Source organism: Paenibacillus sp. FSL H7-689 (genome assembly GCF_000517905.1).
GTDB classification, from domain to species: Bacteria; Bacillota; Bacilli; order Paenibacillales; family Paenibacillaceae; genus Paenibacillus; species Paenibacillus amylolyticus.
This window is the reverse complement of record NZ_ASPU01000007.1, coordinates 115,344-173,014: the sequence shown is the minus strand read 5'-3', so window position 1 is coordinate 173,014 and position 57,671 is coordinate 115,344. Positions and strand designations below refer to the sequence as shown.

Here is a 57,671-nt window from a genome sequence, read left to right as displayed (position 1 = left end):
ACCGATTCACCAACTGGTAAATAGTGGCTATTTAATAAAACCTCCCCGTGGCGTTGCAGTTTTCCTACTGTAGCGAAACGGGGAGGTTTTGTTTTGGATCGGCCTCCCCCTTCGAACATTTCTGTACATCCTTTCGTCCCTGTCCATATTTTGTATAGGTCGGTAAGTAAAATAGAGAAAGGTATACTATTTTTCTTGGACAACGGGAGTTGGTGTATAATGAAAAAATTCTCTATTCTGCTCGTTCTATTGGGCATCCTGATCATCAGCTTTCCTTTCCTGCGGGAAACGTATTATGACTGGCAGCAAACCCGTGTCATGAACGATCTGGAGCAATTGCAAAACGGCTTGTCTAAGCTTAATCACTCCTTCGAACAAGGCATACAGGATGCAGTTTCTGCCGAGCCGACTACTGACAATACAGGTACAGTGCAAGAGGTCTCATCGGATACGTTGGGGGTGTTATCGATTGACAAGATTGATGTCCGCTTACCGATTCTGGAGGGTGCAACGGAAGCCAACATGAAGGTAGCTGCAACCCATCTTGTTGAAACCACCAGTATCGGGAACAAAGGTAATGCTGCGATAGCCGCTCATCGCGCCCACAAAAAAGGACGACTGTTCAATCGTCTGGGAGAACTCCAGATTGGTGATTCAATGGAAGTCACCCTGGCAGATCGAACGATTATCCAATATAAGGTAGATCAGATATCCGTTGTGGAGCCAACTGACTTATCTGTGCTGGAGGATCCTGGGCTTGGACAGGTCCTTACCTTGATTACCTGTGATCCACTCGTCAATCCAACACATCGCCTAATTGTAAGAGCTATTGCAGTGAAACCAAATGTTACGGGGACCTGATCCTCCCTAAATATCACCAAAAAATACCCTCTAGCATATTCACACGTCGACGCTAAGTCTTCGTAGTGATTGCTAGAGGGTATTTCTATCTCACACGATGAATTTTAGATACTGCGTGTTTCGATCTAGCGATGAAGCTGTTGTCTGCGGCGGAAGTACATGAATCCCGCGCTACCTAGCGCCATCAGCATCATGCCCACAGCAGTGTAAGCCATTGTGCTCTCTTCACCTGTTTGTGGCAGCATTCCCTGAGATCCAGAATTTCCGTTTGGCTGTGATGCGGAATTTCCATTGCCCTGTGATCCATCTGTATCCGTTCCAGCAGGAGGTGCAAGTGCACCATCCCCATCAGGTGCATCTGTATCCCCAACTGGAGGTGCAGTATCGTCACCGTTGGAATCGCCTGGTGTCGGTGTCACTACCCCGGAATCTTCATCTGTCGGACTTTCGCTTCCTCCCCCAGACTCTGTAGGTTCAGTTACAACCGTGCCTGGAACCGACGGATTTGGTTTTCCTGGTTCCGGAGTTACTGGTTTCTCTGGATCTGGTGTTACACCCGTAGTAGGTGTTCCCGGATTATAAGGTCCACTAGACCCACCACCCGATACCGGGATAGCCTGATTCGTTTTTTCCACAACTACAGCTTCGGTTTGTATGTTCGTAATTTCGAATGGTACTGGTGTTGTTTCCAACATGTACCCGTTAGGCGCTTTTATTTCAACCAACTGATATTTATTGATATCCAAGCCTTCAAGTACAATTTCACCTTGTTGATTGGTTGTCAGTGAAGCTTCATCTAGACCTGTTACCTTGTGGAATTCCCAATTCCCATTTGCATCCATCAATGCAGTTTGAGCTCGTAATTCAAATACAGCTCCTTGAAGGTGCTGAGTTCGGCCCGCATTGGTTTTAATCAATTTAACAGAACGATCATTTTTTTTATTTTCAATGGTTATTTGAGTTTCTGGTTTGATAATAGATACAAGGGTCTCCGGCTGTTCAATAACAAAGCCTTCTGCCTTGGTCTCTACCAATGTATATGAACCATAATCCAAACCATCGAATTCAATGACCCCATTTAGGTCGGTTACTTTTGTATCGATGACAATGTTGGAACGATCACGCAATTCGAATTCGATTCCGCTTAATACAGACTTATCCTTGGCATTTACTTTGGTAACGACAAGTTTACCACCTGCACCCATTGCATTAGACTTCGTCAAGGTAATACTCTCCGTCTGATTCTCTACAATGGTAAACGGAATTGGTGTAGCATCCAATTGATAAAACTCAGGTGCCACGACTTCTACCAGCTCATAATCCCCTGGCAACAGTCCACCTTTGGCGATCTTCCCATCTTCCCCTGTCGTTAACTCATCGATTTTCTCTCGCGTTGCGCCGTCCTTGGAGTACAATTCGAAAGTTGCACCCTTAAGTGTCTTGGAGGAGTCCACCGCATCTACCTTGGTTAATTCAAACCCTTGGCGAATCTTTTTATTTTCAATTTCAAAAGCAATATCCGCATCCTTAAATTCAATCGTTTGACCTGAGGCAGAGCCATATTCAGGATCAACCAAATATCCTGCCGGTGCAGATAATTCTTTTAACTTATAAGGTACACCGTTGGTTAGATTGTTTAATCGATAGTTTCTGGAGCTTTCAACCACACCATTCTCGTCCGTTGGTTTCAATGTTTCCAGAAGCGTAGTTCCAGACGCATTATAGATTGCAAATATTGCACCCTCCAGCGGAACTCCTGTATCACTGACTTTGTGAATTCTGATTTTGCCCAGACCTGTAGAGGCTCCTCCACCAGCTCCAGCCAAGGAAACTTTGATTCCCGACTGATTACCTTCTCCGATTACCGAGGAAGATTGGCCTGCAAATTCAACCTTATTCTCAATTCGGGCGCCATGATCGGCATTAATATAAGACTGATATTCCAAAATGAATGCAGTTTGGATATCTTTCTTGAAGGTGAAGGTAAATGTATTGCCCTCCACGTCCAATTCATAATCAGCCGGATCAACAAGTCCAGCTTTGGTGGATACATTGCCTGAATTGTTGGCAGGTAAATTGGTTGCATATAATTTCAATGAATCAGCCAATAAAATCTGGTTCTCTGACAAGGTATCTGTTAATTGGTTACCCGCAGGAATGAAAGATTGACTTGGATTGATATTTACCGTCCATGATGCTTTATCCGTTGTACCTTCTTGCTTCCCTGTTTTGCGCACGTATACACCACCGTTGGCAGGTGTAACACTGGCTGATCTATTAAATCGTATTGCACCACCCTCACCATCCGTCAGAACAGCCTGGTTGGCATATGCGCCTGCTACAGAATATGGTCCATCCAGACTTGTTTGGTACTGAATGCGATAAGCCATTTTGCCCATGTTACCCAGATCCAACGCAAAACCTTTACCGTCCGGGTTCAACTGGAATTGACCAGGTGTGAGCAGAACCTCGCTACCCACAGCAGTAACATTATTGGCTCCCTGCAACTCTAACTCATGAACTTTCAATGAGCCGTCTACGAAAGATTGGTCTCCAGTGTAAGCATCCTTAAGGATTGCATCCTGAATATCAAACAAATTGTAGTTTACATCGATTGTCCAGGTGATCTTTTTATCTTTGGCGCTATATTCACCCTTTTTGTTACCATTTTGAATTGTGTAGTCTTGCGGTTTGACCGCAGCAGTTTTGGTAATCGCAGTCTGTTTTACATCAGACTCTTCCCAATCGATCTTGGCTGAGTTGCGATATTCATCATTCGTTGGCATACCCGCTGTGGGATCAAAGCTTGTTTTATAAGTAATAACATGCTCCGTACTGAGCGTTACGCCGTCCTTCAAGCGAAGTGAGAATCCTTTTTCATACGTTGGATCAGCCGGGTCTGGAGTCAGTTCAAAGTCGTCTTTGTTAACACCACTCACTTGAAGACTACCCGGAATCAGTTTCATATGTCTGCCTTCGTAATTGTCGGTGATGACGATATCCGTCATGTCCTGCAAATCACGGTTCACAACAATCTGCCATTCGATTTCTTTTGTGTTGAAGTTTTCACTTTTTACACTCTTTGCAAAAATGACTTCCTGGATGTCTCTTCGGCCTGTTTTGGAAGTACCATCATACATGTCCACTGTGTTCGTAATGGTGTCGTTTGTATACACACGATGAATAGATTGAGTATCATATTCGATCTCATAGGCCTTTGTAATATCGTTCTTAAAATGTAATCTGAAGCCATTATCGAACCCTGTACCCATCGCTTCGAGTGTGTATTCATTCGGATTGATCAGTGTTCTGTTGGAAGCCGCTCCACTTGCATTAATGTCCACTTGATACACTTTGACGGAATTGTTGATCAGTTGCTGTTTTGCCGTATCAAAGCGGTCTTCAATCCATGCATTCGTTTGCATAATTTCTTGCTGATTGTAGTTATATTGCACTTTCCATGTGATCGTCTGGGTTACCGGATCATACGCACTCTCTTGCCCTGATTTGTTCAAAGGCTCATTAAAACTCACACGAACTCGGCCAATATCTGTTTCGTTGTGCTCACTCTGATCCGTTGTAAGCGCAACCTGGTTTTGATACTCCACGTTGGTGAACGGAGCAGTGGTTGGTGCTTTAACACTTGTCGTATAGGTTACACGATAGGCCTTATCTGTATCTCCCAATTGAATTGGAAACTGTGGTTCCGTTTGAACTACTGGGCCTTCTTTTACAGATCCATTCAATTGCACTTCCAATTCGCGAATTTCGATGTTGCCCTTGAGCTCCAGCTCTGCTGGGAACGTGTCTGCAAGAACAGCATTTTTCATAGCCTTCTCGCCTTGGTTAAAATCTACAGTCCATTTAATTTCATCCGAGTTGAAGTTACTTTTGTTTGCGCTTCCCGATTTCTTCAACTTATCTACGGCTGTGTTGGCAAAATGTACATCAATGATGCCCTGCCCCACGGAACTAAAGTCTATCTGTTGTTTCAAGCCATCTTCCATCTTGCTCTCATCGAACTTAATCCACACGTAGAAGTTGCCTTCCAGCTTCGCATGCTCGATCAGTTCATTAAAGGTAAAGATGATTGTGCCATCTGGATTCACCACATACTCCCCAACACCGCCATCCAGATTACCCTTAAGCTGCGATCCGATGATGAATTTATCGGGCAAGTTAAAGGTGAACGTAGAGCCATCACTGTAGTTGTGGTTGTCATCTGCAAGTCCCCATGTAAAGACTACAGCCACCTCATCCTGGATTCGTGGTCGAATATCCTCGATTTTATCTCCTTTGACTTCAATCGTGCCATTCCCGTTGTCTTCTGGTGCCTGATTGTACATCTGCACACTGGTAATCAATTGATCTGTAATTACCGGGCCTGCAGCTGCGATTGCTAAACTGCTCTGGTTGAGGTTTCCCTCCCCCTCTTCTTCCGGAGTGGCCGCAACGTCAACGTTGTTGACCTCTTCCGAACCTGCCAAACCTTCTTCTGATGCTGTATCGCTGATTGCACTGGCTGGCAAATTAGTTAATTCATCCTGAGCATGCATTGTTGGTGTAAATATCCAACCCTGCATCATTTGCGTGACCAGTAACAGAGCAATGATCACTATGCTCACTTTTTTCCTCATTGTTTGCATATCCTCCTCGTACGTAGTGTTGGCATACGCCGAAGATTAGAATAGCAAAGCGACATATACAAAAAATAGACAACACTAAAATCCTCGTTTTTGAACACAAAATTGAACACAAAAAAGGATACTCCTCAAGCGGAGCATCCTGTTCAAACGGTTGTTATAGTGTCCAGTTAATTTTGACGCGCAGATCCGTAGTACCTTCCATTTTGGATACATAATAAGATATCGATTTCATGCCAAGTTGGTACAAATCCTGCAAATCTTCAATCAGTCCAGCTTCCGTACCCTTGTACCTGAATGTCAGCGAGGTTCCGCCTTCCTTCAGCTTACTCTGAACTTTGGTCTTCAGCGCAGCATGGCCTTTAACAGCATCCTGTTCATCATACAGGGAATAGTCCAGAGCATGGTACAGCTTCTGATAAGCGGCTTTTTTGCTATCTCCGGCCTTCACCAGCTTTAATAAAGCTTCTCGATATGGGGCTGGCGCAGCGGGGTACTTGCTTTTGCCTGTCCAGATATGGTCACGTGCCATCTCATCATCACTCAGCAAATAGTAGCTGTGGCTAACCTTACCTTTGCGATCAGGGGTAGGATCATCCCAGGTGGTGTCCATGTGATACCACTTGCCGTCCAGGTTCACGATATTCCAGGCATGAAGCTGCCCGCCGGCTGTACCTTCCACAATCCGGTTATCGATACCTACTCGCTCCAGCATCCGATAAGCCAGCAATGAGTATCCTTGACATACGGTACTGCCTGTAACAAGCCCGTCGTAGGCCGTATATTTCTTCAACGAAGTATCGTAAGAAAGGTTAAGCACAATCCAGTCGTGGATGACCTTGACCTTCTCATGATCCGTCATGCCTGGTTTGATGATTTCTTTCAACACGTTTGTGACTTTACGATTCACATAATCGGTCTGCTCCTTGGTCTCCCGATAGGAGAGAGTCACATGCACCTCGGCCGACACATTGGAGCCTTTATAATTAAATGCATAACTTTTAACGGTATATTGAATATAGGGGTCACTCTTCATTGCCTCATCGATGGAGGTTTGTAATTGTTTTTTGAGGCCTTTCACATTGCCTTTGTATGTAAAAACAAGTTCCTCCGTTCGCTGTGACATTGCGGTAAGCAAGGTCTGGCGCAAATCTGTTGCCGTGGATATATCTGATGTCCCTGATGCAGCATACAGTTGATCCAGATCAACCGTACGTGGTAATGCTACAGCAATCAGACAGCCTGCCAGCAGTATGGTGATAATTCGTTTCCCGTTCTTACCCATGAAAGGAACCCACCCTTCTTTGCAAAGTTCTCACGCCCTATTGTATCACAAAAGGCTCTGTCGTCATTCTTCTAGTTTTGTCAAAGCAAATCAAAAGAGACCTTCTATGGAAGGTCCCTTTGATCTTCAGTTCAGTGAATCACGATTACCCGTTATCTTCATCCTATGTTTCGTCTGGGTATGAGATGAGTGATTCCTCGTCTAATACAGACGATTACCACTCATAAACGTATCTGTTTTACCTTGAAGCTTCGCCAGCCGTTCCAATACTTGTGACGCTTCAGCTACCGTCACTTTGCGTGCAGGCATGAATCGTCCTTCAATCGAAGGAAGCAATCCCAGCTTCAAACTCAGGGAAACCGCTCCCTTACTCGTAATGGCACTGGCATCCGCAATGTTGGGAAGATCCGATGGCAACGTATAGAATCCGGCCAGCTTCTCATAGCGTAAAATACGTACAAGCAGCACTGCCAATTCTTCACGTGTCATCTCTTCTTGCGGATTCAGATTCTGTTCAGGGTCCGCTCCGGCAAGCCAGCGCTGATCGATTAATGCCCGAACTGCCTTATAATACGGGCTGTCAGGCGTCACATCAGCGTATAACTTGTCATCTCCGTCCCCACTGTAGTACAGATCCATATTTGGATTAATCGCTCTTGCCAGATAGTTAAACCAATCTCCTCGGGTGATAACACGATCCGGGAATACGCGTCCCTGCTCATCAGCAAGCAATACGCCATGCTGTGTCATATTGCTTAGAGCCGCTTCGGCCACATGACCCAAGATATCCGTAGGCTCAGCCTTTGTTGCGGAGCTGGTGTCCCCGTATAAAAGCTTCCACTCCCCTGTGTTCGCATCCAGCGCTTCATAGTTGCCATAGATCGAATTCTCATCACGTGTAGGCATATAAGCAAGGTTCACCCCCGCTGGGATGACTTGACCACCGTTCATACCATATCCGCCATAACGGGAATATGCGAGGATCAGCTTGAATTCCTCCAGATAGAGTGCCTTGGCCTCTTCATAACTGATGGCTGGCTTAACATCTGCCGGCAGTTGTTCAGGCGTTGCCGCAATACGTGTATAGAACTCGTTAATCGTCCCGTTGTTTAACACCTGTACTTGTGCCGTATCTTCCTTAACCGGAATTCCGTTCAGATAACGCTGGAACAAAAATGTGCGAGCATCATCCACCTCAATCACGTTAGCCAGTCGGAACTGCTCCGTTGCGTCTGGAACTAGCGCAATCACCGTGTCCATCGCCAGTTTCTCAGCCTGCTTCCGGGTTACCAATTTGCCTGCCTTCTCCTCAGCCGGCTTCTCCTGTTCCATCTCCGGTCCCATTCGTTGCATCATCGTATAACTGTAGATCTGCCCGGTAACTGCATCTACCTGTGCTGAGATATCCCGCATGAACATATAGGACATATTGGCACTTCGATCGCTCCAGCTCAGACTCCACACCTGATTGTTCGGACTTGAGTAATATCCCTTGCCCAACTGGTTATGCTCCAGCTTATAACCCTTGGGTATATCAAAGTTTGTTGCGACCCGATTGGCGGCCTGCTGTACATTTAACCTCGTACCATTGGCCGGGACAAAAGGCGTTACATCACCTTTCAACTTCGTATCCTGCTGCAAGGAATCTTCATCTACAGCTTTACCTGTTAATGTATTAATCCGTTCCAACGTATTGGCTTCAATCGGAATGATACTGATATTTTTTGGTGTATATGCAAGGTAATACTGCTGACCCTGTTTGGAAGATAGACGATCTTTGGCGATATAAGCCAGTTCCACATCGAACTGTTCTTCAAACTGCTGTCTGGCCTTCTCTTCTGAAGCTGCCGGTTTCGATGAGGGATACTTGGCTTCGATAGTACCTCGTGAGTAACCTGTCACCAAACCACTTTCATCCACATTAATGTAGACTGTCTCTGCGTCAGTTAACAATCCATCATGTTTTAACTGGTACCCGTATCGATACTCTGTTCTGCCAAACAATGACTCTTGTTCAATAGAAGAATACAGATCTCCAAGCGGAGCATATTCACTTTCCTTAAGTCCTGGAATCGCTTGGTACAACAATGCCACGGCCTTTTCTTCAGCTTGAGCTTTGGTTAACTTCACATCTGATTCCGAGACATGTTTATCCAGGATATCCGACGGCAAATGTACACTTAACACTTCCCCTGTGCCTGCATGTACAGTTCCACTGAATCCGGACGTATGATTACCTTGTGTAATCTGGAACCCGATCTCCCACGCCTTGTAGTCTGGCGGTGGATAGGAATTAGGTGAATCGAATCGTGCAGATGAGATCGTTGCTTTTTTTAATAATGGAAATAATTTCAGTATATTTTCACTGGCTTGCCTGGATGAGATTTTCGCTCCCTCAGGCACGTCATTGCTCGTTGCGTCTAGTTGTTCATTTTCCCCCGTTGTCGCTGCGGTCAACTGCTCTGCTTGCGCGGCTGATGCACTGCCTGCAAAACCTGGTGTTTGCGAAGCAAGCAGCAGTGTTGCCATCGCTGCGGTTGTTGCTTTGGTTGCGAACATTTTCAATCGTAAATTAAACTTCCAATTCAAACTCAAATCTGGACCTCTCCCTTCAATTTCATACAAAGAAGCATAACAAATAACCTCGCATGAATATTGCCAGTCTATTCTATGATACCATAAGCTTCCTTTTTAAGCGTCGTTTTCCGGGCAATTTTACAAATGTGAATTTCTGCATATTGCTAGTAACAGCAAAAAAACGCCAACCACGTTGGCGTTTTCTCTGTTAGCCTGCACTCTTATGTAGGCTGAATCTACCTTGTCAACTACTCGCTTTAGACGAATCGTTCAACTTCGCCTGACCTTGGACATGGGTTTTCAAAAAGGGAATAACGGTGTCCCAGAAGGTGGGATCTTCCTCAGAACAACTGTGTCCTCCGCTGTTGACCCATAGATGTTCAACAGGCGGATCGGCTTTGGACATAAAATATTCAAGCTCACTCGGGGGAATGAAATTATCTCCCTTGGAGTGCACCATAAGCATCGGCAGTTGCATCCCCCTGCGCCGTTCATTCAGCATCATCACCGGATCACGCTGACGATAAGATTTCAGAGATTCACCCAGTCGCCAGAACCAGATTCTCGGAATTAACTGGGCCAGTGGAAACAAGGGCAGACGTCGGCGTCTCAGCTCTGAACTGACGATTACTTCAAATTGCGATGGCATCGAGTCCGTAATCACTGCTGATACAGGAATTCCCTCCGTCACTGCAAGAATCGTACCCAGTCCACCCAAAGAATGTCCAAGCACTCCGATGGCATCCGCATCAATCTCTGGTCGTGCAGTCGTATACTGCAATGCCGCGAGCAGATCATCCCGGAACAGGTAGGCAGATGCAGCACGAACCGGATCACTGGCCCCATGACTACGCACATCATACATAAATAAGGCATATCCAGCTTCCCAGATCGGACGTGCGTAACGAAGAACACGGGAGCGATTGGAGCCCCAGCCATGTGCAATAATAACGAGCGGCCATGGTTTCGGAATGTCGGCTCTGGCGGGGATGAACCAGCCATGCACCCGACCTCCCCCACTGTCAAAGGTCACATCCTCAAATGGCATTGGGGGTGTGAGTGTGATTGGAATCTTCTTGGGTGTCTGGCTCTTTACCGCTGCCTTCCATAAACCACCTGCCGTTACTGCGGCCACGGCGAGCATGCCGCCTATCATTGTTTTAGCTTTCACAGGGCATCTCTCCTCTCCGAATTCTGGCATACATCCATCATAAAACAATAGAATGAACGGCACGTTAAGCGACATGGGTTTTTATGATAAAGATTGATCCAACAATTAATCTAAAGGCACCTTCATATATATACCCAAATATACATATCCCTCATCTAACGCTGGTGCCTAGGCTTCGGCTGCTTCCACAAATCTCCGTGCACATGCTGCAATCTGCTCATGATCTCCTGCCACAAGAGCTTCTCGTGGTAAAAGTGCACTTCCCAGACCCACTGCAGCAGCGCCTGCTGCGTAATAATCAGCAATATTCTCCAGTGTGGCACCACCTGTTGCCAGCAGTGGAATATGATTCAGTGGAGCTTTGATCTCCCGCAGATACGGTATACCCAGACTCGCCATCGGAAACAACTTCACAACTCGAGCTCCCGCTTCGTGGGCAGCGACAATCTCCGTAGGTGTCATGGCTCCAGGCCAGATCTCGACACCATGTTCTACAGCATATTCAATGACAGACAGATCGACATTGGGAGATACCAGAAATTGTGCTCCTGCAGCGACGGCTTCCTTCGCCATCTGCACATTCAGTACCGTACCCGCTCCAACATAAGCCTTTCCTTCATGCCGCTCACGCCAGTCTGCAATAATAGCATGTGCTCCAGGTGTGTTCAGTGTGACTTCCATTAGTCGGATGCCGCCACCTGTCATACCTTGTCCAGCTGTTACTGCCGCTTCGCGGCTTATACCGCGCACAATCGCAACTAGCCTTGACTCCAATAGTACTTCCGTCAAATTCATATCCAGTTCCCCTTGCTTCATCAATTCGGCAGCCGAAGACAGGCAATCATGGTCACCGCTTTTCCGTTATTCATTATTGTAAGGCATATCCTCTCCTGGATGAAATCATTTGATCCAATATTCACTTCTTGCTTTTAAAAAGACATTGAATTCAACTTGGTTTTGTAGTCAACCTGAAGGAAACAAGGGCAATCGCCAACGCCAACAGCAGGACCATACCACCAATCCACCCCAAATTTTGAACGGAATTGTATTTCACAACTACACCTCCCAATCCGGCACCGAAAGTCATACCTATGTTCATTACTGCCGTATTGTAACTCAGGACTGTTTCAGAAGACTGTGGTCTCAATGTTATCAAATAGAACTGATTCGCGGGCGTTGTTATCCAGGCAGCTGTGCCCCAAATCATGATGGTCAGAAGAATACCTATTGTGGAACCTGCTGTGATTGGCAAAATAAAGAGGGCACCAGCATGAATAATCAAACTGATTGGAATCGTGCGAACAGGTCCCCATCGATCTACCGCATAGCCACCAAGACGGGAACCTATGAATGCAAATACACCCAATACAAGTAACGCCGTACTAATCATTTCTATTGAAAAATCGGCTACAGAACTTAAAAGTGGAGCGATATAAGCAAATACCATGGTGTAACCCAGAATCCAGAAAACAGTCGTTAATAATCCGGTGATAACCTTTTTATCTTTGATAATCAATAATTGTTGCTTCAGGGAGAGAGACGGGTTACCCTCCATTCGAGGAATAAATCTGTACAACAGCATGAAATTAATAAATGCGATAATTGCAATCATGATATAAACGTAGTGCCAATCCATGTAGGCAGCAATGAAGGTACCAATCGGCACTCCTAATACCAATGAAACGGTGAATCCTGTGATGACAGTTGCAATGGCACTACCCTGTTTGCCAGAAGGAGCTAGTCTTGCAGCATAGTTCGTGGCTAGGACAAAATATAGACCACCACTCATGGCCAATACGATGCGTGAGAACATAAGCATGCCAAAGTTCAAACTGAAGAATGCAATGATATTTCCCAAGATAAAAATAAGCATGGAATACAGAAGTACTTTTTTACGTTGTAACTTGGAAGTCAGCATGACCAGAGCCCAGGCACCCAATGCATGAGATAGTGCATATACGGTGACCAATTGTCCCGCTAATGAGATCGAAACCTGTAAATCGCGGGCAATGATATCTAAAACGCCAGATACGACAAATTCGGCTGTTCCCACAACAAAGGCTCCTAAAGCCAATAAATAGATAATAAATGAATTCATTTCAGTCTCCTTTATTCAAAAGAATAGTGTGTGAAATCTTCTGGATATATTCGTTTGTCGAAATTTATAATAGATATAAAAGACAAATTATATCTATTATAAATACAAAAAAAATACTTAATGCATCATTGATATTTTACCGGCAATTGAAGATAATTTTCGATTTTTAAGCACTTCTTCCATCTGTCCTTCGGCAGTGATCATGGTTTCTTGAATTAAGCATCCCTGTTTATGATGACAGCAATCAAACAGAGAGGTTGTACCCTCAATGGCCTGTATGATGTCCAAAAACGTAAGATCCTCCCACTTCTCCTGAAGTGTATACCCGCCATGGGCACCAGATGAAGAATGAATCATCCCCTCTTTCGTCAATTTGGTTAAAATCTTGGACAGATATGTGGGTGAAACATTCTGCCACTTTGAAAGTTGCTGCACACCCACAGGTTTATCTGAATTGGATGCCGCAAGAAAAAGCATCGTGTGCAGGGCGTAATTGGTAGCTTTGGAATACTTCATCATCTCATTCCTCCCTAATAAAAGACTTAATATATCTACAATAACTCCTTTAATACAATTACGTCAATAACCCCCTCTCATAAAAGTGGCACATTGCGTCCACTCTTTTATCAGAGGAGGCTCTTGTTACAAACAACTGTTCCAGCAATATCTATACCTACAGTTCCAATCTATATGCATGCTTTAGGCATTTTCCAATACGTTATCCTTCTCCAAATCTTTAAAGTATCGATCGTTATATAACATGCTTGGATGTGTTGGATGATAGGCGAGTGCGATATCATTATGTTCCCGGGCCTTGGCACGGTTACCCATCCGGTCATAACACACACATAGTTGCAGATGCGGCATCCAGGTCCAAGCTGCTTCATTCAGCACTACCATAGGGTCATCAGGACGTACAGCACGAGTCGCCTGTTCGTACCAGAACAGGGCCTTGCGATAATCTTCACGGTCGGCAAAATAACCACCCAATCGACAGCAAATCTCGGCTCTTGGCAAATCATAGGCAAATGATCGGAACAACGCCGTGACTTCCTGTTCCGGATGTTCAAGTGCAGCTTCACAATCCGCAATTTTCTGGCAAGCAGCGATCTGATCTTCCACCCAGCCCAATCCGGTATCCAGAAACTTCTCATAGTACTTCACCGCATCCTCATGCTGTCCATGGTCCTTCAGCTCATTACCGAAATAGTACAAGTCACGCGGCCCGAATTCCTCTCCGGCCTGTTCCCTTTTGCGATAGATCCGCAGATTACGATCGGTATACACCTTATCTTTCTTGTGGGTAACCGCTATATCACTATGCAGCAGATTGCCCGCTACAGCCAGATATTCATGGACCGCGCCAATCCAGCGAAATTGCCGATCCCGACGCACCAGACGATTCCGGCGCAGGCTGTAGGCTACCTTGCCATCTGCTGTGAATGACAGATTATAATCCATTGTAACACTATCAACATCCGGGTCCAGCGAACGTTTCAAGGCGATCAGTTTCGCCCGATCTTCCGGTTCGAACACATCGTCTGCATCCAGCCACAGAATATATTCACTCTTTGCCTGATCGAAGGCATAGTTGCGTGCTGCTGCAAAGTCATCCACCCATTCAAAATCAACGATACGATCCGTATATCTGGAAGCAATCTGACGGGTACGATCCGTTGATCCGGTATCCACGATTACAATCTCATCGGCGATACCGTTGACCGAGTCCAGACATCTCGCAAGGGAAGCTTCTTCATTTTTCACAATCATACACAGGGTAATACTGATCGTCTCCTCCCCTCGTCTCGCCCTGCGGTTAAAGGCGGAAACCCCCGGAAGTTCGGACAATCGATAGATGTGGTATGCGGGGAGATGAGTATCAACGAACAAACGAAAACCCAGTGCTTGAGCACGGATGCAGAAATGACGATCTTCGCCCCAGAAGGATACATTGGGAATCTGGTCATATGAAGCTCCTGCTGCCAGAACATTTTTGCGAATAAGAGTACATGCCCCTAGCCCTCCAACTTCATAACAACCCGGGATCCGTAGCTGATTTAGAAAAGCAGTCGTTTGCGTGCCCTCGTCCTCCGTCTCGGTTCCGTCTACTGTTTTGCCACCGCGGCGAAACAAAGCATACTCATCTTGCAGCCATACCTGCGGCATTTCCCTGGCATCCGGCTGCCAGCGGGTCCAAAAAATATTGGATACAACGTCTTTGCCACTCGATACAAGTTGCTCCAGCGTCCGTGGATGCAGCACCAAGTCAGAATCAATCAGGAACACCGCATCGTAGTGATTGTCGCGTGCATATTGCAATATGCGATTTTTCAAACCGGCTACACGCCAAATCTGCTCATCCTGCCAATAGTGTCCTCCCTCATCCTTGCTGTACACCCCTTTGTTGTCAGGACTACCGCTACCATGTTCATCTGCTTGAATAACCGTCCCTTCATGCTGAAGCACAAATTCATGCAATATATTCGATGCGGCTTCTTCCACGTTATCGTCAACAAACAGATAATCCGTCTTCACTGTTGTTCGTTCCAGTGCATGCAGAGAATCCAGAAATTCACGGAGAACCGGAGTTGTCTGGCGAATCGGGCTGGCGATCAGTATTCTTTCTTGCTCAAACGCTTCATGCTCTTCCGATTGGCGGGTTTCCAGCGAATTATCAGAACGTCTGGACGGTCGATGATTACTCTGGCTCTCATGTTGCTCCTCTTTTTGATGTTCTTTCTCATTCTCTTTTTCTTGTGAATTCAGCTCTATTTGAGGTTGGGATTCTTCTTGCGATTTGCGTAACGGTTCTTTCTTCAACGTGCTCACTCCCCCTCTCCTTATTCGAACCATGCCAACAGTCGTGGCTCCTGATCCAATATCGATTCGTACTGTTCCTTCCAACCGTATCTTGCTTCAGGGTCCAGTGCTTGATAGCGTTCATATTTGCGGATACGGTCTTCTTCCCGCGCCCAACCATAGTGCTTCACCCGGGGAGCATGACATCCATAGGACCAATGCTGGATCGTTAACGGAAAACGACCACAATGCTGGGGTGTCTCCTTCCATTCATAGTTCATCCCCGGGTGATAACGAATCAGAAATGGCCGATAATAGGCATGCGCCTGCCAGAACTCATCTTCCCGGTAATGCGTCTCACTCCACATATCAAACAATCTGAAATAGATCGCATCTTCATTGCCACTGAGCAGCAGATCACGTACCACCCCAAAGTCACTGGTTAGGATCTCATCCGCATCCAGATTCAAAATCCACTCCGGATTGGTCGCCACCGTCTCTTCCCATTGTTGTTTTCTCAGACTTACCTCGTCTGCAAAACGTGAAGCAGTGTTCTCCACTAATACGAGTGGAATACCGTCCAGAAGTTCCCTGCACAGCGCGACCGTTCCATCCGCGCTTCCGTCATCAATGATTACTGCGCGATCAATCCAGGGACGATGTCTCTCCAGTGCCTGCCTGAGATAGCGATTCTCTTCATTACGAACGATCATCGACAAGGTAATATGTGGTCTTCCATGTTCCTCATGTCCATCCAAAGCTTCACCCCCATGCGCAAGCTTCTACCTATTAAAATGTCCGACACACAATTCCTGGACGAATCACAATCCTCTATTTCCAATCTATGCAGAGCCGGAATGCGGATATGCAGGCCAAGTAAACCTTTCATGGGGTTAATCTTGATGAACGACAAAAAAAGCACCCGCCTTCGCGGATGCTTTTAAGGTAATCACAATATTAATGTAGTGAAATAAATGAATTAACGGTATTCAGCCAAACGATCATTGAGACTACGCGTCTGTCCATAGACTTCCTGATACAGTGCGAACAGTCCATCATAGACGGCAACCGTTTCCGGGTTCGGCTCATAGGACTTCGCTGGACGAATAAACGCTGTTGCACATTCTTGCAAAGACGGGAACCAGCCACAGCCATAGGCAGCCAGCATCGCTGCACCCATCGCAGGACCCTGTTCGCTCTCCAGCTTCACAATCGTGGCGTTAAAAACATCAGCCTGCATTTGCAACCAAGCTTCGTTCTTGGCACCGCCACCAATGGAGATAACTTCATTGACTGTTTTGCCTGCACCACGCAGAATATCAATGGACTCGCGTAGCGAGAAGGTAATACCCTCCATCACCGCACGTCCAAAGTGCTCCAGCTTGTGCCCTGCATCCATACCGATGAAACTGCCACGGATATTCGCATCCGGATGAGGTGTACGCTCCCCAACGATATATGGTGTGAACAACAATCCGTTGCTGCCCGCCGGAATCTGATCGATGCCCTGCAAGAGCACATCAAACGATTTATCCGCTGCAAACGTATCCTTGAACCAGGACAAGCTATATCCTGCGGCAAGCGTTACACCCATAATATAGAAGGCATCTTTCTCCCCGTGATTAAAAAAGTGCACTTTGCCTTCGAAGTCGAGATCTTTACGCTCTTCGTAGGAAAGCACAACCCCGGACGTTCCGATGCTGCACATCGTCTGTCCTTCACTCAGAATGCCTGCGCCAATGGCACCACACGCATTATCCGCACCACCTGCAAATACTTTTGTCGCAGCCGCCAGACCCGTTTGATCCGCAATCTCAGGCAGCAACGTGCCCACTTCCTCAAACGATTCCACAAGACGTGGACAAAGAGAGATTGGCAGCTCGAAAGCTTCTGCAATCTCGTTGCTCCACTGCTTGCCTGCAACGTCCAGCAGCAAAGTTCCCGCTGCATCGGAATAATCCATAGCGTAATCCCCGGTCAGGCGATAACGTACATAGTCTTTTGGCAACAGGAACAAGGATGCTTGCTGTAACAATTCAGGCTCGTTCTCCTGAACCCACAGAATTTTCGGCAAGGTAAAGCCTTCCAGTGCACGGTTCCGGGCAATGCTTAACAGCTTGCCATCCAGCACTTTTTCGATGCGACGGCACTGAGCCGTAGTACGTGTATCGTTCCACAGGATTGCGTTACGCAGCGGTTTGCCTTCAGCATCTACCAAGACCAGTCCGTGCATCTGACCGGAGAAGCTCAATCCCTCGATTTCCGAAGGCTGCACGCCAGACACTTCCAGCAATTTACGCAAGGAAACAATGGTCTGCTCTACCCAATCTTCGGGATTTTGTTCGCTGTATCCAGCCTTGGGCTGGTACAACGGGTATGCCTCGGATGCTTCAAATGCCACTTTTCCTTCACGATTGACCAACACGGTTTTGACCGCGCTGGTTCCAAGATCGACGCCAATTACGTAACTCATAGGTTAACTCCTCTCGTTTGTAACAAGATTGTATAAATGAAACCTTTGATGCTCATATGGTCACTTCGTGATCAGAAAACCCTTGGATCGCCGTTACCCCCGGATTTCCTTTAATCCCTTTGACAAGGGAGAAATCCGGGGATAAATGCGCACGCTCCGCTTCCTCGGGTCCTTTCTGCTCACTCCGTTTTGCATGCACCATCTTAGACAACCATTTATATCAAAACAGTAAAAACATACTCGTTCTTATAACAGAAAGATTGATCCAATGACCTTGATTCGTCATTGGTTATAAATGAAACCTTGATGCTCATGTGGTCACTCCGTGATCAGAAAACCCTCGGATCGCCGTTACCTCGGGTCCTTTCTGCTCACTTCGTTCTGCATGCACCATCTTAGACAAACATTTATATCAAAAATTTTAAAAAATCGCGTTGTTTAACCAAAAAACCGCCCCCGTCTTCCCAAGGGAAAGTCGGGGACGGTCCGAATGTCATGCTTGTTCAGGCGTTCCATGGTACAAGCTAATCTTGTGCATAGGCAAGCTTGGATACTAATGATCAACACATATGAGTTGAGTAACCATCGGTGGTCGACGTTCACCAACCCTGCCTAATCCGCTATTAGTCAGCCAAGATGTACTGGTTGAGTTGTGCTCTCAGCAATTCCTGACGTCCGGATTGGTTTTTGCGTGGGCTTTCGTTGTTGAGTGCATACTCAGCAAGGGAAGCCAGTGTTGCTTTACCTGCAACTACATCTGCACCGATACCTTCGCTGAAGCTGCTGTAACGTTTTTCGATGAAGTCATCGAATACGCGATCTTCAATCAACTTCGCTGCTACTTTCAGACCTTTTGCATACGTATCCATACCTGCGATGTGTGCCAGGAACAGATCGTCAGCTTCGAAGGAACCACGACGTACTTTCGCGTCAAAGTTCACACCACCACGGCCGATACCGCCGTTTTTCAATACTTCATACATTGTCAATGTAGCATCGTACATATCAACCGGGAACTCGTCCGTATCCCAACCGATCAACATGTCGCCTTGGTTCGCATCGAGGGAACCGAGCATACCGTTTGTACGAGCAACGCGGATTTCGTGATCAAATGTATGACCAGCCAGTGTAGCATGGTTTGCTTCTAGGTTGAGTTTGAAGTGTTTGTCCAAACCGTATTTTTGCAAGAAAGCAATCGAAGTTGCTGCATCATAATCATATTGGTGTTTCGTTGGCTCTTTTGGTTTAGGCTCGATCAGGAATTGTGCATCAAAGCCAATTTCCTTCGCGTAGTCTACAGCCATGTGGAACATGCGAGCAATGTTGTCTTGCTCCAGTTGCATGTCTGTGTTCAACAATGTGTCGTAACCTTCACGACCGCCCCAGAATACATAGTTTTCAGCGCCCAGGCGTTTACCAACTTCCAGACCTTTTTTGATCTGTGCTGCAGCGTGAGCATACACGTCTGCGTTGCAAGTGGAAGCTGCACCAAACATGAAGCGCGGGTTCGAGAACATGTTCGCCGTGTTCCAGAGCAGTTTTTTGCCGCTGGATTTCATATGATCTTCAATCAGATCAACAATCGTATCAATGTTGCTGTAGAACTCACGCAGGTTGTTGCCTTCTGGTGCAATGTCCACATCGTGGAAACAGAAGAATGGAAGATTCATTTTTTCCAAAAATTCAAATGCCGCTTCCACGCGTACTTTCGCGAGGTCCAGACCTGAGTATTTATCCCACGAACGAACAGCTGTCTCCGCACCGAACGGGTCACTGCCGCCTGCAGTTAATGTGTGCCAGTAAGCCATGCCAAAACGGAAATGTTCTTCCATCGATTTGCCGGCTACCACTTCTTCCGGATTATAATGTTTAAAAGCAAAAGGATTCTTGGAATCTTTACCTTCAAATGCAATTTTATTAACGGATTCAAAATAGGCCATGTGTAAAATGCCTCCTCAATAGTTTTAAGAAATCGTTTACATAGTTATCCTATCACATCGAATATACTTTGTCTATTGGTTAAACAAAGTAAAATAAAATTGTTTTTTACATGGTTGTTTACGCTATAATAGTCGAATAACTTGTTTCGGATGTGGGTCAGAACCCTTTTATCAGAAGAATAGGAGTGCCTTAACCATATGAAAATTACCGGAGACCAGATGCTGGTCAAAAAAATAAACAAGTCGATCGTTCTCGATACGATCCGGCGCCATGCCCCTCTTTCTCGCGCACGAGTGTCCGAGGTTACGGGGCTGAACAAAGCAACGGTATCCAACCTGGTTGCTGATCTGATCAGTGATGACCTGGTGCAGGAGATTGGCCCTGGTGAATCCAGCGGCGGACGTAAACCACTCATGCTGCTGTTCCGAGGGACATCAGGCTATGCAGTCGGTCTGGAACTCAGTGTGACCCACTTGAAAGGCGTGCTTACAGATCTGGAAGGACACATCATTACAGAGTACGCAGTGACCTTGGAACATCATGACGTGTCCTCTGTACTGGAGCAATTGAAATTGGCAGCAAAACAGCTCATTGAAGCAGCTCCTGCTTCCCCTCATGGAGTCATTGGTATTGGCATCGGGGTGCCCGGCATGGTGGATGAGGCAGGAACGGTCCTGTTTGCACCCAACCTGGGGTGGGAGAAGGTAGCTCTGCGCTCGATGCTTGAAGAAGAATTTCAACTGCCTGTAACGATCGATAATGAAGCCAATGCTGGTGCCCATGGAGAGTTGAATTTTGGGGCAGGTATCGGTGTACGTCACATGATCTACATCAGTGCAGGCATGGGGATTGGTTCAGGCATCATGGTAGATGGTGAATTATACAAAGGCGCGTGGGGCTACGCAGGAGAAACAGGCCATATGTCCATTGAAGCGGAAGGTCTGCCCTGCTCCTGTGGTAATCGTGGTTGCTGGGAGTTGTACGCATCGGAAAAAGCCTACGAGCACCCGGATCACCAGCTAAAATTACCTGCTTATACCACACGAGAGCTTATTCATCATGCGGAGCAAGGCCACGATGCTGTTCAAGAATTATACAACACGATTGGACGCAAACTGGGGATTGGCATTACCAATATCGTTAACAGTTTCAACCCGGAACGTATTATCATTGGCGGTCCGCTCTCTGAAGCAGGTCCATGGATTGAAACAGCGTTAAAACAAGTTGTCGAGGAACGTACATTACCTTATCACCGCCGCAGTTTGCAGATTGAATGGGCAGCTCTGGGCAGCCGTTCCACCCGCGTTGGTGCCGCTTACTCTGCGATATCCCAGTTTTTAGGTAAAATTAGGGTGTCTGTCTAATAACAGATGAAAATTGACATCATTTCGCCCCATTTCCTCCCTTTTTGTTAAAGAAATCCAGATGTATAATGGGGTTATGTGATTTTTGTCATGGCTGTGTGAATCAAGCTGTGTTAATTCCGATAACGAAACGGAGTGAAAAAAAGCGTGACCTACGTGGATACTTCAGATATCTCGGCGCAAATGTTTGTCACCGTCCTCCTGTTCCTGATTGTGCTTGCGCCCCTGTTCAGCCTTGGCATACTCCGATTGTTCCAGAGCAAAAAGAAGGCTGGTTTCATGTACATGCTGTCAGGATTGCTGGTGTATGTTGTATTTCAGACTTTCATGAGTATTTTTTTCTAGATCATATTCTGCGTTTGCACAAAAAACCGTACCCTTCCGGGTACGGTTCTTTCTATATCCTAACGGCTCGCGAAAACCGGAATTGCATATGAATCGAAAATTTCTTTCAACATATGATGATTCAGATAATCAGCCTGATTTAAGCGTCCAATGCTTTGGCAAATTGGGTTTTGTTCATACCCAGAATGCGGTGTTCACCAATGACAGTCAATGGCACGGCACGTACACCCATGTCCCATACTTGTTGTGCAAATTCATCGCTAGTTTCGATGTTGCGCTCTTCATATGAAATACCTTTGTCAGCCAGGAACGTTTTTACGGATTTGCAGTTCGGGCAGTTGGTAGATGTATATAAAATTACGTTTTCCATGTTTAATTCACCTCATATGTTTTTTATTAATCTATCGTTTGGTTGGAATCAGCTCATTCTATTACAGAACAACTGCGCTGTGCTCCAAGCTCTCAATGTATTTCTCTGTGTCCATGGCAGCCATACATCCGCTACCTGCAGCTGTAATCGCTTGTTTGTAACGTGTATCCTGAACGTCACCACATGCGAATACACCTGGGATGTTTGTCTCGGATGTACCTGGTGTAGTCAGGATATATCCATGTTCGTCCGTAGTGATCTGTCCGCCAAGGAAACCAGTGTTTGGTGTGTGACCGATCGCTACGAATACGCCACTTGCCGGAATCACTTCTTCTTCACCTGTTTCGTTGTTTAACACTTTCAGTCCGGTTACGCCGTTGTCGCCAGCAAGTACTTCGAGTGGTGTACGGTTCAAAGCCATTTCTACTTTTTCGTTGCTGCGTGCACGATCCTGCATGATTTTGGAGCCACGCAGTTCTTCACGACGGTGTACCAGTGTTACTTTGGAACCGAAACGGGACAAGAAGCTTGCTTCCTCAAGGGCAGAGTCGCCACCGCCGATGACGATGATTTCTTTGTTACGGAAGAAGAATCCATCACATGTTGCACATGTGCTGACACCGCGGCCTATATTCGTTTCTTCGCCAGGGATACCCAGGTATTTAGCAGTTGCGCCTGTGGACAGGATCAATGTTTCCGATACGAGTTCACCCATACCTTCAACTTGAATCTTGAATGGACGCTCGCTCATGTCGATGTTGTTCACCCAGCCTGTGCGGAATTCAGCACCGAAGCGCTCCGCTTGTTTACGCATGTTGTCCATCAGTTCAGGACCCATAATACCATCAGGGAAACCTGGGAAGTTCTCCACTTCAGTCGTTGTTGTCAGTTGGCCACCAGGTTGTGGTCCTTCAATAACGAGTGGGTTCATGTTGGCACGTGCCAGATAGATTGCTGCTGTCAGCCCTGCAGGGCCTGTTCCAATAATAATTGATTTATACATGTATAGTTCCTCCCCCGGGTTCTGCAAAAAGGTTAGACCCTCCGGCATCAAAAGCTTAGGCTTTTGCATACACTAGAACGAAAAGCCCACATCATGTCCACAAGACCTGCCTGTGATATGACAATGGCCCTATGCAGAAACGGAATTCTAATTTATAATCATTCTAATCTGTTGTTCATTATGATCTCTTTTATGTACGGTGTCAATGCTCGGCAGCGATTATGAAGAAGTCTTCATCAGGAGGGAAAATGGAAGCATGAACGATGCACTCATTGGCAGTTTTATATCAGCCATGTCTACCGGCCTAGGGGCCGTACCGATTCTATTTATGCGCAAAATATCGCACCGTCTGCGTGATATCTTGCTGGCATACGCCGCAGGTATTATGACCTCGGCCTCGGTGTATAATCTCATTCCGGAAGCGCTTGGCCAATCGAATCTCTTTGTACTTGCATTTGGTATTATGCTTGGTAGCCTGGTTCTACTGGTGCTGGAGATGAAGATCCCACACGTCGATCTGGAGAATCCCGAGAAAATGCCTTTTAAAATTGAAACCAAAGCCTTCATGATTATTGCAGCCATCACCATGCATAATCTGCCGGAAGGGTTATCCGTTGGAGTCAGCTATGCAAGCTCGGATGAGAACCTTGGCAATCTCATTGCCTTTTCCATTGGATTGCAGAATGCGCCGGAAGGATTTCTGGTGGCCCTTTTCCTAGTAAACCAGAACATTGGCCGCTTCAAAGCGCTGGGTATTGCCACCCTGACCGGAGCGGTAGAGATTATTACAGCTATGATTGGTTACACCTTGAGCAGTCTCGTAGCTGGTCTTGTGCCTTATGGTCTGGCCTTTGCAGCCGGTGCGATGATGTTCATTGTTTATAAGGAACTTATTCCCGAGAGTCACGGCGATGGCAATGCACGTGTGGCGACGATGTCCTTTTTACTCGGGCTCATCACGATGATTGGTCTGACAGAACTGTTTTAATTGAAGACTAAAGAACCCGGCGAACAGTCCAAGACTGTCAACCGGGTTCTTTGTTTAGCCACAAATGAAGATTCCATGAAATTACTGGGATCGTCTGTCAGAGGTATTATGCCCTCTCCTGATCAGGATTGGATGAAACGAATCAATTCCGAATTGAATTTTTCCAATTCATCATAGAATGCACCATGACCACTCTCTTCAAAAGCAATCAGCTGAGACGAAGCGATGCCTTGGTGCATCTGCTCGGCGAACTCAAACGGACAGATCTCATCTTTTTTCCCGTGCAAAATGGCTGTTGGCACCTGAATGGAACTCAGGTCACCTCGCAAGTCCTCGTCCCGCAACGCAATTGCACTGCGAATGGTACCATAAGATGAAGCTTCCATGCCGAGGGCGTGGAACCAATCCATGAATGGCTGGCTGTGTTTCTTCGCGAAGAACATGCCGCCAAACGCCTCCAGTAACTTCGGACGATCTGCAAAGATTGGCTCAATGATCTGCTCGTTCAGCTGCTCTGGAGTCAATCCATACGGATAACCTTCACGCTGTGTGAACACAGGTGCTGCCGCAGATAACAAGGCCAGCTTGGAGACGCCATGTCCCTTATGGCGAGCCATGTAATGTACTGCGATCGCTCCACCCATAGAGAATCCTGCGAGTACCGCGTCTTTCAGCTCCAGATCATCAATAACGGCACGAACATCGTCTGCCATGCGATCATAATCATATCCTGTGGACGGCTTATCCGATAAGCCATATCCTCTAAAATCTATCGCAATGGCACGAATGCCATGGTTCGGCAGTACGTTCAATTGATATTCAAACATTTTATAATTAACAGGCCAGCCGTGCAAAAAGACAACCGGGGTTCCTTCGCCAATATCTTCAACATATACTTTTACATTTGGTTCCACTTGTACATAACGTCCCATATTTCACAGCTCCCTTATTATCGAATCGTCTCTTCGAATCATTACCCGCTGACCCAAGGTTCAAACGTAAGCTGTTCAACCAGCCGCATACTACTAGCGAGACCAATTAGCCATTTTCCTCTTCTAATCTGATTACCGTAGCAGTCTAAGCCCATTCAGAATAACCAGAATTGTACTGCCTTCATGACCTACCACACCCAGAGGCAATGCAACGTCTTGGAGGAAGTTACCAACAATCAAAGCCAGAATAACGGTAATGGCAAAAAACATATTCTGTTTCACCGTGCGCTGTGCTCGACGAGCCTGCCCAATCACCCAAGCGATCTCTTCAATGTTATCGTTCATTAATACCGCATCAGCAACCTCCAGTGCAGTTCCGCTGCCAGACAATCCCATCCCCATACCCACAGTTGCTGCTGCGAGGGCAGGCGCATCATTAACGCCATCCCCTACCATCAGAACCGGACCATACTGTTTGCGGAGTGCTTGTACCTGCTTCACCTTATCTCCAGGCAGCAAGTCTGCATAAACCATGCTTACTCCTGTTTCACGCGCTATCACAGAAGCAGATCTGGCCCGATCACCTGTTAACATGGCAACTTTTAGACCCAAGGCTTCAAGCTTCTTCACTGCAGCTACTGCCTGTGGCCTTACGGTGTCCCGCATGGCGATCAGCCCGACTAATTTACCATCAGCCTTAACAACGGATACGGTTTTCCCCTCCCCCTCAAGACGGGAACGTACAACGCTCCACTCAGAAGATACCTTCATATGGTTAGCACCATGTTCATCTGGATCATCAACGTTGCTGTCTTTCATCTCCTCTAACTGCATTGATCCCAGTACATCTGTTTTGCCAATGCTCCAGACCACATTGTTTACAGTTCCTTCGATGCCCCAGCCTGTTAAAGCCTGTACGTGCTCCGCTTCCTGAAGTGTGATGTTCTCCTTGTTCGCCTGATCTACGATGGCACGAGCTAAAGGATGCATGGACAGGTTCTCAATCGCCGCTACTGCAGCTAACAGCTGGGCACGATCTACATGTTCAGCCGTAATAATATCGGTCACTTGCGGGGTGCCCATGGTCAATGTACCTGTTTTGTCAAAAGCCACGACCCGCGTGCGAGCCATATTCTCCATATGGGCACCACCCTTGAAGAGAATACCACGGCGCGCACTGCTGGACATCGCGGACAGCATAACAGGCATGATGGAAGACACCAATGCACAAGGTGAAGCAACAACCAGAAACACCATCGCTTTATAAAATGCCTCATTCCATGTCCAGCCAAGCAGTAGTGGAGTTCCTGCAATCACAAGTAAAGTTACCCCTACAACAATACGTGCGTAAATTCCTTCAAACCGCTCCATAAAACGCTGGGAATCCGGCACTTCTGCCTGCGCTTCTTCCACCATTTTAATGATTTTGCCAAACAGTGACCCTTCAGCCGATTTTGTAACCTCTACGTATAATGCACCCTCCCCATTTACCGTACCTGCATAGACTTCATCCCCCGCAACTTTGTCCACAGGCTGGGATTCTCCAGTGATGGACGACTGATTGATAAAAGAACTCCCACGGTACACCACGCCATCCGCAGGAATCAGTTCTCCCGGTTTGACCAACAGGAGATCACCAGGTTCCAGATCATCAATAGCCACGAGGTTCATCTGTCCATCCTCAATACGCAGTGCCGTCTCTGGCTTGAGCGCCAGTAAAGATGAGATATCCTTATGACTGCGCTCTGTCGCATAACTTTCCAACGCACCACTGAGTGCAAAAATAAAGATCAGCATCGCACCTTCATTCCAGTAACCAATGGCTGCTGCCCCGAGGGATGCTGCAATCATCAGCAGGTTTACATCCAGATCACGTTCCTTGACCAGTGTCTCGATGCCTTCCTTCGCTTTGGTCCAACCGCCTACGGTATACGCCACAATGTAGAGCATGATGGATAAGGTACCAAAATAAGGTGCAGTTCCCCAGGCAATCAGCATCAACAGCCCGCTGCCCAATGCAGATTGCATCTCTTTATTCTGCACCATGGCTCGAAAATCAGGCTTACGTCCCCGGTTTGGGCCTGGTGTTTGGGATAAGCGCTGTTCCGCTTGCTTCTGTCTGTGTAGTGGTTGATGTATCGCTTGCATATGAATCACGTTCCTTTCGAATGGTAGGTTTGCGGATGACGAGTCTGCTAAATTCCGCTCCCAAAAATGAAGTTGTATTGAGAATGAGAGCCATTGTTAATGCCCTAAAAATGACACATGCTGCTGCGGGAATCCCGCAGCAGCATGGTTTTGTGAATGATTTTGAAATAATCTCGAATGAGAATGATAATCATTTTTGCACTTATGCAATTGTGTTTACTCAATACAACTTTTAATCAGTATATGCCTGTGATCCACATTTGTAAATGGGCTTTTTTCGATTGTTAATCATAAATGCGTGTTCAAAAAGACAAAAAGCCGCTGTCCCGGAGGACAACGGCTTTAACCATCTATTGATATTTATATGACCTGTTTATGGCATATCACTTAAGTGATTGTTTACACATCCACCCAAATGCCATTTACGCGCCTACGCTTGCTCCCTGACTTGCTTTGATGGCTTGCTCCAGATCATAGATAATGTCCTGAATGTTCTCCGTACCCACAGACAGACGAATCAACTCCGGATTAACCCCTGCTGCAGTTTGTTCATCTTCGGTCAACTGCGCGTGAGTTGTACTTGCCGGGTGAATAATCAGTGACTTGGAATCGCCCACGTTTGCAAGGTGAGAGAACAGTTTGACACTTTCAATCAACTTGCGACCCGCGTCCGCACCACCTTTGATTCCAAAGGTTAGAATCGCACCCTGCCCTCTTGGCAGATACTTCTGTGCAAGCTCATAAGAACCGTGGCTCGGCAGACCTGCATAACTTACCCAAGACACATCCTCATGTTTCTCAAGGAATTCTGCAACCGCAAGGGCGTTGCTACTATGACGCTCTACGCGCAGATGTAATGTCTCGAGTCCTTGCAGCAACAACCAGGAGTTGAATGGAGAGATCGTTGCACCCAAGTCACGCAGAAGTTGTACACGAGCTTTGATAATATAAGCAATCGGTCCAACCGCTTCCGTATATACCACACCGTTATAACTGGAGTCCGGCTCCGTCAATCCAGGGAACTTGCCACTTGCTTTCCAGTCAAATTTCCCGCTGTCCACTATAACGCCACCAATGGATGTACCATGACCGCCAATAAATTTCGTTGCAGAGTGAACGACAATATCTGCGCCATGTTCGATTGGACGAAGCAGGTACGGACTTGGGAATGTGTTATCCACGATCAAAGGAATTCCATGTTCATGAGCGATGGCTGCCACCGCTTCAATATCCAGTACATTCCCCTTTGGATTACCGATCGTTTCGGCATACAATGCTTTCGTTTTCTCCGTAATCGCTGCCCGGAAATTCTCAGGATCACTGGAATCCACAAATTTTACGTCCAGACCCAGTTTCGGCAAAGTCGTCGAGAACAGATTGTATGTACCTCCATACAAACTCGCCGAAGACACAATCTCATCACCTGCACCAGCAATATTCAGAAGTGAAAACGTAATGGCTGCCTGACCAGAAGCTGTAGCCAGCGCTCCAGCTCCGCCTTCCAACGCCGCAATCCGTTGCTCAAACACGTCGGTTGTTGGATTCATCAGACGGGTATAAATGTTGCCAAACTCTTTCAAACCAAACAAGTTAGCTGCATGCTCGGTGTCCTTGAATCCATAGGATGTTGTCTGATACAAGGGCACAGCTCGTGCGTTGGTGGTTGGATCAATCTCCTGGCCTGCATGAATTGCCAATGTTTCAAATGAAAGCTCACGTTCGTTTGACATAAATATGAATCCTCCCTCAATATATAGGTTCTTTAAGTTACTGATGTCTTCGCATGGTGGCGTATGTTTTCCATATTCTCTCACAAGATGTCGCATTTGAAAAGAATTATTTCCGATTGTTCCGATAAGAAAAATTAAATATGTACATTATCGATTTCTGTACCAAAAAAACCTTTGCACTCGCAAAGGTTTTTCAGCTACTTTGGCTTCGGTATGCAATACCTCATCCTGGGTTTGGTTAGACCCGAACTGCACTCCATACTTCACGCAAATGTTTAGCCGCAGGTACAGCTTCCTCCGCAGTTACGCCTTCAAGTGAAATATCGATATGTGGCTTATACGTTTTTAACAATTCAAAAAATAACGGGTAATCCAGTATCCCTGCCCCAGGTACCGGATTGTACTTCTCTCCCTGTGCATCAAAGGCTACATCTTTGGCATGGATCACAATCATGCGCTGATACAGCGATTCCATTACCTCGCGCAAGAAAGCCCCTTGATCTGCTGCATGTGGTTGTTTGATCAGATTACACGGATCGAACAGCATCCCCAGATTCGATGAAGGAATCTCTTCAAACAAACGCGTCATATGTTCATGGGTATGAAGAGTATGTGTGGACACAGGCTCAATCGCCGCATGCACCCCCCATTTCTCCGCTTCCTCAGCCAACTCCTCAACCGTTTCTTTCAGCACACTCCACGCCTTCTCTTCATATCCATCCGGATGTGTATCCTGATAGGTGTCCAAGCCCCCGGTCTCCGTTGCTACCATGCTGCAACCAAAATCCCGGGCATAACGCAGATGCTCCTTGAATCGATCAATGTCCGCACGTCGTCTTACCGGATCAGGGTCAATCGGATTAATATAACAGCCGAGTACTGCAATCTTCACCCCGCGCTGTGCAAATTGATCTCCGATCTCATTCGCTAGCCCTGGGCTCAGCTTGCCATTCGATGAGTCCACATCGGATAATGCTTTGGCCAGCGCCAGCTGTACGGAATTAAATCCGTTATCCGCAATCGTCTGCGCAAGCTGTGCTGTAGGCTGTTTGCCAAATGTATGTGCCAGAATACCAAGTTTCATCTCACTGCCTCCCTATGCTAATCCGATTATCAAACGATTAACGTGCCATCCAGCCGCCATCGACATTCAGCACATGACCATTCAGATAATCCGAAGCGGCAGATGCCAGAAAGACAACCGGGCCTTTCAGATCTTCAGGTGTTCCCCAACGCCCAGCAGGAATACGAGCTGTAATATCCCGGTACCGATTCTCGTCCGCACGGATCTGGGTAGTATTATCGGTTTCCATATAACCAGGTGCGATACCGTTAATCTGGATTCCTTTACCTGCCCATTCATTGGCGAGTGCTTTGGTTAATCCGGCAACGCCATGTTTACTGGCTGTATATCCTGGCACATTGATCCCACCTTGATAGGACAACATGGATGCAATATTAATGATTTTGCCACTTCCGCGTTCAATCATATGTCTGCCTGCCAATTGGCTTAGGAAAAATACAGTGTTCAGGTTCAGACCAATTACATCATGCCAGTCCTGCACTGCATGATCAGCCGCAGGTGTGCGACGAATGATTCCGGCATTGTTGACGAGAATGTCAATTCTGCCCTGGAACGCAAGCGCCTGTTCGAACACAGCCGACAACTCATCTTCACGACTTAAATCCGCTTCAATCACATAAGCTTTGCGTCCGAGTGCTTCAATGGCACTTGCCGTTGCCGCAGGCTTGGAATACGAGACCAGCACCACATCAGCACCTGCTTCTGCCAAACCAATGGCCATCCCTTGTCCAAGTCCTCCCGAGGTACCTGTCACCAGTGCAACTTGTCCGCTTAAATCAAATGGGTTCATGAATGATTCCTCCGCATGGTTTTGATATGCAATCCTTAGATCCGTCCGTTCTTTAATGCCATGAATAATGAATGAGGTTAACTTTGATAATCCACTGTGACACCGCTCTGCTCGTATAAGGCAGCCGTCTCTTCATCCAAACGACTATCGCTGATAATATAGTCCAGTTCCGAACACTGGGCGAAAGTTCGCAGTGCAAATTGTCCGAATTTATAATGATCCACAACGCCGTATACTTGCTGCGAGGCAGATATCATTGCTTTTTTTAGAGAAACCAGATCTCCCGTGTATATGGATAATCCAAATTCCGGATGAAGGGCTGTCGTGGATATAAAGGCTTTATGAATGTTAAGACTGGATATAAACGCAGCCGTATCATCCCCAACCAACATATTCCGTACACGAGCCCCGCCCGGCACAACCAGTCGCACTTGCTCCTTTTTGGTCAACTCCGCAATGATGAATAGATCATTAGTCACCACCGTCAGCGGTTGATTATCGAGACGTTTGGCCATCTCTAGCGTAGTGCTGCCACCATCGAGGGCAACGATATCTCCAGGTCGAATGTAAGCAAGGGCACGTTCAGCAATCTCCGTCTTCTCCGTATGATGCTTCTCGGTAACTCCGCGGCTATTCAAGATGCCGTACTGGTCATTCTGAGCCAGCATAGCACCACCATGGACACGTACGAGCAGTCCCATACTCTCCAACTTGTCGAGATCCTCTCGCACAGTCTTCCCAGTCACCTGCAACAACTCACTCAGATCACTGACGGTTACTTCCTGGCGTTCCAGCAGAGCCTCCATAATTTTTTCATGTCTTTTCAATGGATTCATCATAATCAACTTCCTATACTACCTGAGTCAAATGAATGAGTTTTTAGCGTCTACCCTGTCAATTTAACTCAGGCATCTGTAATTTATTATTTCAGGTCTTTCATCGCTACGCCGTCCATATCTTCGAACGTCTGGTTCTCACCAGCCATCGCCCAACAGAAGGTGTAATTGCTTGTACCCACACCACTGTGAATGGACCAGCTTGGGGAAATGATCGCCTGACGGTCGCGTACAACCAGATGACGTGTTTCGTTTGGCTCACCCATCATATGGAATACAACACCGTCTTCAGGCAAGTTCCAGTACAAGTATACTTCGGAACGGCGGTTATGGGTATGTGCAGGCATCGTGTTCCACATGTTACCCTTGTCGAGTTCGGTAATGCCCATCACCAACTGACAACTCTGAATTCCACCTTCTCCTTGGTGAATGTAACGATAGATCGTACGCTCATTGGATGTTTCGATGCTGCCCAGATGATTTGGCTGAGCTTGTTCTTGCGTTGCTTTAACTGTTGGATAGGTGTGATGAGCCGGTGTGGATACAAAATAGAATTGGGCAGGTTGAGCCTTGTCACTGCTTGTGAACACAACTTCCTTCACACCTCTACCGATGTAGAGACATTCCTTCGCTCCAATCTCATAACCTTGTCCGTCCGCTGTCACTGTTCCGTGACCACCGACATTAATGATACCGATTTCACGACGCTCCAGGAAAAAGTTCGTTCCGATATCTTTCAGGTTCACTTCAAGGGTAATGTCCTTGCTCTCAGGTACAGCCGTTCCCACAATATAACGATCCACATGAGAATAAACCGTTACCAATTCATCGGTTGCAAACAGTTGCTCCATCAAAAATTCCTCACGCAGGCGAGATGTATCATACGTTTTCACTTCATTGGGATGTGCAGCATAACGATTTTCCATTATTAATCCATTCCTTTCGTCATTTAAATTAGTTGGGATTGAGTTTGATAATGTTCATATAAGTTCATTTTAGTTCATTATGTATCTTTTGTGTACCTTTATTTTTGAAAAAGTAATTTATGTGATAATGAGATTAAGACTTTTTTCCAAGTCTTATGTACTACTGTATTAAGAGAACCTTCCCCTCGATACCCGATTCAGCCGTTGCAATAGCCTGTTGTACATTCGTTAGTTCATACGTCGCCCCAATGTTTGTCATGACAAGCCTCCCTGCTCTGACCAACTCCATTACCTCATGAAATACCTGTTCCCAGCGTTCTTGCGTACAGCGTTCCACCCAATGTTTTAACCAGAAAAGTTTCACATGAACTTGTGTTCCCCGGGTAACTTCATGCCATAACGGTGTGATCCCCGAAAGCAGTCCTACACTGATGACCGTGCCATTTGGCTTAAGGCAACTCACCAACTGTTCCCCATCTGTCCCTCCAATACAATCCACGGCTGCATCTGCACCGTAGCCCTCTGTTAATTCCGTGATTCTAGCCTGTAGCAACTCTTTCGTTGTACTGATAACAGAAGCTGCTCCAAGACGATACAGTTCAGCAGTATGACGATCATCTCTCGTAAGCGCAATCAATTTAAATCCATAGATTTTTGAGATCTGTGCAAAGATTCGCCCGATTGCAGATCCCCCTGCATTCACAATCAGGGTATCACCATACGTAAGCTTAAGCACCTCTGTACAGATCAACCAAGCCGTAACCGGATTAATATAGAGCTGACTTGCTGAGTGATCATCGATATCATTCGGCACAATGATTGTATGTCGCTCCAAAGTCTTCACGACGTCCTGCCAAGTATTCTCACCTTTTAGTGGCAAGACACGGCGACCCAACATTTGATTGGAAACTCCCGGCCCTACTGCTTCTACCACCCCCACACCCTCAAACCCGGGAACAGCTGGTAATCGGGTACGATGCGGGTAAGCTCCTCGAACAGGAATAATATCGGAGGGATTAATAGGTCGAGCATACATCCTCACTGCTAATTCACCGGGGCCAGGGGGTATCACATCTTTTTCTTCCATACATAATACTTCACTTGGTTCGCCAAAACGATAATAACGGATTACCCTTGCTTTCATTAGTACATCTCCTAAAATAATTTTGCTAAAATTGCTCTAACTAAAATATTGAATATATTTCCAGAGTGTATAACAATAGTATCACTGGTAAATTATTTCATCAACGACTTATTATGATATAATACAACTTTTTTTTCATTAAAATATGCGATAACTTCTGCTTAGAAAAAAAAGAGCCCCACAACCTTGAATTCCAAGGTCGTGAAGCTCTTTCATCATATCAATTAATGTGCAACAGCATTGTTAAGCATAATCCAGATCGAACCAATTACGATGGTCATCATAATCAGCAAACCGAAGATAAGAGCCATCACATTCCAGCGTGGTTTCTCTGTTTCACGGATATGCATGAAGAAGAAGAGTTGAACCACAAACTGAAGTGCTGCCGTGCCAAGAACAACAATGAGTGTTCCTGTTCTTTCCATCATATCATTGAGAACCACCACAAGTGGAATGATTGTCAGAACGACGGACAGAATGAAGCCGATGACATAAGACTTCAGTGAACCATGTTGCTCATGACCGTGGGAATCATGTGAGTTGTGCTCTGACATCTACATCACCCCCATGAGATAGACGATCGACAGGAGGAAAATCCATACGACGTCCAAGAAGTGCCAGTACAAGCTGATGACGTTAATTTTACCGCGAGTAACATCGGTAATACCACGTTTTTTCAGTTGTAACATAAGTCCAATCATCCAGATCAGACCAAGCGATACGTGAAGTCCGTGAGTTCCCACAAGGGTGAAGAATGCGCCAGAAGCAGCACTCGTTGTAAAGCTGAACCCTTCGTGAATCAACTCAATAAACTCATATACTTCCAGTGCGATAAAGCTTGCACCCAGAACGGCTGTAACTGCCAGCCAACTGATTAATTGTTTTACTTTGCCTTGATTCATCGCCAGTACGGCTAGTCCGCTCGTAAATGAACTTGTGAGCAAGATAAACGTTTCGGCAATAACACCAGGCATTTTGATCAATTCAGACAAAATCGGTCCGCCCGCCGTATTGTCACGCAACACAATGAAGGTTGCGAACAATACGGAGAACAGGATAACGTCGGAAATCAGGAAGAACCAGAAACCGAGAATTTTCATTTCCTGTGGATCATGATGTCCATGGTCGTGACCATGTGCATGATTCTCACCGTGCTTAGCGGCTGCTTGAGCCATCTATACCGACCCCCTTAACGACGCTTCGGTACGTTTAATTTCGTCAACCGGAATGTAATAATCCGTATCATATGAGAATGAACGGGCGATCATACAGATCCCTACGCCAGCGAGTCCGAGAATTGCCATCCACAACCATCCGAAGACAAAGCCGAAACCGGCGATGAACCAGAAGACAGACATGATGAACGGAATTCCAGAGTTCTTCGGCATATGAATCGGCTCAAGCGGTTGCTCTGGCGGATAGATGCCTTTGGCACGACGTTCTTTCTCTTCCCACCACTCATCAATATCATCTCCGCGCGGTGTAACGGCGAAGTTGTATTCAGGAGCTGGTGAAGGAATTGACCACTCCAGCGTACGGCCATCCCATGGATCGGCGGAAGCTTTGAGTGATTTGTATTTGCGAATACCGTCTGCGATTTGTGCAACTTGGAACAGGAATCCGACACCCATCAGGAATGCCCCGATTGTGGATACGAAGTTCAGTTCCCACCAGCCAGTATCCCAGCCGTATGTGCTCAGACGACGTGTCATACCCATTAGACCGACAGCGTACTGCGGCATGAAGCAGACATAGAAACCAATATTCCAAGTCCAGAATGCCCATTTGCCCAGTTTCTCTTCGAGTTGGAAACCGAACATTTTAGGCCACCAGTAGTACAGACCTGCGAAGTATCCGAAGACAACTCCACCGATCAATACTTGGTGGAAGTGGGCAATCAGGAAGTAACTGTTGTGGAACTGGAAGTCAGCAGGAGCAACGGATAACAGAACGCCTGTCATACCCCCGACAATAAAGCACGGGATAAAGGCAAGTGTCCACATCATCGGAGTCGCCATGCGAATCCTTCCTCGATACATGGTAAACAGCCAGTTGAATATCTTAACCCCTGTTGGAATAGCAATCAACATCGTAGTTACGGCGAAGAATGCATTCACGTCTGCTCCGGAACCCATCGTGAAGAAGTGATGCGCCCATGTGAAGAAGGACAGGAAGCTGATGATCAACATCGCGAATACCATCGATTTGTAGCCAAACAGTTTTTTCCGTGAGAAGGTACTCACAATCTCGGAGAAAACACCGAATGCCGGCAAGACGACAATGTATACCTCAGGGTGACCCCACATCCAGATCAAGTTTATATACATCATTGGGTTACCGCCCAGATCAAGTGTGAAGAAATGCGCCCCGGCAAACCTGTCGAGGAATAACAATGCAAGTGTCACGGTCAAGATCGGGAAAGCAAACAAGATAATGATACAAGTGGAGAATACCGACCATGTGAACATCGGCATTTTCATCCATCTCATGCCTGGCGCACGCATTTTAATGATGGTAACCAGGAAGTTGATACCGGTAGCCAAGGAACCGATACCCGATATCTGTATACCCCATATATAGAAGTTCTGTCCTACCCCCGGACTGTGTGACAGCTCCGATAGAGGCGGATAACTCAGCCATCCTGCATCCGGTGAACCACCGATAACGAATGACAGGTTAAACAGCATTGCTCCCAGGAAGAATAACCAGAAGCTCAGTGCATTCAGGAACGGGAACGCAACGTCCCTTGCTCCGATCTGTAATGGCACGATAACGTTAAATAGACCAAACATAAATGGCATCGCCATGAACAAGATCATGATCGTACCGTGAGTTGTGAAGACCTGATTATAATGCTCAGGATTCAGAAATTCATTGTTAGGCATAGCTAGCTGAAGGCGCATCATTAGCGCATCCACACCACCACGGAACAACATGATAATGGAAGCAATGATATACATGATACCGATCTTTTTGTGATCGACAGTCGTTAACCAGTTACGCCAGAGCCAGCCCCATTTTTTGAAATAAGTTAGCACCGCTACAATAGTAATCATGGTAATTCCGATAGCTACCATCGCACCATAAATGAGCGGATCACCGGTTACGAAAAACTCCGATGCAAACTCTTTAAGTCCCTCTAACATTGGGGGCCTCCTTTCGAATCTTTAGTTAGCACTCTTGTCCTCGTCTTGATTGGACGTATCAGTTGCATTTTGAATGGCTCCAGAAGCTTCTTTTGAAGTTCCATGCTTACTGTGAGCACTTTGACCATCTACTACATACTTGGTCACAATATTTTGGAACAATCCTTCTGGGAAGGCAGAATAATAAGCAACGTTGCTTGTGCCTGGCTCAGCCAGTGCTTTGTAACCTTCTGTAGTCAACGCCTGAGAACTCTGTTTCACTTCAGCTACCCAATTGTCAAAATCTTCGTCCGATGTAGCATTCACATCAAAACGCATTTCTCCAAAATGCTCACCTGTGAAGTTAGCGCCTGAACCCCAGTACTTGCCTTCATGATCTGCCTGCAGATACAAGGTCATCGCCATACCCGACATCGTATAAATCTGTCCTCCAAGTTGCGGAATCCAGAATGAGTTCATCGGTGAATCCGCAGTGAGTTCAAATTTCACGGGCCGGTCTGCCGGAATATTCAACGTATTAACCGTTGCAATTCCTTGTTCTGGATACATAAACAGCCATTTCCAGTCCAGTGAAGACACTTGGATGGTAATTGGTGCTTTCTCGTGAGCCAACGGCTTCGAAGGTTCCAAAACATACGTGTAACGAATCGTTACAATTGCAAGTATTCCAATAATAATAATTGGAATGGTCCACCATACAACCTCCGCTTTGGTGCTATGAGCCCAGTTAGGTTCATATGCTGCTTTGTTGTCCGGTTTCTCACGGTAACGCCATACGATTACGGCAGCCAAAATGAGTACTGGCACAATAATGACAGCACACAAAATTGTCGAGATGACAATCAAATCTCTCTGCGAAGCGCCAATTGGCCCCTTCGGATCCAGAACAACGTACTGTCCGCCTGCCAGCATTGGCCAGACAATCAATGCAATTGTAACCAACGTCAGGACAACCGGAATGATAATCCGGATTAGCGACCTAGGTTTCTTGTTCATTTTGATCCCCTCTCCTTAAATTCGCTCATACTGAAAAATCAGTATACTACTCTCTTCCTACTAAAGATATCAGAAATGAACAACTTTTTTGTTCTTGTTAACAAATTTGTCGATTTTACACCTTAAATGTGTGAATTTTTTCTCACAAATCGCTTGCATGCTTGATATTTGTACTTCGTAATCTTTACACATCAAGTCACAAAATAAAACCCTTTGCAGTCCCGTTGAACAGTGTCAACGAATCCGCAAAGGGCTTTATTGACTGGATTCCGGGAACTTATCCAGTCTTATTATGAACGAATTAACGCAGGATTATAATCAATCGGCGCCTTCGTCTTCCCGGCGTGTATGAACAAGGCCAATCGCTTTGGCAATAACGTAAATAAACACACTACCTACAAGGAATCCAATACCAACCATCAAGCCAAGATTACGATCATTAAATTCGTTCAGATTGATCAGACACATGATCACTCCCGTAATGAGTGCGACCCATGCCAGAACTGTCATCGTCAAGACGGCGCGCCGCATATTTTTGTCTTTGCGCTCCAATTGGCTGACCATTGCTGTCTTCGATGCCATAGTAAACACTTCCTTTTCCCTTTTTGTAAGTGCTTTCCTTATACCAATATACCACATCAGTATGATTTTTAGTCAACAAATGTTCAAATTTTATTCGCAATTTGGACACTTTATTTTCATTTCGACCATTGACAAAACATTATTAAATTCTTTCATACTTCTTATAACCCAAAAAACGTCTCTTCATAACAGGAACTGCACTTGACCTTATGAAACCTTTATGAACTACTCATTTCCAACGGTAAAAACAAAAAAAAAAGACGGCACATTGGAATACTCCAATGTTACCGTCGTTCTCAGCTTTAATAAGGGAACCATATATAATGTGGACCTGCTCTACCCTTAAAACCTGCCACCCAAACTATTGGGGATTATGTTCGTTCCGTGTCTCCAACCAATTATTCTTGATGACGCTCTGATACCAGTAATAACTCTCCTTCGGTGTTCTCACGAGTGAACGATAGTCCATATGAACAAGACCAAAACGCATTCGGTAGCCTTCTGCCCACTCGAAATTATCCATCAGTGACCATGCCATGTACCCTTTCAGGTTAATCCCGTCATTAATGATGCGGTGAATTTGGGCCAAATGCTGCTCATAATATGAAATCCGGCGATCATCGTTAATCTTCCCGTTCTCCAGGTCATCATTGATGCAGGCACCATTCTCTGTGATATATACATCCACATTGCCGTACTTTTGCAAGTAATGCATAAATTCATACAAACCACGTGATTCCACAGGCCAGCCAATATCAGTTTTGGTGAGGCCCATATCAACTTCTTCCGATTGCAGAGCACCTGCCTCCGGATTGAAGCGATTGATGCCCATCGTGTAATAGTTAATGCCGAGCAGATCGATTGGTTGCGAGATAATCTCCATATCGCCTTCCTGAATTGGCACAGTAGCCCCCGCTTCTGCGAACCAATCCACCATAAACTGCGGATATGAACCTTTGTAGATTGGATCAAGGAACCAATCGGTATTAAGCGCAATTGATCGGTCACACGCAGCTTGGTCCTCGGGGGATTTGCTGTACGGCTCAGCCCAGCACACGTTCGGAGCAATACCAATCTGACCGGTTGTTCCCAAGCGACGGAAAGATTGAACAGCTTTACCATGAGCAACCAGCAATCCATGAGCAACATTGATTGAAGTTTGCAGGTCTTTGTTTCCTGGCGCATGAATCCCGAGAAGGTTCGACAGGAACGCGATACACCATGGTTCGTTGAATGTCAGCCAGAAGTTGATTTTGCCAGAGAATTCTTTGAAGATCACTTCGGCATATTTCACAAAAGCATCCACAGTTCTGCGGTTACCCCAGCCCCCGTCATCCTCCAGCGTTTGCGGAAGATCCCAGTGATACAGTGTGAGGAACGGTTCAATTCCAGCCTCGATCAATGCATCCACGAAGCGGTGGTAGAAGTCCAGTCCTTCCCGATTGATCTCTCCATCTCCGTCAGGAATAATGCGCGGCCACGCAATGGAGAACCGGTACGTATTAATCCCGAGTTTCTTCATCAGTTCGATGTCTTCCTCGTAACGGTGGTAACTGTCACATGCGACATCCCCATTGTCTCCGTTATATACCTTGCCAGGTGTGCGCGCAAACGTATCCCAGATGGATACCCCGCGTCCACCTTCCTGTGCCGCTCCTTCTATTTGATAGGAAGCTGTTGCTGTACCCCAGCGAAAATCTTGCGGAAATTTAAAAATCGTCATGGTTTACTCCTCCGTCTCATGATGACACGCGGATCGTCTGTCCTGCGGTCATGGTTAAAATAATTACATAATCGCCCTGAGGCGTAAGCTCTGCCTTGGCTTGTTCATGTCCTTCCACTCGCAGCGGATAAGCACTGCGAAGGGTCAACGACTCATTTCGATCTGCCTTAATAACCGCTGACACAAGCTTGTTGTCCGTCCACGTTATTGCTACCGTATAACCACCTCTTGCACGAAGCCCTTCAACACGACCTTGAGTCCAGAGGTCAGGCAATGCCGGAAGTAAATGTAACTCGTTCAAGTGGCTCTGCAACAACATCTCGGCCATGCCAGCCGTGCCTCCAAAGTTACCATCGATCTGGAACGGCGGATGGTCATCAAACAGATTCGGATGTGTGGACCGGGCCAGCAACGTGCGCACAAACTGATGTGCCTGGCTGCTATCCAGTAGTCGTGCATACAGATTGATCAACCATGCACAGCTCCATCCTGTATGCCCGCCACCTTGTGAGATACGACGTTCAAGTGATACCCGTGCTGCTTCTACCAATTCCGGTGTGTGTACTCGATTGATCTGCTCTCCCGGATACAGTCCATACAGATGGGAGACGTGACGATGCCCTGGCTCGGATTCGGCAAAATCCTTAAACCACTCCAGCAATTGTCCTTCGATTCCAATTCGGAATGGATAGAGTTTCTCCAGAGCCTCACTCCACTCGCTTGCCAACGACTCATCTATATTTAGTTGCTTCGAGGCCTCAATACAGCGGCTGAACAGTTCACGAATTAACGTCATATCCATCGTTGAAGCCATGGATATACTGCGTGCCTCCCCAGCATCTGTGAGAAACTTGTTCTCTGGTGAAGTGGATGGAATCGTAACCAGATAACCATCGGGCCCTTCCACCAGCCAATCGAGACAGAACAGCGCCGCCTCTTTCATGATGGGATACGCACGTTCCTCAAGAAAACGCTGATCCCCGGTAAATTGGTAATGCTCCCATAGATGCGAGGTCAGCCACACACCACCCATCGGCCAAAAAGCCCAGCTTGCATCTCCGCCTGTCGGTGTAGAGGTTCTCCAGATATCCACGTTATGATGGGCAGTCCATCCACGGGCTCCATACAGAATCCGCGCCGTTCTTCGTCCTGTATCACTGAGATCGGTCAGCATATCAAACAGCGGCTCATGACACTCACTAAGATTGCAGACTTCTGCCGGCCAGTAATTCATCTCCGTGTTGATATTGATTGTGTAATCACTATGCCATGGCGGCTCTACCTGATGGTTCCAGATTCCCTGCAGGTTGGCAGGCTGGCTGCCCGGACGCGAACTAGCCATTAACAGATATCTTCCATATTGAAAATAAAGTGCCTCCAGTCCAGGGTCTTGTTGCCCTGTCTGATAAGCCTGCAGCCGCTCATCTGTAGATAATTCGGCGTTAGCCGATACCCCTAAATCAATAGAGACTCTGTTAAACAACGCGCTATGATCCTGAATATGTCGGTCACCAAGCGCTTCCGCGCCATGTGTGGTCGCTTTGGAGATCATCTCCTTGCATTCCTCTTCCAATACAAGATGGTCCTTCACAGGCAAAACATCATAACTTTCAAAGGACGTAGCTGCTGCCAGATAAAACACAACCTGATCAGCACCCTGAATATGTAACTTGCCTTCCAGATTGGAGACCTTCACCTGATCACCAGATGCCGTAAACGCTACACGGACAGCATAAGCCGTCCCCCGATCCTCTTCATAGAGGACGGATTCCGGGTGATCCCTGAAGTAATTGGACTCCACATGACTTGGGCACCGACTAAACATGGTTAGAGCATCTCCCGAAGTCTCAACGCGATAAGGATGGAGACTGTCTAGCGTAATACTTACACTCACAGCGTCCTTCTGATCAGCAGTTAATGTGCAGACCATTAGATCATCCGAAGCACTGGAATACACTTCACGTACGTATTGAGTTCCTTCCAATGAGTAGGTTGTGGTTGCAATACCCGATTCCAGATCAAGCTCCCGTTCAAATGCATCATATGAAGGATCATCCAGACCCTCATGGTGCAATAAAAAATGACCCATCGGCTGGTAGGCCTCTACATCACGACCAAGCATTTCACGGTTCAACAAATCCTCAGCTTCACCATACTGCCCAGACATGATCAACTCTCGCGTCTGCTTCAAATACCGCTGACTGCTGTATTGAATCGTATCCCGTGGAAACCCTGACCATAATGTATCTTCATTGAGCTGAATTCGTTCATCTGCTGCGCCACCGTACACCATGCCTCCAAGACGGCCGTTTCCGATGGGCAATGCTTCTTCCCAGCGTTTTGCCGGTTGTTGATACCAAAGACGATTGATTTTAGTTTGTTTATTGTGTTGGGACATGATTAGCTCCTGTTCCTGAATCAGCTGTATATTCCTCATGACGTAAAACGTTTTCGGTAAGTGCTTACAATAATAAAATTATATGTGATTTCAAAATTTGCGTCAATGCAAATCATCACATCATTCCACAAAAAAAGGCCCCATATAGGGCCCCTTCCTTGTGTAACCATGGATCACAGACAATCCATATTATTTTACGTCTTTTCCTGTCCACAGAGAGACACGTTCCTTAACCCAAACCGTAAATTGTTTCTCCATTTCAACTGCACCCGCTTTGTCCAAATCAGCCAGTAAAGCATCATAGGTTGCATCAAAGTTGGCTGGTGTAGTCAGAACAGCTTCCGGAATCCGTTTACGGATGATATCCTGCGTTTTCTGGAACGTTACCTCATAGTCTGTACCGGAAGGTACGGACATGTTATACGCTGCGCCCCAATCCTTAACTGGCAGATCTTCTTCAGCCGGATAGAACTCTTTCCAAGTCGTGATACCATAAGCTTTCAGCGTTTCTTTCTCTGCAGCCGTGTAACCAGCTACAATCTGCTCAGGGAAGTTTGTTGTGTAGTAGTTATCCGTAGAATCTTTTACACCATCACCGTATCTTGCGCTAAATATGTTATACATCCCAATTCCTGTTTCCTTACTGAAATTGGAGTTGTCATTCGTTTTGCGGTCTTGAACGTCTTCTGGAATCACTCGTTTACCATCTTCTACGTTGTAATGTTCACCTTCGATACCCCAGTTTCTCAGAACTTGTCCTTCATCGGAAGCAAGCCAATCCATGAATTTGATGATACGCACTGGATCTTTGGCCGAAGTTGTAATCCCGATGCCATAACCGTCAAATCCGGCTGGTTGGAACGTATGATCCACAATCTCATCGTTAAGTGATACAGAGAAGTGAGCGTATGTGGCATCATCCTTACCTGATGATTTAAGCGCGTTCTCCGCTTCTTGATAGTTCCACTCTTGGTCAATCAGACCGAGGACACGGCCACTGGCAATTTTGGACTTGTATTGGTCATCCTTTTGAACAAAGGCATCTTTGTCCAGTAGGCCTTCATTGTACATTTTATTCAACCAGCGGAAATATTCTCTTTCCTCTGGACGTTTGTAGTGCAATTTGGCTTCATACGTTTCAGGGTCAATGTAATATTCACCATCATCCGGTGCACCTGTTGCCTGGAAAGCCGGGTTCGTTACCGTGATCATGATTTTCCAATCATCTGCATTCAATGTTAATGGAATGGTTGGTTGACCATCAATGGTTGGATGTTTTTCATAATAGGCTCTAAGTACATTCTCGTAATCCTCAAGTGTCTTCACTTCAGGGTATCCAAGCTCTTTCAATACTCTTTGCTGAATTTCAAATCCACCTGTAGCGTCAAACGTAACATTATCAACACCCATATTGGTTGGAATGGTATAGATCGCTTGATCTTCCAAACTGTATTTCAAACGGTTCATCTGTTCTCCATAGATTTTTTTCAGATTGGGAGCATGCTCCTCAATCAGATCCGTGAGATCCAGCATCGCGCCTGCATCCACAAGCTTAGATAAGTTACCTTTAGGGTAGATCATATCAGGAAAGTCACCACTGGCAGCCATTAGTGCAATCTTCTGGTTACCACCATCGTTTACATCATACTCTGCTTCAATGGTAACGCCTGTTTGCTCCGTAATCTTTTTACCAACAGCATCTTGCATCTTGTTCCAGGTCGGACTAGCATCCGCCCCGAAGAATGTAACTGTGATCGGTTCGGTTCCGCTGGACTCCGAAGTCTCTTTGGTTCCCGAATTCCCACAACCAGCTGTAACCAACATTGCACTTGCGAGCATCAACATTGCAAACGTCTTGGGTGTATTGCCTTTCATTTTGCCTCTCATTGTCTAGTTCCCCCTATTATTTATGAAGGTTTTATCTGTATAACAGGCTTTATGCCTGAGGATACCACTTTTTTGAATGCGCTTTCGGTATCGTTCATTCCGACGTATTTACTGAAGCTGACGTTTCGATTCTGCCAAAAGAAAGATTCTTCTTCTAACGGACGTAAAACGTTTTCGTAAATGGAATAAACCGCTTACTGAAAGTGCTTACATGATAGATTATAGGCTATCCATCTCCTCACGTCAACAATAAAAAAAGCCCTTTCTCAAGGGCTTTTTTTGCTATGAAAATCCTTAACTTTAATGCTTGGTTTTCAAGCTTATTTCACATCTTTTCCAGTCCAAAGAGCTACACGTTCTTTGATCCAAACCGTGTATTGTTTCTCCATCTCCACTGCACCCGCTTTATCGAGTTCAGCCAGAAGACTATCATATACGCTGTCGAAGTTCTCAGGTTTGGCAAGGATCGCTTCTGGAATACGTTTACGTACAATATCCTGTGTTTTCTGGAACGTTACGTTGTAATCCGTGTCAGATGGTACAGGCATGTTGTATGCTGCACCCCAATCTTTCAGCTTCAGATCATCGTCGGAAGGATAGAAATCTTTCCATGTTGTAATACCATAGGCTTTCAACGTTTCCTTCTCAGCGGCAGTGTAACCAGCTTGAATCTGTTCAGGGAAGTTCGTTGTATAGTAGTTATCCGTGGCATCTTTCACACCATCACCGTATCTGGCGCTAAATATGTTATACATGCCTACGCCTGATTCTTTGGTAAAAGCAGAGTTATCATTGGTTTTGCGATCCTGTACGTCAGCCGGAATGATGCGTTTCCCATTCTCGACTTGGTAATGTTGGCCTTCAACGCCCCAGTTTCTCAGGACCTGACCTTCATCGGAAGCAAGCCAATCCATGAATTTGATAATACGTACCGGATCTTTGGCCGAAGTTGTGATTCCGATACCATAACCGTCAAATCCTGTCGGTTGGAACGTATGATCCACAATATCCTTGTTCAGGGATACGGAGAAGTGGGCATATGTTTTGTCTCCACCGTTAGATGATTTCAAAGCATTCTCCGCCTCACCATAGTTCCACTCTTGGTCAATTAGACCAAGTACACGGCCACTGGCAATTTTGGATTTGTATTGGTCATCCTTTTGAACAAATGTATCTTTGTCAAGCAGACCCTCATTGTACATTTTGTTCAACCAACGGAAATATTCCTTTTCTTCAGGGCGTTTGTAGTGTAGAACGGCTTCATAGGTCTCAGGATTAATATAATACTCACCATCATCCGGTCCACCCGTAGCTTGGAATGCAGGGTTCGTTACCGTAATCATAATTTTCCAGTCATCTGCATTCAATGTTAACGGAATCGTCGGTTGACCATCAATCGTTGGATGTTTTTCATAATACGTTCTCAGTACGTTCTCGTAGTCCTCAAGCGTTTTTACTTCAGGGTAGCCAAGCTCTTTCAATACTCTTTGTTGAATTTCGAATCCGCCCCTAGCGTCAAACTCAACGTTATCTACACCCATATTCGTCGGGATCGTGTAAATGGCTTGATCTTCCAAACTGTATTTCAGACGGTTCATCTGATCACCATAGATTTTTTTCAAGTTGGGAGCATGCTCCTCAATTAGATCGGTCAGGTCCAGCATCGCGCCTGCATCCACAAGCTTAGACAAGTTGCCTTTAGGATAGATAATATCAGGGTAATCACCACTGGCAGCCATCAAAGGAATCTTTTGGTCACCGCCATTATTCACATCATACTCAGCTTCAATTGTAACTCCCGTTGCCTTAGTAATTTCTTGACCGACAGCATCCTTCATGTTATTCCAGTTCGGACTCGCGTCTGCACCAAAGAATGTAAAGGTCACTGGACTGGTTGTATCTCCGGAATCAACCGGTTTCTCTGAAGCGTTAGTTCCTCCTCCACTGCCGCTGCATCCTGCTGTAATTGCAAGAGCACTGGCTAACAGAAGCATTGCGAATGTTTTTGGTGTTTTGCCCTTCATGTGTAATCCCCCTTATGGATATTAATGAAGCTGTATATTTGTATAACAGGTTGACCTGCAAATACCGTAACCAGATGAAACAAATGTAATTTTCTTGTTTTTATAACATTAGAAGCGTTTTCTTAAAAATAAAAAAATGTTCTTCTTGCCTTATTTCCTCTTCATTCTGCAAATGTTTACTTTGAGATTCAGGTGTATGCCACGTGTTGTACAAGCAAATGTAAGTGCTTTCATAATTGAATAATAATCGCTCCTATATCCCTTGTCAATAGTGAATTTATAAAATTGAAAACGTTTTTTAGAAAACGTTTTAGATAAAAAAAGAACCCAAATATTCTGGGTTCTTTTTCGTTTTAGATCTGAATTGCTAATCGTTTATTTAGCCTCTTCACCGCTCCACAATTGAACACGGTTTTGAACGAGTTCTGTATATTGTTTCTCCATATCCTCTGCTCCTGCTTGGTTCACTTCTGCAATCATGCCGTCATAGATCGCATCGAACTGTTCAGGAGTACTCAGAATGGCTTCCGGGATACGTTTCCGAATGATATCCTGTGTTTTCTTGAAGATGACGTTGTAGTTGGAATCACCTGGTGTTGGCAGATTGTATGCTGCTCCCCATGGTTTGATTGGGAACTCATCTTCACTCGGGAACAGATCTTTCCACGTCGTAGCACCGTAAGCTTTGAGTGTTTCTTTCTCTGCATCGGAATATGCTGCCACGATCTGTTCAGGGAAATTCGTAGTGTAGTAGTTATCCGTTGAATCCTTCACACCGTCTCCATAGTGACCAGACATATTGGTGTACAGACCGATACCCGTTTCTTTCTGGAATACAGCTGCATTATTGGTTTTCTGATCCAGAATGTCGGCAGGAATGACACGTTTGCCGTCCTTCACTTCATACTGTTTGCCCTCAATTCCCCAGTTCATCAGCACTTGCCCTTCTTCAGAAGCCAGGTAATCGAAAAATTTGATCGTACGAACCGGGTCAGGATTCGATGTTGTAATCCCTACACCCCAACCGGATACAAAACCAGGGTCTTGGTAGGCATGATCCTTGATATCCTCGGACAGGGTTACCGGGAAGTGTGAATACGTTGCTTCAGTCTTACCAGCGGATTTCAATGCATTTTCTGCATCGGAATAACCCCAATCCTGGTCAATGACACCCAGAACACGTCCACTTGCAATTTTGGATTTGTATTGGTCTGTTTTCTGGATAAAGCTGTCCTGATCCAGCAATCCAGTGTTGTACATATGGTTCAACCAGCGGAAGTACTCTTTTTCCTCTGGACGTTTGTAATGCAGACTTGCTTCATACGTCTCTGGATCGATATAGTATTCACCATCATCCGGAGCTCCTGTTGCCTGGAAGGCAGGGTTCGTTACAGTAATCATGATTCTCCAATCATCCGCGTCCAGTGTTAACGGGATCGTTGGCTGACCATCAATCGTTGGGTGTTTCTCTTTGTACGCCTTCAATACATTCTCGTAATCCTGAAGTGTACGTACTTCCGGGTATCCGAGTTCTTTCAGTACACGGTGCTGAATGCCAAATCCACCACCTGCATCAAAGTACTTTTGGTCTACCGCATAATACGTTGGCAGCACATAAATAGCCTGATCTTCATTACTGTATTTCAACCGGTCCATGTAATTACCATACAGCTTCTTCAGATTGGGAGCATATTGGTCGATCAGATCTGTCAGATCGAGCATTGCTCCGGCATCCACCAGTTTGCTGAGTTCTCCTTTGGGGGAGACAATATCCGGATAGTCTCCGCTCGCCGCCATTAAGGATATTTTATCTTGACCACCACTAACGGCAAATTCACCGTTAAGGGTTATCCCTGTTTTTTCCGTAAGGACTTTACCTACTTCATCCTTCATGCCATTCCAGTTCGGACTGGGGTCAACGCTGAAGAAATCAAAAGTAAGTGGAGTTGTCTCTGCGCTTGTATCCTTGAACGACGTATCACTGCCGCTTCCTCCACCGCAACCTGCGAGTAAAGACATTGCAAGCACTGGTGCCAGTGCAATCTTCATTTTGGAACTTGCCATAATGGTAATCCTCCCTGTTTCATATGTCTGTCTTATCCGGGACTTTTTTGTCCCTGTCTATAGCTTCATGAATACCACACCGCAGCCCTATACGGTGAAGCGCAGACCACATGGCTGCGCTTCGGGTATCCTGATGCTTCATTTGTAGATGTACGGCCGCTCTATGTGGCAGCCTGTACCCAATTGTTTAACCTTTTACTGCGCCCAGTGTCATACCACCAACAAAGTACTTCTGAAGGAATGGATATACAATGAGGATTGGAACCGTTACAACGATCGTAATCGCCATTTTGATCGATTCCGGTGAAATCTGTGTCATTTGCTGCGCCATATCATTGGCATTTCGTCCAGCACCTGAGCCCTGCTGTGTACTTTGCAATACTTTCATCAGCTCATATTGGAGCGTGGTCAAATGTGCCTTTGAACCATTATACAGGTACGTATCGAACCACGCATTCCATTGACCTACAGCCAGGAACAATGCGATGGTAGCAAGCACTGGTTTACACAGTGGCAAGATGATTCTGTAATAGATTGTAAAGTCATTCGCTCCGTCCAGCTTCGCGGATTCCTGCAATGAGTATGGCAGGCCATCAATGAATGAACGGATAATGAACACGTTAAATGCACTGATCATGCCAGGCAATACATATACCCAGAATGTACCGATCAGGTTCAAGTCACGCATCAGAATGTACACCGGAATCAGACCACCGGAGAAATACATCGTGAGCGCGAGCGTTGTGGAAACAAATTTTCTAAGTCCAAAATCAGGTCTGCTCAGTGTAAAGGCGATCATGGATGAACTGATCAATCCGAGCACGGTACCTACAAGTGTACGCAGAATGGAGATCTGCAAACCTTGTAACAATCCATCATATTGGAAAATCGTTTTGTAGTTCTGTAATGTGAATTCGCGAGGCCACAAGTAAATTCCGCCACGTACTGTATCTGTCGAGTTATTGAGTGAGATGGCTAGTACGTTAAGGAATGGATAAAGTGTTACAACCAGCACCATGGTCATCGCGAGGATGTTGAATATATCGAACAGTTTATCGCCCCGAGTAGCATTGAATGCTTTGTTCGCCATAATGTCGTCCCCTCCCTACATGATGCTTTCTTTTGTGAATTTTTTGAACAAGCCGTTCGCAGTAAACAGAAGGATGATACTGACAACGGAGTTGAATATACCTATGGCTGTACCATACGAGAATCGTCCCATATTCAAACCATAATTGAGCGCGTATAGATCAAGTACTTCCGAGTAGTCTGTGACCAGACTGTTGCCAAGCAAGAACTGCTTCTCGAAACCGATACTGATAAGATGTCCAATCGACATGATGAAAAGTACAGAAATCGTGGTCCGTATGCCAGGCAGCGTAATATGCCACATCTGTCTCCAGCGGTTGGCTCCATCTACACGGGAAGCTTCATACAACTCATTGTCGATACCTGTAATCGCCGCCAGATAGATGATGGCATTCCAACCGGTTTCCTTCCACATATCTGAAGCGGTTACAATGTACCAGAACAAGTTCCCCTTGGCCATGAATTGGATTGGCTGATCGATAATGTTCAGTCCTACCAATAGATCATTGATAATCCCTCCATCGGTGGAGAGCATCTTCGTAATGATCCCGGCTACAACAACCCAGGATACAAAGTGAGGCAGATATGATACCGTTTGCACGGCACGTTTGAAGAACATGCCTCTCATTTCATTCAGGAGAATAGCGAAGAATATCGGTACGATAAAACCGACAACTAGTCCCATCAAGCTCATTGCAAGCGTATTACGAAGTACCAGATAGAAACGATCATCACTGAACAGCTCTACAAAGTGTTTAAAACCAACCCACTCTTGATCACCAAATGATCTGGCAGGTTTATAATTTTGGAAAGCCATCGTCCATCCCCATAGTGGCAGATAGTTAAATACGAAAACCCAAGCTACGAATGGCAATGACATGAGATAGAGATATTTCTGCTGTTTCATTCTGTCCCAAATTCCGTTCCGCCGATTCTTTAAAGGCGGTTTGGGGTCACTGCTTCTGTTCGCGGAAGCGGATTTTTTTGTTAGCGTTTCCATCTCCGTTCCCCCTCCTCTGTTTTATAAAATAATCATACTCGATAGAGCGTTTTCAAAATACCATCTGGATTTTAGAGAAAATCATATAAAAATTAGATATAGACATATATAATCAGACATTAATTCGTTAAAATCAGTGATAAATTATACTTTTAAATGATATAAAAGTAATATTAAGGTAAAATACTATTGGAAGTGGTAAATATCGAAAACGTTTTATAGTAATCGTTTACTTCAACTACATGTCATGCAAAAAGGACCCTTTCGGGTCCCTATGATTACAATGTAAATTGAATGGTTTGCAGTTTAACGATGCCGAGTAGTTGCGCTACGGATATGGAGGTTGCTGGACGGAATTGATCTCCATTCAGATAGGCAAGTATCTCCTTAAATAAGTAGGCGGCTTCCGGACGCTTCATTACAGCCAGATTGGCAAACGGAAGTGAGGATACCAAAATCTTGCCCTTCCCTACTTTTGCCTCAAAGGCATAAGCGAGTCGTTTGGCCCGATGGAAATGGTCCAGCACTTCGATCAGCGGCTCAACCCCGGGCAACGTATCCAAACATATCGCTGGTGTACCGTTCACCAAGTGATACCAATGCCAGTCCGAAGCCCCATCATGCGGGAAGGTGCCTAGTAGTGCTAGCCGATCTCTCAGATACATGCCCATCGTTGCACCAGGCTGCGTAGCAAACATCAGGTAATTCCAGAATACAGGCAGATACTTGGTCTCCACTGAATCATATAACCCTTCTGCGGTTGGCTGTAGCCAAACACTTCCCCCGTTGACCACATAATCAACGACATTGGGTGTTAACGACTGAACGATAACCAAGTCAATCTCCCGATTTTTCAACAACTGGAATCCATCGATGCGATCTACGCAATCATCATGCGCTTCACCTAGGAATGGCTTCAACTCTGCCACGGTATTCCAGAACCGATTCGAACTCGGATGAGACTGATAAAAAGGAAACGACCAGCCATGCCATACATTCGCTACAGTTCTTTCCAAATCGCCTGATATCAGCTCCGCCTCGATCCGAAAAGCTGCTGCCCCTTCATGAGGAGCGGTAGCGACGATACTTCCCAGTGATATGACAGACCCACATTGGATATTTCCGGTCTTCCATTCCCCTTCATTAAGTATCACATCATTGCTTATTAACCTCCACTGAATGACCGCGTCCTCAAGCGGCTCCTTACCGTAGTGAGAGATGCGTACATCGACATGAATGGATTCTCCGGCGTAAAATGTACGCTCTTTGCAGCTTAACAACAGCACCACATCTGCGTTGAAACACATGAATTCTTCTGGTGTTGTAATGCCTTTGTCATCCCAAAACACATCCAGAATGCCCGTCGTAGCATGTCCCTGTCCTGGAAAATCGCGAATGTCCAGAAGTTGTACGCCCGCAGCGTCCGGTGTTCGCCGAATCCGCTCCATGGCTTCTTTTAAGGAACGTACCAGATGGGTACCACTGACCTGTTGAAAATGCTCCAGATCCTCGATCATGCCTTTGTTTGTTAACGATTCTTCGATCGGTCGTAACCAGCTAGGACGCAATACGCCAGTATACTTCGCTCGCTCTTGGGGCCGCACATACATGGTGTACTGTGCATGTTCGTGCCCAATGACGGGATGCTCCGCGAGCCGAGTGACTGCATGATAGTCCAGCGTGGTATCCGGCACAGCAGAATATGCGGATTCCAACGGGGGATGCCAGTTCAACGACTGAATATAATAATCACCTTCCCGCCCTTGCGCCGGAAGCTGTCCAAAACCTGTATTGTCCGTATATAACCGGGTCGGGTCCATATCCCTTGCCCTTGAGACCAATGCATTGAGTTCTGGGTGGCCATTCGGACCAATAAGTTCATTCCCCATGGAGAACATGACGAATGAAGGATGTCTATGCAGCGACTGAAGCAACCCGTCCAGTTCTTGTGTCAGATAGGACAATACTTCAACTGGCGCAGACTGATCCGATTGCTCAAAGAAACGAGACCAATGGGGAAGTTCAGCCTGCACCAGCATGCCCGCTTCATCAGCAGCATCCCAGAAAGGCTCCGGCGCGCTCCACCCATGCAGTCGGACATGATTGAAGCCATACGATCTGGCGATTCGAAATTGCTGAAGATAATGCTCCTTGTCCCAGACGGGATAACCCGTCAGTGGAAAGATACAGCAATCGACGTATCCACGCAAATATACTGGTATCCCATTCAGTTCAAGCTGCTTCCCGTTTGTTGCAAAGGAACGTACACCAAACGATTGCTCCAGCCGATCCAGTTCCCGTTCACCGTCATAGAGACGGATCATAGCCTTGTATAATTCAGGAGATTCATCCGACCATCTTGCGATAGACTTTTCTGTTCCAAGTTCCAATCGCCACTGAGTTATTACAGCGTTACTTTCAGTTAAACCTGGTGAGCTTATATCCACATGTGATGGATCACTCAGATTCACATTACAACTATATCGATCAAGCCAGGTGCCGTCCGGTTGCTGGATATCCACATGTAATTGCATCGATCTAGCGGAATCATCTGCGGGAGCGCTTACAGTACAATCAATCAGAAGAGTTCCAGTTTCAGCATCTGGTTGAATACGTAACGTCTGTAATCGGCATGGGGGCAGACTGTCCAGATAAACACCACCCGTGATGCCACCCCAGGCTGTGGCCGTATGCAATGAATGAATATGGCTACCCGCCAGCGGAAGTTTCATCGTATTGTCCACGCGGATCTCCACACGATTCACTTCTCCCTGCTTCACCAGAGAGGTAACATCCCACTTCTGTTGATTCACCAGACTATCCTGCTGCCCGGCATACTGTCCATTGATCCAGAGATACGTTGTCCATCGGACACCTTCCAATCTGAATACATAGTGGCATCCAGGATCGTCTGATGGAACATGAACATCCTGAGCATACCAGGCTGAGCCTTCAAATTCGCGTACCTTGGTCCAAGTATCGAGCCTTTCGTATTCAGGCTCATCTCCGTATCCTTGCTCTTCCCATGAACCGGGAATCTGAATGGTCTCCCATGATGTATTTTTACACTGTGAAGGCGGTAATATCTCTTGTTCAACGAGTATATCGGACTCCAGATCCAAACAAAACTGCCATGTTCCATTTAAGTTCAATGTATGACGTACAGCGCCTATATCAGACAAATTCATATCGTATAGCCATCCCTTCATCTGGATTCTTGTAAATCCAGTCTAAAATGTGAAACATTCGGTGACCATTGCTTATCATGGGAAGTGCATGGACAATATGATGAATCTGGAAATTTCTCAGGAGTATCGAAAACGTTTTACACAATAGGCAGGGGCAAAGCCCAGCACTCCGTACTTATTCCTCGTTTATATCTGTAGCCGTTCCTTTAATTGATGATTGGGTTCTGGCCTGTTTGTAAGCGGAAGGGCTCTCCCCTACATACTTCTTGAATTTGCCGTGGAAGTAGTCCACATTAGCATATCCCACTCTCGCCGCGACCTGATGAACCTTCAGTCCTTCGTCCAGCAATTCCTTGGCCTTTTCCATACGAACCTTGTCCAGAAATGCATTGAAATACTCTCCAGTATGATTCTTGAACAACTTACCCAAGTAACTGCTGTTATAGTTAAACACTTCTGCTAGTACTTCAAGCTTGAGATTCTCGCCAGGGTTACGCTGGATAAATTCAATCATCTGTTTCAATACAGTATCCTTGCTTCCCCCACCCATACGTTGAATAAGTCGATTCAAATGTTCCGATGCCATGACTTTGAGATCAGACATCGTAAATTGATGATAGACTTCATTAATCAGAACCGAATGTTCCTGCATAATGGAGTGCATATGTTGATTCGTCGCCGCAAGCTTGTTGAACGCCAGGGAAAATACCTGTGAGAACGCCGTCTTGATCGCTTGCTCTGTTCGGTGATATGGAACAAGGCGCTCTTCCATCTCACCCAGCACCCGCATAACGGACTCACTACTGCGGATGTCTAACGCATAATACAGTTTGTCCGCGAGTTCGTCCTCAACTGGCTCATGTGCTCCGTCCACAGCTTCAACTTCTGGTCTAACAACGCCTTCGCCTTCGCTACCTTCAGTCCACAGAATGATGCGTTGCTCCGTGAACAAGAAGCGTTCCCCGAGTAAACGATTCGCCTGCGTGTATGACCGCGCAATTTCAGAAGTGGAATGTACAGGTTCTCCCGCAGCACCGTACATGTGAACCTCCCATTCTCCTAGCAGTCCTTCCAGCTCATCATACAGATTTCTTGCTGATGACTCGGATGTGATTATTTCCTTACTTAACAGCCCCAGACCAGAATGGAACGAGAATACAATGCCTCGGTCTTTATGGTCAAATGCTTCAATCAGTTTGCGTTTCATAACACTTCCCCGTTGCAGATCAGGGGTTACATGCATCTCAAGCAGCACAATCTGATAGTGAGGCCAGTGCAGCCCCAGGCTATCTTCTTCCATGCTACCCGCACCCTCCAGACTGTCAAAGAGCAAAGCCTCGATCTGATGCTCCCTAAAGACGGTATCTTCACCAGCATGACGTGCCATTGTCTCCCGTTCACGGGTCAGGATTGTAGCAATACGCTCCAGTTCACCAATAATCTCTTCTTCATCCACCGGTTTGAGCAGATAACCATCCACACCAAAACTGATGGCTTTTTTGGCATAATCAAAATCTGCATAACCACTTAATATCAAAAAGTGCGAATCCGGATGATTCCGGCGCACTTCTTCAATCACATCCAGCCCGGTCATACCGGGCATGCGAATATCAATAATCGTCAGATCAGGCTCCAATTCCTCAAACCGGGAGATGGCCTCACGCCCGCTGGCAGCTGTAGCGATGACCTGGAATCCGTATTTTTCCCACTCAATAATGGTTGTCAGTCCCTCACGTATGCTCGGTTCGTCATCCACCAAAAACACTTTATACATGTTGGTCCCCTCCTGCTGGCAAAGTGAAAGAAACCTCTGTTCCTTCCCCATATACACTCTTAATCTGTATTCCATATGGCTCGCCGTACGTCAATGTTAAGCGTTGATGTACATTACGCATGCCGATCCGACTCTTCTCCTGTTCCTCCGGTCCACAGATAAACTGCATCACCTCAGCCAGTCGTTCTGGCGTTATACCTGCACCATTGTCATCCACACGGATCTGCACGATGTTCTCTACTAAACGAATACTTATATGAACACGGACTGTGCCCTCTTTGTTCTCCAGACCATGGACAATCGCATTCTCAACCAAAGGTTGAATAATCAAAGGCGGAATGTACATCTTCTCCACCTCGGGATCGATATGGATCTGGAATGCAAGGCGGTCGCCGTAACGAAATTTCTGAATTTCCAAATAAGAACGTACCATTTCAAGTTCAGCCCGGAAGGTTGTTTTTCCACTGCCAATCTCCAGACTCTTGCGCATCAGCTTGCCCAACAGCCTGACGATGTTAGCAATCTCTGCTTCTCCCTTAATATGCGCTTTCATCCGAATGGACTCCAGTGCATTAAACAAGAAATGTGGATTGATCTGGCTCGCCATCATTTTCAGTTTAATCTCTTTTTGGGCGATTTCCAATTGATTGTTCTGTTCGGTCGCTTCTACCACCTGCGTCATGAGTTCATTGATACTTTTCACCATATAGTTGAACTGTCGTGATAGTTGCCCAATCTCATCGTTTCCATCAATTCGTGAAGTCACGTTCAGGTCTCCTAATGCAAGCTTGTTGAGGTGTTTACTCAGCCGGAGCAATCGATTGGAAGTGAGGAACGAGATGATATATACGAATAGTAGGGCGATCACCAGCACCAGTATAATAAAAATCATGCCGATCAAGCTGACCGTGTTGGCGTCTTTGACGATATTTTTGGTGGCAAAAACCGAAATCACCTTCAGGTTGTTCATACTCGATCCAGGGCCCAGCTCATCAATAACAATATTAGATGGTTCCCCCCGGAAATCACCCTCTATGGTGCCTTTCGCCTGATTCTGCAGATCAACGCCAAAATCAAGCTCGTCCAGCGTTTTTCCTACCAGTTCGGTATTCTTGGCTGCAACCACATACCCCTGCTCGTCCGTAATCATCGTCTCAAACTGTTCCTGACGCAATAATCCATTCAGCTCATCCTGATTGATCACAATCATCAACACGCCCTCGGTCCGATACTCGGCAAAAGGTACTTTGCGCACCAGGCTGAGCTTGTGTACAGGATTATCTTCCTTGTCTGGGATGTAGAACCACCCGATGCTGGTTGTTTTCAGTGCCTGTTGGTACCAGTAGCTCTCTTCCGTCTGCTTGTCTACCGGGATGAATTCGAGGTTGTTGATCAATGTTGGGTTAGTCGAGTAAAAACGAATGCCTGCTATCTCACGGTACAAACGCCTGTACTCCTGAAAGTCTTTGTATGCAAGATACGCTGAGGTTAACTCCACAACGCTCTTGTACCGTTTATTTACGATCTCCTTAAGATCCGCATTAAACATTAAAAGATTGGATATATCGGTTGGTACACGAAGCATGGTTGCCGTCTGGCTCTTGATCTTGTCCACATTGATGATCGTCTGTCCTATCGCATTGTCCAGGGCTTGCTGGCGAAAATAACTGGTCACAGCAAGACCAACAATCAGGACCGGAATCATGACAACCAGTACATAGGAAATGAGCAATTTATGCTTTAATTTGAGATTATTAGTGGTTCGTATCAACCTTTTCAACATGTCTGCACCTTCCGTCATCTGTATAAGCGCTTACATATAAACAGCAGGATCAGGATGTTCTGTCCTCAGAATTAATCATACCACAGAACCGTCAGAATTCGGATTGTCATTGCAATGGGTACTATATTGCCAGGCTGCAAGCCAACCTACCTCTAGTAGAAGAAGCCGCCATTAACATGGCGACCGGGCTTACCGAATTATTTTCTACTGACAGAAGTTTAGTGACTCCTAGATGGGCGAAATCCCTGTTGAAGTGTTGGAAAAGCAAAAAAAGGCACTCCCACGATTGGAAGTGCCTCTCAGTATCAGATTTACTCATATGTTATTAAGGACGAGGTGTACTTACCCCATTGAGGATCAGTTTAGGATGAATATCGGCGCTCAGCGAAGCGGAAACTGCACAATATTTTTCCTCAGCCATCTGGATGGCTTTCCAGATGCGATAATCCGGGATATCGCCATCGACTTTGAAGATCAGATCAATGGATGTGAAGCCTTTGGGCATCTCT

42 protein-coding genes and 1 pseudogene (2 of these 43 cut by a window edge) are annotated in these 57,671 nt (G+C 46.1%); 5 read left to right on the top strand and 38 right to left on the bottom strand.

Annotation, left to right across the window (positions count from 1 at the left end; translation table 11 throughout):
• Together C170_RS05065 and C170_RS05060 are read left to right on the top strand one after the other, a co-directional pair.
• Positions 1 to 24: the 3' end of an amino acid permease gene (locus tag C170_RS05065; RefSeq protein ID WP_036606957.1), read on the top strand. The gene continues 1,455 nt to the left of window position 1, outside the view; only the last 24 of its 1,479 coding nucleotides appear in the window; its start codon lies beyond the left edge, outside the window; the stop codon is at positions 22 to 24.
• A 195-nt stretch (positions 25 to 219) separates the two neighbouring features.
• Positions 220 to 861: a class D sortase gene (locus tag C170_RS05060; RefSeq protein ID WP_036606954.1), complete on the top strand. Its 642-nt coding sequence runs from the start codon at positions 220 to 222 to the stop codon at positions 859 to 861.
• Between the two features lie 125 nt (positions 862 to 986).
• Here the strand turns inward: C170_RS05060 and C170_RS05055 are convergent, their stop codons facing one another.
• The 12 genes and pseudogenes from C170_RS05055 to xylA all read right to left on the bottom strand — a co-directional run bounded on the left by C170_RS05055 (position 987) and on the right by xylA (position 19,847).
• The gene (locus C170_RS05055) at positions 987 to 5,498 is read right to left on the bottom strand and encodes a collagen binding domain-containing protein (RefSeq protein WP_051447017.1); all 4,512 of its coding nucleotides are present in this window, start codon (positions 5,496 to 5,498) and stop codon (positions 987 to 989) included.
• Between the two features lie 163 nt (positions 5,499 to 5,661).
• Positions 5,662 to 6,789 carry a transglutaminase domain-containing protein gene (locus C170_RS05050; protein ID WP_036606951.1) on the bottom strand — a complete coding sequence of 376 codons (1,128 nt, stop codon included), beginning with the start codon at positions 6,787 to 6,789 and terminating at the stop codon, positions 5,662 to 5,664.
• A 201-nt stretch (positions 6,790 to 6,990) separates the two neighbouring features.
• Complete coding sequence (locus C170_RS05045; RefSeq protein WP_036606949.1) at positions 6,991 to 9,384, bottom strand: S-layer homology domain-containing protein; 2,394 nt, start codon at positions 9,382 to 9,384, stop codon at positions 6,991 to 6,993.
• A 226-nt stretch (positions 9,385 to 9,610) separates the two neighbouring features.
• Positions 9,611 to 10,537 carry an alpha/beta hydrolase gene (locus C170_RS05040; RefSeq protein ID WP_051447016.1) on the bottom strand — a complete coding sequence of 309 codons (927 nt, stop codon included), beginning with the start codon at positions 10,535 to 10,537 and terminating at the stop codon, positions 9,611 to 9,613.
• 168 nt (positions 10,538 to 10,705) lie between these two features.
• Positions 10,706 to 11,332, bottom strand: a complete 627-nt coding sequence (locus C170_RS05035) for a bifunctional 4-hydroxy-2-oxoglutarate aldolase/2-dehydro-3-deoxy-phosphogluconate aldolase (RefSeq protein WP_036606947.1) — start codon at positions 11,330 to 11,332, stop codon at positions 10,706 to 10,708.
• A 151-nt stretch (positions 11,333 to 11,483) separates the two neighbouring features.
• The gene (locus tag C170_RS05030; RefSeq protein ID WP_036606945.1) at positions 11,484 to 12,635 is read right to left on the bottom strand and encodes an MFS transporter; all 1,152 of its coding nucleotides are present in this window, start codon (positions 12,633 to 12,635) and stop codon (positions 11,484 to 11,486) included.
• Positions 12,636 to 12,752: 117 nt separating this feature from the next.
• Entirely contained in the window at positions 12,753 to 13,151 is a 399-nt protein-coding gene (locus C170_RS05025; RefSeq protein ID WP_036607093.1) for an RrF2 family transcriptional regulator, read from the bottom strand.
• Between the two features lie 183 nt (positions 13,152 to 13,334).
• Positions 13,335 to 14,405, bottom strand: a complete 1,071-nt coding sequence (locus tag C170_RS31645; protein WP_036607090.1) for a glycosyltransferase — start codon at positions 14,403 to 14,405, stop codon at positions 13,335 to 13,337.
• Positions 14,406 to 14,828: 423 nt separating this feature from the next.
• Positions 14,829 to 15,488 (bottom strand): annotated as a pseudogene (locus tag C170_RS31640) (glycosyltransferase); the annotation flags it as partial.
• Positions 15,476 to 16,192 carry a glycosyltransferase family 2 protein gene (locus C170_RS05015; protein WP_235200717.1) on the bottom strand — a complete coding sequence of 239 codons (717 nt, stop codon included), beginning with the start codon at positions 16,190 to 16,192 and terminating at the stop codon, positions 15,476 to 15,478. The gene C170_RS05015 and the pseudogene C170_RS31640, both read right to left, overlap by 13 nt.
• A gap of 221 nt (positions 16,193 to 16,413) precedes the next feature.
• Positions 16,414 to 17,907: a xylulokinase gene (gene xylB, locus C170_RS05010; protein ID WP_036606943.1), complete on the bottom strand. Its 1,494-nt coding sequence runs from the start codon at positions 17,905 to 17,907 to the stop codon at positions 16,414 to 16,416.
• 623 nt (positions 17,908 to 18,530) lie between these two features.
• Positions 18,531 to 19,847 carry a xylose isomerase gene (gene xylA, locus C170_RS05005; RefSeq protein WP_036606941.1) on the bottom strand — a complete coding sequence of 439 codons (1,317 nt, stop codon included), beginning with the start codon at positions 19,845 to 19,847 and terminating at the stop codon, positions 18,531 to 18,533.
• Between the two features lie 198 nt (positions 19,848 to 20,045).
• Here xylA and C170_RS05000 point away from each other — a divergent pair, with 198 nt between their 5' ends.
• Together C170_RS05000 and C170_RS04995 are read left to right on the top strand one after the other, a co-directional pair.
• Positions 20,046 to 21,212, top strand: coding sequence for an ROK family transcriptional regulator (locus tag C170_RS05000; RefSeq protein WP_036606939.1), 1,167 nt, complete (start codon positions 20,046 to 20,048; stop codon positions 21,210 to 21,212).
• A 147-nt stretch (positions 21,213 to 21,359) separates the two neighbouring features.
• Positions 21,360 to 21,557, top strand: coding sequence for a hypothetical protein (locus C170_RS04995; RefSeq protein WP_017692236.1), 198 nt, complete (start codon positions 21,360 to 21,362; stop codon positions 21,555 to 21,557).
• Positions 21,558 to 21,696: 139 nt separating this feature from the next.
• Here C170_RS04995 and C170_RS04990 read toward each other — a convergent pair whose 3' ends face one another.
• Both C170_RS04990 and trxB read right to left on the bottom strand, forming a co-directional pair.
• Positions 21,697 to 21,927 carry a glutaredoxin family protein gene (locus tag C170_RS04990; protein WP_036606936.1) on the bottom strand — a complete coding sequence of 77 codons (231 nt, stop codon included), beginning with the start codon at positions 21,925 to 21,927 and terminating at the stop codon, positions 21,697 to 21,699.
• A 61-nt stretch (positions 21,928 to 21,988) separates the two neighbouring features.
• A complete protein-coding gene (gene trxB / locus C170_RS04985; RefSeq protein ID WP_036606934.1) occupies positions 21,989 to 22,930 on the bottom strand; it encodes a thioredoxin-disulfide reductase in 942 nt (313 codons plus the stop codon).
• 256 nt (positions 22,931 to 23,186) lie between these two features.
• On the opposite strand from trxB, the gene C170_RS04980 reads away from it, so the two are divergent.
• Complete coding sequence (locus C170_RS04980) at positions 23,187 to 23,918, top strand: ZIP family metal transporter (RefSeq protein WP_036606933.1); 732 nt, start codon at positions 23,187 to 23,189, stop codon at positions 23,916 to 23,918.
• Between the two features lie 122 nt (positions 23,919 to 24,040).
• On the opposite strand, the gene C170_RS04975 is transcribed toward C170_RS04980, so the two are convergent.
• From C170_RS04975 to C170_RS04855, 24 genes are all read right to left on the bottom strand, one after another.
• Positions 24,041 to 24,850: an alpha/beta fold hydrolase gene (locus C170_RS04975; protein ID WP_036606930.1), complete on the bottom strand. Its 810-nt coding sequence runs from the start codon at positions 24,848 to 24,850 to the stop codon at positions 24,041 to 24,043.
• A 132-nt stretch (positions 24,851 to 24,982) separates the two neighbouring features.
• Positions 24,983 to 26,998, bottom strand: coding sequence for a heavy metal translocating P-type ATPase (locus C170_RS04970; RefSeq protein WP_036606929.1), 2,016 nt, complete (start codon positions 26,996 to 26,998; stop codon positions 24,983 to 24,985).
• A gap of 422 nt (positions 26,999 to 27,420) precedes the next feature.
• Positions 27,421 to 28,728 carry a homocysteine synthase gene (locus tag C170_RS04960; protein ID WP_036606925.1) on the bottom strand — a complete coding sequence of 436 codons (1,308 nt, stop codon included), beginning with the start codon at positions 28,726 to 28,728 and terminating at the stop codon, positions 27,421 to 27,423.
• A 238-nt stretch (positions 28,729 to 28,966) separates the two neighbouring features.
• Positions 28,967 to 29,812: a sugar phosphate isomerase/epimerase family protein gene (locus C170_RS04955; RefSeq protein WP_036606923.1), complete on the bottom strand. Its 846-nt coding sequence runs from the start codon at positions 29,810 to 29,812 to the stop codon at positions 28,967 to 28,969.
• 37 nt (positions 29,813 to 29,849) lie between these two features.
• Complete coding sequence (kduD, locus tag C170_RS04950) at positions 29,850 to 30,602, bottom strand: 2-dehydro-3-deoxy-D-gluconate 5-dehydrogenase KduD (RefSeq protein ID WP_036606921.1); 753 nt, start codon at positions 30,600 to 30,602, stop codon at positions 29,850 to 29,852.
• A gap of 77 nt (positions 30,603 to 30,679) precedes the next feature.
• Complete coding sequence (locus C170_RS04945) at positions 30,680 to 31,438, bottom strand: DeoR/GlpR family DNA-binding transcription regulator (RefSeq protein ID WP_036607086.1); 759 nt, start codon at positions 31,436 to 31,438, stop codon at positions 30,680 to 30,682.
• An 86-nt stretch (positions 31,439 to 31,524) separates the two neighbouring features.
• Positions 31,525 to 32,364 carry a 5-dehydro-4-deoxy-D-glucuronate isomerase gene (gene kduI, locus C170_RS04940; protein ID WP_036606918.1) on the bottom strand — a complete coding sequence of 280 codons (840 nt, stop codon included), beginning with the start codon at positions 32,362 to 32,364 and terminating at the stop codon, positions 31,525 to 31,527.
• A 160-nt stretch (positions 32,365 to 32,524) separates the two neighbouring features.
• Entirely contained in the window at positions 32,525 to 33,508 is a 984-nt protein-coding gene (locus tag C170_RS04935) for a zinc-dependent alcohol dehydrogenase family protein (protein WP_036606916.1), read from the bottom strand.
• 224 nt (positions 33,509 to 33,732) lie between these two features.
• Positions 33,733 to 34,062 (bottom strand): cytochrome o ubiquinol oxidase subunit IV, encoded by a 330-nt coding sequence (gene cyoD / locus C170_RS04930; protein WP_036606914.1) that lies wholly within the window; start codon positions 34,060 to 34,062, stop codon positions 33,733 to 33,735.
• A complete protein-coding gene (gene cyoC, locus C170_RS04925; protein ID WP_036606911.1) occupies positions 34,063 to 34,683 on the bottom strand; it encodes a cytochrome o ubiquinol oxidase subunit III in 621 nt (206 codons plus the stop codon).
• Positions 34,684 to 36,654, bottom strand: a complete 1,971-nt coding sequence (locus tag C170_RS04920; protein ID WP_036606909.1) for a cbb3-type cytochrome c oxidase subunit I — start codon at positions 36,652 to 36,654, stop codon at positions 34,684 to 34,686.
• 21 nt (positions 36,655 to 36,675) lie between these two features.
• On the bottom strand, positions 36,676 to 37,650 hold the full coding sequence (gene cyoA, locus C170_RS04915; RefSeq protein ID WP_036606906.1) for a ubiquinol oxidase subunit II: 975 nt from the start codon (positions 37,648 to 37,650) through the stop codon (positions 36,676 to 36,678).
• A 318-nt stretch (positions 37,651 to 37,968) separates the two neighbouring features.
• Positions 37,969 to 38,232: a hypothetical protein gene (locus C170_RS04910; protein WP_036606904.1), complete on the bottom strand. Its 264-nt coding sequence runs from the start codon at positions 38,230 to 38,232 to the stop codon at positions 37,969 to 37,971.
• A 361-nt stretch (positions 38,233 to 38,593) separates the two neighbouring features.
• A complete protein-coding gene (locus C170_RS04905; protein ID WP_036606902.1) occupies positions 38,594 to 39,955 on the bottom strand; it encodes a GH1 family beta-glucosidase in 1,362 nt (453 codons plus the stop codon).
• A 16-nt stretch (positions 39,956 to 39,971) separates the two neighbouring features.
• Positions 39,972 to 42,353: a glycoside hydrolase family 95 protein gene (locus C170_RS04900; RefSeq protein WP_036606900.1), complete on the bottom strand. Its 2,382-nt coding sequence runs from the start codon at positions 42,351 to 42,353 to the stop codon at positions 39,972 to 39,974.
• Positions 42,354 to 42,542: 189 nt separating this feature from the next.
• Complete coding sequence (locus C170_RS04895) at positions 42,543 to 44,240, bottom strand: ABC transporter substrate-binding protein (RefSeq protein ID WP_370511447.1); 1,698 nt, start codon at positions 44,238 to 44,240, stop codon at positions 42,543 to 42,545.
• Positions 44,241 to 44,560: 320 nt separating this feature from the next.
• The gene (locus C170_RS04890) at positions 44,561 to 46,264 is read right to left on the bottom strand and encodes an ABC transporter substrate-binding protein (protein ID WP_036606898.1); all 1,704 of its coding nucleotides are present in this window, start codon (positions 46,262 to 46,264) and stop codon (positions 44,561 to 44,563) included.
• A 375-nt stretch (positions 46,265 to 46,639) separates the two neighbouring features.
• Positions 46,640 to 48,328, bottom strand: coding sequence for an ABC transporter substrate-binding protein (locus tag C170_RS04885; RefSeq protein ID WP_036606896.1), 1,689 nt, complete (start codon positions 48,326 to 48,328; stop codon positions 46,640 to 46,642).
• A 187-nt stretch (positions 48,329 to 48,515) separates the two neighbouring features.
• Positions 48,516 to 49,418: a carbohydrate ABC transporter permease gene (locus tag C170_RS04880; RefSeq protein WP_036606894.1), complete on the bottom strand. Its 903-nt coding sequence runs from the start codon at positions 49,416 to 49,418 to the stop codon at positions 48,516 to 48,518.
• Positions 49,419 to 49,433: 15 nt separating this feature from the next.
• Entirely contained in the window at positions 49,434 to 50,417 is a 984-nt protein-coding gene (locus C170_RS04875) for an ABC transporter permease (RefSeq protein WP_036606891.1), read from the bottom strand.
• Between the two features lie 278 nt (positions 50,418 to 50,695).
• On the bottom strand, positions 50,696 to 53,605 hold the full coding sequence (locus C170_RS04870; protein WP_036606889.1) for a glycoside hydrolase family 2 protein: 2,910 nt from the start codon (positions 53,603 to 53,605) through the stop codon (positions 50,696 to 50,698).
• A 175-nt stretch (positions 53,606 to 53,780) separates the two neighbouring features.
• Positions 53,781 to 55,379 carry a response regulator transcription factor gene (locus C170_RS04865; protein WP_036606887.1) on the bottom strand — a complete coding sequence of 533 codons (1,599 nt, stop codon included), beginning with the start codon at positions 55,377 to 55,379 and terminating at the stop codon, positions 53,781 to 53,783.
• Complete coding sequence (locus tag C170_RS04860) at positions 55,372 to 57,162, bottom strand: sensor histidine kinase (protein ID WP_036606884.1); 1,791 nt, start codon at positions 57,160 to 57,162, stop codon at positions 55,372 to 55,374. The genes C170_RS04865 and C170_RS04860 overlap by 8 nt, the downstream gene beginning before the upstream one ends.
• Before the next feature lie 325 nt (positions 57,163 to 57,487).
• A protein-coding gene (locus C170_RS04855; protein WP_036606882.1) for an OsmC family protein crosses the window boundary here: on the bottom strand, positions 57,488 to 57,671 show its end. Its footprint extends 239 nt past the window's final position; 184 of the gene's 423 nt are visible here — the last part of the coding sequence; the start codon falls outside the window, past its right edge; its stop codon occupies positions 57,488 to 57,490.

What these genes read in the sequence shown, in the direction of transcription:
- C170_RS05060 (WP_036606954.1), top strand. Translation starts at nt 220, where the DNA reads ATGAAAAAATTCTCTATTCTGCTCGTTCTATTGGGCATCCTGATCATC.
- C170_RS05055 (WP_051447017.1), bottom strand. Translation starts at nt 5,498, where the DNA reads ATGAGGAAAAAAGTGAGCATAGTGATCATTGCTCTGTTACTGGTCACG.
- C170_RS05050 (WP_036606951.1), bottom strand. Translation starts at nt 6,789, where the DNA reads ATGGGTAAGAACGGGAAACGAATTATCACCATACTGCTGGCAGGCTGT.
- C170_RS05035 (WP_036606947.1), bottom strand. Translation starts at nt 11,332, where the DNA reads ATGAATTTGACGGAAGTACTATTGGAGTCAAGGCTAGTTGCGATTGTG.
- C170_RS05030 (WP_036606945.1), bottom strand. Translation starts at nt 12,635, where the DNA reads ATGAATTCATTTATTATCTATTTATTGGCTTTAGGAGCCTTTGTTGTG.
- C170_RS05025 (WP_036607093.1), bottom strand. Translation starts at nt 13,151, where the DNA reads ATGAAGTATTCCAAAGCTACCAATTACGCCCTGCACACGATGCTTTTT.
- C170_RS31645 (WP_036607090.1), bottom strand. Translation starts at nt 14,405, where the DNA reads ATGATTGTGAAAAATGAAGAAGCTTCCCTTGCGAGATGTCTGGACTCG.
- xylB (WP_036606943.1), bottom strand. Translation starts at nt 17,907, where the DNA reads ATGAGTTACGTAATTGGCGTCGATCTTGGAACCAGCGCGGTCAAAACC.
- xylA (WP_036606941.1), bottom strand. Translation starts at nt 19,847, where the DNA reads ATGGCCTATTTTGAATCCGTTAATAAAATTGCATTTGAAGGTAAAGAT.
- C170_RS05000 (WP_036606939.1), top strand. Translation starts at nt 20,046, where the DNA reads ATGAAAATTACCGGAGACCAGATGCTGGTCAAAAAAATAAACAAGTCG.
- C170_RS04990 (WP_036606936.1), bottom strand. Translation starts at nt 21,927, where the DNA reads ATGGAAAACGTAATTTTATATACATCTACCAACTGCCCGAACTGCAAA.
- trxB (WP_036606934.1), bottom strand. Translation starts at nt 22,930, where the DNA reads ATGTATAAATCAATTATTATTGGAACAGGCCCTGCAGGGCTGACAGCA.
- C170_RS04980 (WP_036606933.1), top strand. Translation starts at nt 23,187, where the DNA reads ATGAACGATGCACTCATTGGCAGTTTTATATCAGCCATGTCTACCGGC.
- C170_RS04975 (WP_036606930.1), bottom strand. Translation starts at nt 24,850, where the DNA reads ATGGGACGTTATGTACAAGTGGAACCAAATGTAAAAGTATATGTTGAA.
- C170_RS04970 (WP_036606929.1), bottom strand. Translation starts at nt 26,998, where the DNA reads ATGCAAGCGATACATCAACCACTACACAGACAGAAGCAAGCGGAACAG.
- C170_RS04960 (WP_036606925.1), bottom strand. Translation starts at nt 28,728, where the DNA reads ATGTCAAACGAACGTGAGCTTTCATTTGAAACATTGGCAATTCATGCA.
- C170_RS04955 (WP_036606923.1), bottom strand. Translation starts at nt 29,812, where the DNA reads ATGAAACTTGGTATTCTGGCACATACATTTGGCAAACAGCCTACAGCA.
- kduD (WP_036606921.1), bottom strand. Translation starts at nt 30,602, where the DNA reads ATGAACCCATTTGATTTAAGCGGACAAGTTGCACTGGTGACAGGTACC.
- C170_RS04945 (WP_036607086.1), bottom strand. Translation starts at nt 31,438, where the DNA reads ATGAATCCATTGAAAAGACATGAAAAAATTATGGAGGCTCTGCTGGAA.
- kduI (WP_036606918.1), bottom strand. Translation starts at nt 32,364, where the DNA reads ATGGAAAATCGTTATGCTGCACATCCCAATGAAGTGAAAACGTATGAT.
- C170_RS04935 (WP_036606916.1), bottom strand. Translation starts at nt 33,508, where the DNA reads ATGAAAGCAAGGGTAATCCGTTATTATCGTTTTGGCGAACCAAGTGAA.
- cyoD (WP_036606914.1), bottom strand. Translation starts at nt 34,062, where the DNA reads ATGTCAGAGCACAACTCACATGATTCCCACGGTCATGAGCAACATGGT.
- cyoC (WP_036606911.1), bottom strand. Translation starts at nt 34,683, where the DNA reads ATGGCTCAAGCAGCCGCTAAGCACGGTGAGAATCATGCACATGGTCAC.
- C170_RS04920 (WP_036606909.1), bottom strand. Translation starts at nt 36,654, where the DNA reads ATGTTAGAGGGACTTAAAGAGTTTGCATCGGAGTTTTTCGTAACCGGT.
- cyoA (WP_036606906.1), bottom strand. Translation starts at nt 37,650, where the DNA reads ATGAACAAGAAACCTAGGTCGCTAATCCGGATTATCATTCCGGTTGTC.
- C170_RS04910 (WP_036606904.1), bottom strand. Translation starts at nt 38,232, where the DNA reads ATGGCATCGAAGACAGCAATGGTCAGCCAATTGGAGCGCAAAGACAAA.
- C170_RS04905 (WP_036606902.1), bottom strand. Translation starts at nt 39,955, where the DNA reads ATGACGATTTTTAAATTTCCGCAAGATTTTCGCTGGGGTACAGCAACA.
- C170_RS04900 (WP_036606900.1), bottom strand. Translation starts at nt 42,353, where the DNA reads ATGTCCCAACACAATAAACAAACTAAAATCAATCGTCTTTGGTATCAA.
- C170_RS04895 (WP_370511447.1), bottom strand. Translation starts at nt 44,240, where the DNA reads ATGAGAGGCAAAATGAAAGGCAATACACCCAAGACGTTTGCAATGTTG.
- C170_RS04890 (WP_036606898.1), bottom strand. Translation starts at nt 46,264, where the DNA reads ATGAAGGGCAAAACACCAAAAACATTCGCAATGCTTCTGTTAGCCAGT.
- C170_RS04885 (WP_036606896.1), bottom strand. Translation starts at nt 48,328, where the DNA reads ATGGCAAGTTCCAAAATGAAGATTGCACTGGCACCAGTGCTTGCAATG.
- C170_RS04880 (WP_036606894.1), bottom strand. Translation starts at nt 49,418, where the DNA reads ATGGCGAACAAAGCATTCAATGCTACTCGGGGCGATAAACTGTTCGAT.
- C170_RS04875 (WP_036606891.1), bottom strand. Translation starts at nt 50,417, where the DNA reads ATGGAAACGCTAACAAAAAAATCCGCTTCCGCGAACAGAAGCAGTGAC.
- C170_RS04870 (WP_036606889.1), bottom strand. Translation starts at nt 53,605, where the DNA reads ATGAATTTGTCTGATATAGGCGCTGTACGTCATACATTGAACTTAAAT.
- C170_RS04865 (WP_036606887.1), bottom strand. Translation starts at nt 55,379, where the DNA reads ATGTATAAAGTGTTTTTGGTGGATGACGAACCGAGCATACGTGAGGGA.
- C170_RS04860 (WP_036606884.1), bottom strand. Translation starts at nt 57,162, where the DNA reads ATGTTGAAAAGGTTGATACGAACCACTAATAATCTCAAATTAAAGCAT.